The 54,903-nt window shown below is 72.2% G+C and carries 54 protein-coding genes and 1 tRNA gene (1 of these 55 only partly in view); 22 read left to right on the top strand and 33 right to left on the bottom strand.

Going from position 1 to position 54,903, the window contains the following annotated elements; genetic code table 11:
• Positions 1-10: the start of a maleylpyruvate isomerase family mycothiol-dependent enzyme gene (locus AB0O29_RS10400; protein ID WP_365149108.1), read on the bottom strand. 818 nt of this gene lie to the left of the window's left edge; 10 of the gene's 828 nt are visible here — the first part of the coding sequence; its start codon is at positions 8-10; its stop codon lies off the left edge, out of view.
• A gap of 139 nt (positions 11-149) precedes the next feature.
• Here AB0O29_RS10400 and AB0O29_RS10395 point away from each other — a divergent pair, with 139 nt between their 5' ends.
• The gene (locus AB0O29_RS10395) at positions 150-929 is read left to right on the top strand and encodes a carbon-nitrogen family hydrolase (RefSeq protein ID WP_365149105.1); all 780 of its coding nucleotides are present in this window, start codon (positions 150-152) and stop codon (positions 927-929) included.
• Positions 930-976: 47 nt separating this feature from the next.
• Here AB0O29_RS10395 and AB0O29_RS10390 read toward each other — a convergent pair whose 3' ends face one another.
• Positions 977-1,492 carry an LURP-one-related family protein gene (locus tag AB0O29_RS10390; RefSeq protein WP_365149102.1) on the bottom strand — a complete coding sequence of 172 codons (516 nt, stop codon included), beginning with the start codon at positions 1,490-1,492 and terminating at the stop codon, positions 977-979.
• Between the two features lie 31 nt (positions 1,493-1,523).
• Here AB0O29_RS10390 and AB0O29_RS10385 point away from each other — a divergent pair, with 31 nt between their 5' ends.
• Positions 1,524-2,333 (top strand): hypothetical protein, encoded by an 810-nt coding sequence (locus tag AB0O29_RS10385; RefSeq protein ID WP_365149099.1) that lies wholly within the window; start codon positions 1,524-1,526, stop codon positions 2,331-2,333.
• Here AB0O29_RS10385 and AB0O29_RS10380 read toward each other — a convergent pair.
• Positions 2,296-3,444, bottom strand: a complete 1,149-nt coding sequence (locus AB0O29_RS10380) for an acyltransferase (protein ID WP_365149097.1) — start codon at positions 3,442-3,444, stop codon at positions 2,296-2,298. The two genes, AB0O29_RS10385 and AB0O29_RS10380, sit on opposite strands and share 38 nt — an antisense overlap.
• Positions 3,445-3,564: 120 nt before the next feature.
• Between AB0O29_RS10380 and AB0O29_RS10375 the strand changes: the two genes are divergently transcribed.
• Positions 3,565-5,400, top strand: a complete 1,836-nt coding sequence (locus AB0O29_RS10375) for an NHL domain-containing thioredoxin family protein (RefSeq protein WP_365149094.1) — start codon at positions 3,565-3,567, stop codon at positions 5,398-5,400.
• Between the two features lie 5 nt (positions 5,401-5,405).
• Here AB0O29_RS10375 and AB0O29_RS10370 read toward each other — a convergent pair whose 3' ends face one another.
• The 6 genes from AB0O29_RS10370 to AB0O29_RS10345 all read right to left on the bottom strand — a co-directional run bounded on the left by AB0O29_RS10370 (position 5,406) and on the right by AB0O29_RS10345 (position 13,100).
• Complete coding sequence (locus AB0O29_RS10370) at positions 5,406-7,550, bottom strand: hypothetical protein (protein WP_365149091.1); 2,145 nt, start codon at positions 7,548-7,550, stop codon at positions 5,406-5,408.
• A gap of 225 nt (positions 7,551-7,775) precedes the next feature.
• A complete protein-coding gene (locus AB0O29_RS10365) occupies positions 7,776-8,411 on the bottom strand; it encodes a hypothetical protein (protein WP_365149089.1) in 636 nt (211 codons plus the stop codon).
• Between the two features lie 139 nt (positions 8,412-8,550).
• Entirely contained in the window at positions 8,551-8,892 is a 342-nt protein-coding gene (locus AB0O29_RS10360; protein WP_365149086.1) for a hypothetical protein, read from the bottom strand.
• Between the two features lie 100 nt (positions 8,893-8,992).
• The gene (locus tag AB0O29_RS10355) at positions 8,993-10,285 is read right to left on the bottom strand and encodes a M18 family aminopeptidase (RefSeq protein ID WP_365149083.1); all 1,293 of its coding nucleotides are present in this window, start codon (positions 10,283-10,285) and stop codon (positions 8,993-8,995) included.
• A gap of 103 nt (positions 10,286-10,388) precedes the next feature.
• Positions 10,389-11,123: a hypothetical protein gene (locus tag AB0O29_RS10350; RefSeq protein ID WP_365149080.1), complete on the bottom strand. Its 735-nt coding sequence runs from the start codon at positions 11,121-11,123 to the stop codon at positions 10,389-10,391.
• Between the two features lie 150 nt (positions 11,124-11,273).
• Positions 11,274-13,100, bottom strand: coding sequence for an acyl-CoA dehydrogenase (locus AB0O29_RS10345; protein ID WP_365149147.1), 1,827 nt, complete (start codon positions 13,098-13,100; stop codon positions 11,274-11,276).
• A 176-nt stretch (positions 13,101-13,276) separates the two neighbouring features.
• On the opposite strand from AB0O29_RS10345, the gene AB0O29_RS10340 reads away from it, so the two are divergent.
• Positions 13,277-13,738 (top strand): SseB family protein, encoded by a 462-nt coding sequence (locus tag AB0O29_RS10340; RefSeq protein WP_007265129.1) that lies wholly within the window; start codon positions 13,277-13,279, stop codon positions 13,736-13,738.
• Between the two features lie 149 nt (positions 13,739-13,887).
• Positions 13,888-14,895, top strand: coding sequence for a pirin family protein (locus AB0O29_RS10335; RefSeq protein ID WP_365149077.1), 1,008 nt, complete (start codon positions 13,888-13,890; stop codon positions 14,893-14,895).
• Positions 14,896-14,947: 52 nt separating this feature from the next.
• Here the strand turns inward: AB0O29_RS10335 and AB0O29_RS10330 are convergent, their stop codons facing one another.
• On the bottom strand, positions 14,948-16,054 hold the full coding sequence (locus AB0O29_RS10330) for an AI-2E family transporter (protein ID WP_365149074.1): 1,107 nt from the start codon (positions 16,052-16,054) through the stop codon (positions 14,948-14,950).
• 36 nt (positions 16,055-16,090) lie between these two features.
• Positions 16,091-18,316 carry a SpoIIE family protein phosphatase gene (locus AB0O29_RS10325; protein WP_365149071.1) on the bottom strand — a complete coding sequence of 742 codons (2,226 nt, stop codon included), beginning with the start codon at positions 18,314-18,316 and terminating at the stop codon, positions 16,091-16,093.
• A gap of 148 nt (positions 18,317-18,464) precedes the next feature.
• Here AB0O29_RS10325 and aspS point away from each other — a divergent pair, with 148 nt between their 5' ends.
• A complete protein-coding gene (aspS, locus tag AB0O29_RS10320; RefSeq protein ID WP_365149068.1) occupies positions 18,465-20,282 on the top strand; it encodes an aspartate--tRNA ligase in 1,818 nt (605 codons plus the stop codon).
• A 73-nt stretch (positions 20,283-20,355) separates the two neighbouring features.
• Here the strand turns inward: aspS and AB0O29_RS10315 are convergent, their stop codons facing one another.
• The 5 genes from AB0O29_RS10315 to AB0O29_RS10295 all read right to left on the bottom strand — a co-directional run bounded on the left by AB0O29_RS10315 (position 20,356) and on the right by AB0O29_RS10295 (position 27,310).
• Positions 20,356-21,981 (bottom strand): VWA domain-containing protein, encoded by a 1,626-nt coding sequence (locus tag AB0O29_RS10315; protein WP_365149065.1) that lies wholly within the window; start codon positions 21,979-21,981, stop codon positions 20,356-20,358.
• A gap of 392 nt (positions 21,982-22,373) precedes the next feature.
• A complete protein-coding gene (locus AB0O29_RS10310) occupies positions 22,374-23,633 on the bottom strand; it encodes a HAMP domain-containing sensor histidine kinase (protein ID WP_365149062.1) in 1,260 nt (419 codons plus the stop codon).
• Positions 23,621-24,334, bottom strand: coding sequence for a hypothetical protein (locus AB0O29_RS10305; protein ID WP_365149059.1), 714 nt, complete (start codon positions 24,332-24,334; stop codon positions 23,621-23,623). The genes AB0O29_RS10310 and AB0O29_RS10305 overlap by 13 nt, the downstream gene beginning before the upstream one ends.
• Positions 24,335-24,413: 79 nt before the next feature.
• Complete coding sequence (locus AB0O29_RS10300; protein WP_365149056.1) at positions 24,414-26,411, bottom strand: FUSC family protein; 1,998 nt, start codon at positions 26,409-26,411, stop codon at positions 24,414-24,416.
• A 71-nt stretch (positions 26,412-26,482) separates the two neighbouring features.
• Complete coding sequence (locus AB0O29_RS10295; RefSeq protein ID WP_365149053.1) at positions 26,483-27,310, bottom strand: hypothetical protein; 828 nt, start codon at positions 27,308-27,310, stop codon at positions 26,483-26,485.
• A 149-nt stretch (positions 27,311-27,459) separates the two neighbouring features.
• Here AB0O29_RS10295 and AB0O29_RS10290 point away from each other — a divergent pair, with 149 nt between their 5' ends.
• Positions 27,460-27,873 carry a hypothetical protein gene (locus AB0O29_RS10290; protein WP_365149050.1) on the top strand — a complete coding sequence of 138 codons (414 nt, stop codon included), beginning with the start codon at positions 27,460-27,462 and terminating at the stop codon, positions 27,871-27,873.
• Between the two features lie 118 nt (positions 27,874-27,991).
• On the opposite strand, the gene AB0O29_RS10285 is transcribed toward AB0O29_RS10290, so the two are convergent.
• The 7 genes from AB0O29_RS10285 to AB0O29_RS10255 all read right to left on the bottom strand — a co-directional run bounded on the left by AB0O29_RS10285 (position 27,992) and on the right by AB0O29_RS10255 (position 32,077).
• Positions 27,992-28,180 (bottom strand): hypothetical protein, encoded by a 189-nt coding sequence (locus AB0O29_RS10285; RefSeq protein ID WP_365149047.1) that lies wholly within the window; start codon positions 28,178-28,180, stop codon positions 27,992-27,994.
• A 58-nt stretch (positions 28,181-28,238) separates the two neighbouring features.
• The gene (locus AB0O29_RS10280; RefSeq protein WP_365149044.1) at positions 28,239-28,595 is read right to left on the bottom strand and encodes a hypothetical protein; all 357 of its coding nucleotides are present in this window, start codon (positions 28,593-28,595) and stop codon (positions 28,239-28,241) included.
• A gap of 113 nt (positions 28,596-28,708) precedes the next feature.
• Complete coding sequence (locus tag AB0O29_RS10275; protein ID WP_365149041.1) at positions 28,709-29,290, bottom strand: class F sortase; 582 nt, start codon at positions 29,288-29,290, stop codon at positions 28,709-28,711.
• A gap of 304 nt (positions 29,291-29,594) precedes the next feature.
• Entirely contained in the window at positions 29,595-30,620 is a 1,026-nt protein-coding gene (locus AB0O29_RS10270) for a helix-turn-helix domain-containing protein (RefSeq protein ID WP_365149144.1), read from the bottom strand.
• A 149-nt stretch (positions 30,621-30,769) separates the two neighbouring features.
• A complete protein-coding gene (locus AB0O29_RS10265) occupies positions 30,770-31,015 on the bottom strand; it encodes a hypothetical protein (protein ID WP_365149038.1) in 246 nt (81 codons plus the stop codon).
• A gap of 52 nt (positions 31,016-31,067) precedes the next feature.
• A complete protein-coding gene (locus AB0O29_RS10260; RefSeq protein WP_365149035.1) occupies positions 31,068-31,820 on the bottom strand; it encodes a CbtA family protein in 753 nt (250 codons plus the stop codon).
• Between the two features lie 41 nt (positions 31,821-31,861).
• Positions 31,862-32,077, bottom strand: a complete 216-nt coding sequence (locus AB0O29_RS10255; RefSeq protein ID WP_344159961.1) for a CbtB-domain containing protein — start codon at positions 32,075-32,077, stop codon at positions 31,862-31,864.
• A gap of 244 nt (positions 32,078-32,321) precedes the next feature.
• Here AB0O29_RS10255 and AB0O29_RS10250 point away from each other — a divergent pair, with 244 nt between their 5' ends.
• Positions 32,322-32,777 (top strand): histidine phosphatase family protein, encoded by a 456-nt coding sequence (locus AB0O29_RS10250; protein ID WP_365149031.1) that lies wholly within the window; start codon positions 32,322-32,324, stop codon positions 32,775-32,777.
• A gap of 57 nt (positions 32,778-32,834) precedes the next feature.
• Here the strand turns inward: AB0O29_RS10250 and pucL are convergent, their stop codons facing one another.
• Together pucL and AB0O29_RS10240 are read right to left on the bottom strand one after the other, a co-directional pair.
• Entirely contained in the window at positions 32,835-33,752 is a 918-nt protein-coding gene (gene pucL, locus AB0O29_RS10245) for a factor-independent urate hydroxylase (RefSeq protein ID WP_365149028.1), read from the bottom strand.
• Positions 33,753-34,030: 278 nt separating this feature from the next.
• Complete coding sequence (locus tag AB0O29_RS10240; RefSeq protein WP_365149025.1) at positions 34,031-35,389, bottom strand: aspartate aminotransferase family protein; 1,359 nt, start codon at positions 35,387-35,389, stop codon at positions 34,031-34,033.
• A 398-nt stretch (positions 35,390-35,787) separates the two neighbouring features.
• Here AB0O29_RS10240 and AB0O29_RS10235 point away from each other — a divergent pair, with 398 nt between their 5' ends.
• Complete coding sequence (locus AB0O29_RS10235) at positions 35,788-36,210, top strand: ATP-binding protein (protein ID WP_365149022.1); 423 nt, start codon at positions 35,788-35,790, stop codon at positions 36,208-36,210.
• A gap of 69 nt (positions 36,211-36,279) precedes the next feature.
• Here the strand turns inward: AB0O29_RS10235 and AB0O29_RS10230 are convergent, their stop codons facing one another.
• Positions 36,280-37,260: a LuxR C-terminal-related transcriptional regulator gene (locus AB0O29_RS10230; RefSeq protein ID WP_365149019.1), complete on the bottom strand. Its 981-nt coding sequence runs from the start codon at positions 37,258-37,260 to the stop codon at positions 36,280-36,282.
• 240 nt (positions 37,261-37,500) lie between these two features.
• Here AB0O29_RS10230 and AB0O29_RS10225 point away from each other — a divergent pair, with 240 nt between their 5' ends.
• Positions 37,501-38,112, top strand: a complete 612-nt coding sequence (locus tag AB0O29_RS10225; RefSeq protein WP_365149016.1) for a response regulator transcription factor — start codon at positions 37,501-37,503, stop codon at positions 38,110-38,112.
• Positions 38,113-38,348: 236 nt separating this feature from the next.
• Here the strand turns inward: AB0O29_RS10225 and AB0O29_RS10220 are convergent, their stop codons facing one another.
• A complete protein-coding gene (locus AB0O29_RS10220) occupies positions 38,349-38,945 on the bottom strand; it encodes a hypothetical protein (protein WP_365149013.1) in 597 nt (198 codons plus the stop codon).
• 194 nt (positions 38,946-39,139) lie between these two features.
• A complete protein-coding gene (locus AB0O29_RS10215) occupies positions 39,140-39,757 on the bottom strand; it encodes a TetR/AcrR family transcriptional regulator (RefSeq protein WP_365149010.1) in 618 nt (205 codons plus the stop codon).
• 122 nt (positions 39,758-39,879) lie between these two features.
• Between AB0O29_RS10215 and AB0O29_RS10210 the strand changes: the two genes are divergently transcribed.
• Together AB0O29_RS10210 and AB0O29_RS10205 are read left to right on the top strand one after the other, a co-directional pair.
• Positions 39,880-40,830, top strand: a complete 951-nt coding sequence (locus AB0O29_RS10210) for an alpha/beta fold hydrolase (RefSeq protein ID WP_365149007.1) — start codon at positions 39,880-39,882, stop codon at positions 40,828-40,830.
• 129 nt (positions 40,831-40,959) lie between these two features.
• Positions 40,960-41,799: a hypothetical protein gene (locus tag AB0O29_RS10205; RefSeq protein ID WP_365149004.1), complete on the top strand. Its 840-nt coding sequence runs from the start codon at positions 40,960-40,962 to the stop codon at positions 41,797-41,799.
• 117 nt (positions 41,800-41,916) lie between these two features.
• Here the strand turns inward: AB0O29_RS10205 and AB0O29_RS10200 are convergent, their stop codons facing one another.
• Positions 41,917-42,693, bottom strand: a complete 777-nt coding sequence (locus AB0O29_RS10200; protein ID WP_365149001.1) for a very short patch repair endonuclease — start codon at positions 42,691-42,693, stop codon at positions 41,917-41,919.
• Positions 42,690-43,994, bottom strand: coding sequence for a DNA cytosine methyltransferase (locus AB0O29_RS10195; RefSeq protein ID WP_365148998.1), 1,305 nt, complete (start codon positions 43,992-43,994; stop codon positions 42,690-42,692). The genes AB0O29_RS10200 and AB0O29_RS10195 overlap by 4 nt, the downstream gene beginning before the upstream one ends.
• A gap of 123 nt (positions 43,995-44,117) precedes the next feature.
• On the opposite strand from AB0O29_RS10195, the gene AB0O29_RS10190 reads away from it, so the two are divergent.
• The 3 genes from AB0O29_RS10190 to AB0O29_RS10180 all read left to right on the top strand — a co-directional run bounded on the left by AB0O29_RS10190 (position 44,118) and on the right by AB0O29_RS10180 (position 46,004).
• Positions 44,118-44,891, top strand: coding sequence for an Eco29kI family restriction endonuclease (locus tag AB0O29_RS10190; protein ID WP_365148995.1), 774 nt, complete (start codon positions 44,118-44,120; stop codon positions 44,889-44,891).
• Between the two features lie 52 nt (positions 44,892-44,943).
• Entirely contained in the window at positions 44,944-45,705 is a 762-nt protein-coding gene (locus tag AB0O29_RS10185; RefSeq protein ID WP_365148992.1) for an Eco29kI family restriction endonuclease, read from the top strand.
• Between the two features lie 104 nt (positions 45,706-45,809).
• Entirely contained in the window at positions 45,810-46,004 is a 195-nt protein-coding gene (locus tag AB0O29_RS10180; RefSeq protein ID WP_365148989.1) for an antitoxin, read from the top strand.
• 78 nt (positions 46,005-46,082) lie between these two features.
• Here the strand turns inward: AB0O29_RS10180 and AB0O29_RS10175 are convergent, their stop codons facing one another.
• Positions 46,083-46,982: an RNA polymerase sigma-70 factor gene (locus tag AB0O29_RS10175; protein WP_365148986.1), complete on the bottom strand. Its 900-nt coding sequence runs from the start codon at positions 46,980-46,982 to the stop codon at positions 46,083-46,085.
• A gap of 167 nt (positions 46,983-47,149) precedes the next feature.
• Here AB0O29_RS10175 and AB0O29_RS10170 point away from each other — a divergent pair, with 167 nt between their 5' ends.
• The 4 genes from AB0O29_RS10170 (at position 47,150) to AB0O29_RS10155 (ending at position 50,491) form a co-directional block, all read left to right on the top strand.
• A complete protein-coding gene (locus tag AB0O29_RS10170; protein ID WP_365148983.1) occupies positions 47,150-48,208 on the top strand; it encodes an FAD-dependent oxidoreductase in 1,059 nt (352 codons plus the stop codon).
• 53 nt (positions 48,209-48,261) lie between these two features.
• Entirely contained in the window at positions 48,262-48,717 is a 456-nt protein-coding gene (locus AB0O29_RS10165; protein WP_365148981.1) for an ester cyclase, read from the top strand.
• A 233-nt stretch (positions 48,718-48,950) separates the two neighbouring features.
• Complete coding sequence (locus AB0O29_RS10160; RefSeq protein WP_365148978.1) at positions 48,951-50,168, top strand: Shedu anti-phage system protein SduA domain-containing protein; 1,218 nt, start codon at positions 48,951-48,953, stop codon at positions 50,166-50,168.
• The gene (locus AB0O29_RS10155; protein ID WP_365148975.1) at positions 50,165-50,491 is read left to right on the top strand and encodes a hypothetical protein; all 327 of its coding nucleotides are present in this window, start codon (positions 50,165-50,167) and stop codon (positions 50,489-50,491) included. Before AB0O29_RS10160 ends, AB0O29_RS10155 begins: the two co-directional genes overlap by 4 nt.
• A gap of 399 nt (positions 50,492-50,890) precedes the next feature.
• On the opposite strand, the gene AB0O29_RS10150 is transcribed toward AB0O29_RS10155, so the two are convergent.
• Positions 50,891-50,961, bottom strand: a tRNA-Gly gene (locus AB0O29_RS10150).
• 471 nt (positions 50,962-51,432) lie between these two features.
• Between AB0O29_RS10150 and dcd the strand changes: the two genes are divergently transcribed.
• Complete coding sequence (gene dcd / locus AB0O29_RS10145) at positions 51,433-52,020, top strand: dCTP deaminase (protein ID WP_125603638.1); 588 nt, start codon at positions 51,433-51,435, stop codon at positions 52,018-52,020.
• Positions 52,017-52,514 carry a phosphoribosyltransferase gene (locus AB0O29_RS10140; protein ID WP_365148972.1) on the top strand — a complete coding sequence of 166 codons (498 nt, stop codon included), beginning with the start codon at positions 52,017-52,019 and terminating at the stop codon, positions 52,512-52,514. Before dcd ends, AB0O29_RS10140 begins: the two co-directional genes overlap by 4 nt.
• 89 nt (positions 52,515-52,603) lie before the next feature.
• Here AB0O29_RS10140 and AB0O29_RS10135 read toward each other — a convergent pair whose 3' ends face one another.
• Positions 52,604-53,554, bottom strand: coding sequence for a Yip1 family protein (locus tag AB0O29_RS10135; RefSeq protein WP_365148969.1), 951 nt, complete (start codon positions 53,552-53,554; stop codon positions 52,604-52,606).
• Between the two features lie 251 nt (positions 53,555-53,805).
• On the opposite strand from AB0O29_RS10135, the gene AB0O29_RS10130 reads away from it, so the two are divergent.
• Positions 53,806-54,831, top strand: a complete 1,026-nt coding sequence (locus tag AB0O29_RS10130) for a hypothetical protein (RefSeq protein ID WP_365148966.1) — start codon at positions 53,806-53,808, stop codon at positions 54,829-54,831.
• The last annotated feature ends 72 nt before the right edge of the window (positions 54,832-54,903 follow it).

Genomic DNA, 54,903 nt, shown 5'->3' with positions numbered 1-54,903 from the left:
GGACGGTCAACGGGACCCCTCGCTGGCTGTTCAGTGGCGCGTTGTGGACTATTCCCAAAACTACGCTGCCGATGAGCACCCCGACAGCGCTTTCGTGTGACGATCGTAGGCCTTGACTTGACCGGCTGACATGCCAGGACGGTGGTACTGTGCGCGCCTCGCTGATCCAAATCGCGGTGACCGACGGAGAGTCGGTGTCCGCCCGGCGGACCCGGGCCGCCGAACTCGTACGGGAGCAGGCCGACTCCGACCTCGTCGTCCTGCCCGAGCTGTGGACCGTCGGGGCCTTCGCCTACGAGCAGTTCGAGACGGAGGCCGAGCCGCTGGACGGGCCGACGTACGAGGCCATGTCCAAGGCCGCGCGCGACGCCGGCGTCTGGCTGCACGCCGGCTCGGTCGTGGAGCGCGCCGGCGACGGCTCCCTCTACAACACCGCGCTCGTCCTCTCCCCCGCGGGCGAGCTCGCCGCGACCTACCGCAAGATCCACCGCTTCGGCTTCGACCAGGGCGAGGCGGTGCTGATGTCCGCGGGCGACTCCCTGACGACGGTGGCCCTGCCCGAGCAGACCCTCGGCCTCGCCACCTGCTACGACCTGCGCTTCCCCGAGCTGTTCCGCGGGCTCGTCGACGCGGGCGCCACCACGATGGTCGTCTCGGCCGGCTGGCCCGCCCGCCGGCGCGGGCACTGGACCCTGCTGAACCGGGCACGGGCGGTGGAGGACCAGTCGTACGTCCTCGCCTGCGCGACGGCCGGCACCCATGCGGGCGTCGAGCAGTCCGGCCACAGCCTGGTCGTGGACCCGTGGGGCGAGGTCCTCGCCGAGGCGGGCCCCGGCGAGACCGTCCTGACGGTGGACCTGGACCCGGCGAAGGTGGCCGAGACCCGGGAGCAGTTCCCGGCCCTGAAGGACCGCACCCTGGGCCGCTGACGCCGGGCACGGGGGACGCCGCGCCCGGCGGCGCCCCCCGCCCGGGCTCACCCGCCCTCCTCCCGCTCCCGCTCGGCCATGCGGATCACGCACACCGCGACCGCGATCATCAGCGCCGCGTCCGCCTCCTCCCGGACCACGTCCACCGCGTACGTCTCACGGATCCGGTACCACTGCCGGGAGATCAGCGCGAGCAGCTCGCCCTCGTACTCGACCTTGAACTCGCGGTCCAGGATCCGCCCGCTGACGTCCAGCTCCGTCCCCTCGGACATGGTCACGCGGAAGTGGTTGCGCAGCAGCGACAGCCGCTTGCGGCGGATCACCGCCAGCCGCTTCCCGTCCCGCTCCAGGGTCATCGCGTCGCGCAGGCCCGGCAGGCCGAGGCCGCCGAAGAGCCGCTCCCGCAGGGTGATCAGGACCCGCCCGTCGGGGTCCTCCAGCTCCAGGGTGTCGCGCAGCCGCAGCGCCTTCCCGTCGACGAGGAAGGCGTGCCGGCCGTCCTCGTCCTCGATCCAGTAGTCGTCCCCGATGGCCAGCATTTTGTCCCGAACGAGGTATTTCATGCGGGGATCGTTTCCCGGATAGGTTGCCGCCATGCCCCTTCTCTACGTGACCGACCTGGCGTACCCGGCGCGCGGCCGCCGCTACGGTGACGAGGACGTCTTCCTCACCTCGCGGCTGCGCGGGCACTTCCCGCTCGCCCTGTGCCACCCGCTGGACGCCGAGGCCCTGATGCCCGGCTTCGACGCGGTGATCGTCCGCAACAGCGGCCCCGTGATCCACCACCGGGAGGCCCACGACTCCTTCCGCGCGGCCGCGCTCGCCGCCGGGACCCGGGTCTACAACCCGCTGACCGGCCGCGGTGACATGGCGGGCAAGCAGTACCTCCTCGACCTGACGGCCGCCGGATACCCGGTGATCCCGACCGTCGACGACCCGGCCGACCTCCACCTCCTGCCCCGGGCGGACACGTACGCCGTCAAGCCCCGCCAGGGCGCCGACTCCATAGGCCTGGCCTTCACCGCGACGCCCGCCACCCCGCCCGGCGAGTTCCTCATCCAGCCGCGCGTCGACTTCGTCCACGAGGTCTCCTTCTACTTCGTGGACGACGCCTTCCAGTACGCCCTCCACGCCCCGGACCCGGAGCGCCGCTGGGACCTGGTCCCGTACGAGCCGGATGCCGAGGACCTGGCCTTCGCCCGCCGCTTCATCGACTGGAACACCCTGGCCCACGGCATCCAGCGCGTGGACGCCTGCCGGACCCGCTCGGGGGAGCTCCTCCTGGTGGAGTTGGAGGACCTCAACCCGTACCTCTCCCTGGACCTCCTGCCGACGGCGGTACAGAACCGTTTCATCGAAGCCCTGGTCAGCTCGCTGACGTCGTTCCTCGCCGCCGGGACCTGAGCAGCAGCCGCCGGCCGGGGACCTCCACCCAGGAGTGCAGGGCCCAGGCGAGGGCCAGCGACACGGAGAAGGCGGCGGCGAGCACGAGCGGCCCGCCGTTCGACAGGCCCAGCTTCGGATGCCCGCCGAACAGGTTCTCGCCGGTCCGGATCACCAGGATGTGGACCATGTAGAAGGCGAAGGAGACCTCGCCGAGCCGGACGCTGAGCCGACCCCGCCAGGGCGAGGGCTCTCCGCGCAGGTCCGCCTGCGCGGCGGCGGCGATCAGGGCGGTGTAGCCGACGATCGTGCACGCGGCCGCGTGGAAGGCGTAGTCGGTCTGGGAGCCGAGGAAGTACCCGCCCAGGGTCAGCGCCACCGCCACGGGCAGTCCGGGGCCGCGCCAGCGGCCGGCCCGCACCAGCTCGGCACAGGCCATCCCGAGTACGAACTCGGGGAGACGGTACAGCGGGAAGAAGTAGTTCGACCAGATCGTCCCGTCGGGCAGCCCGCTGAGCTCCATCCAGGCCGGAAGGGCCACCACGGCGGCCAGGCACACCGCGGCGACGGCCACGCTCCCCCGCCACCCCAGACGCCGCAGCGGCCGCACGAGCAGCGGGAAGGCGAGGTAGAAGAAGGCCTCGGCGGCGAGCGACCAGCTGACGGGGTTGAGCCCCTGGAAGTACCGCACCTCGGGCACCCAGGACTGCACCAGCGCCAGATTGGCGGCGACCGGCCCGGCCGTCGGCTTCTCCCCGGCCCCCGGCAGCCACATCAGCAGGAGCGCCGCGCAGGCCGTCACCAGGTGCAGCGGGTACACGCGCGCGAACCGGCGCCGCCAGAACCGTACGATCCCCCGCCCGGTGGGCGTCACCGCGGTCGACCAGGCGAGCACGAAGCCGGAGAGTACGAAGAAGAACGAGACCCCGGTGTTCCCCGCCCCGAAGGCGGCGGCCACCAGCCCCTGCGACCGCCCGCCTAAGTACTCGACGACGTAGACGTGGTAGAGGAACACCATCAGCGCGGCGGTCCACCGTAACCCGGTCAGCGAGGGCAGCCCGACCGGCCGCCCACCGGCGCCGCCGCCCGCCTTCGCGCCTTTACTCCTGGATAAGACCGCTGCCGTAGACATGCGCGGCAACCTAACACGCCCGATTCCTGAACGATTGTGTCGGCAATCCGGAGTGAACCGGACCATTCCTCGAGGCACCGGTTTGATCCGCCGTTCACAGGCGGATGGCAAGCTTGAAGCATGAACGATGCAGCCCAGGCGCCCACCCCCGCGCCCGCGTCCCGCCGTGCCCGTGTCCGTGCCCCCGAGCTGATCGGCAAGGGGGGCTGGCTGAACACCGGCGGCAAGGAACTCACCCTCGCCGGCCTGCGGGGACGCATTGTCATCCTGGATTTCTGGACCTTCTGCTGCATCAACTGCCTGCACGTCCTCGACGAGCTGCGCGAGCTGGAGGAGAAGCACCGCGACACCGTGGTGATCGTCGGCGTGCACTCGCCGAAGTTCGTCCACGAGGCCGAGCACGCCGCCGTTGTCGATGCCGTCGAGCGGTACGAGGTGCACCACCCTGTGCTCGACGACCCCGAGCTCGCCACCTGGAAGCAGTACGCCGTGCGGGCCTGGCCCACGCTCGTCGTGATCGACCCCGAGGGGTACGTCGTCGCCCAGCACGCCGGTGAGGGGCACGCGCACGCCATCGCGCGGCTCGTCGAGGAGCTGGAGGCCGAGCACGGGGCCAAGGGGACCCTGCGGCGCGGGGACGGGCCCTACGTGGCGCCCGAGCCCGTCGCCACGGACCTGCGCTTCCCCGGCAAGGCCGTGCTCCTGCCCTCCGGGAACCTCCTCGTCTCCGACTCGACGCGGCACCAGCTCGTGGAGCTCGCCGCCGACGGGGAGACCGTCGTGCGGCGGATCGGCAGCGGGGAGCGCGGCTTCGGGCCGGAGGGGTTCAGCGAGCCGCAGGGGCTGGCGCTGCTGCCCGACGGGCGGGTGGTGGTCGCCGACACCGTCAACCACGCGCTGCGGGTGTTCGACCCCGCCACGGGGGCGGTCGAGACCGTCGCCGGGACCGGGCGGCAGTGGTGGCAGGGGTCCCCGACCTCGGGGCCCGCGCTGGAGGTCGACCTGTCCTCGCCGTGGGACGTGGCCTGGTGGCGGGGCCGGGTGTGGATCGCCATGGCCGGCGTGCACCAGCTGTGGACCTGGGACCCGGAGGCCGGCACCGTCGGGGTCGCCGCCGGGACCACCAACGAGGGGCTGGTCGACGGGCCCGCCGCCGAGGCCTGGTTCGCCCAGCCGTCCGGGCTCGCGGCCGCCGGGGACCGGCTGTGGATCGCCGACTCCGAGACCAGCGCGCTGCGCTACGTGGAGGAGGACGGGGAGGGGTACGCCGTCCGCTCCGCCGTCGGCACCGGCCTCTTCGACTTCGGGCACCGGGACGGCGACGCCGCCCAGGCGCTGCTCCAGCACCCGCTCGGGGTGACCGCCCTGCCGGACGGCTCGGTCGCGGTCTGCGACACGTACAACCACGCCCTGCGGCGGTTCGACCCGGCCACCGGGCAGGTGACGACGCTCGCCACCGACCTGCGCGAGCCCAGCGCCGCCGTCCTCGTCGGCGAGGACATCGTGGTCGTGGAGTCCGCCCGGCACCGGCTGACCCGGCTGCGGCTGCCGGAGGAGGCCGTACGGGTCGACGCGGTCGCCCACCGCACGCGGCGGGCCGCCACCGAGGTCGCCCCGGGCACGCTCCGCCTGGACGTGGTCTTCCAGGCCCCGGCGGGCCAGAAGCTGGACACCCGCTACGGGCCCTCCACCCGCCTGCTGGTCTCCTCGACCCCGCCGGAGCTCCTGGCAGCGGGCGAGGGCGCGGGGACGGACCTGTTCCGGGACCTGGTGCTGAACCCCGACGTCACCGAAGGGGTCCTGCACGTCTCGGCGATGGCCGCGTCCTGCGACGACGACCCGGCGAACGAGTACCCCGCCTGCCACGTCCACCAGCAGGACTGGGGGGTGCCGGTCACCGTCACGCCCTCCGGCGCGGCCCGCCTGCCGCTGGTGCTGGCGGGCATGGACGGCTGACGGGGCTACCCGAGCTCCTCCGCGAACTCCTGCTCCGACTCGGGATCATCCTCCGGCGTGATCCTCCGGCGGAGGTTCTCGATGTCCGTCTGCAGGCCGATCAGCTGCATGTGGAGTTCGTCGAGGACGGTCAGGGAGACGACGGGGGTGTGTCCGCCGACCTCCGGTTCGAGCTGGTGCAGCCGGTCCATGGCGTCACGCGCCGCGGTGACGCTCTGCCGGAGCACCGACCGGTGGTCGGCGGCCCGCTGGCTCGCCGGACGGGTGTCGGCAGGGGCAGCGGAAGGGGTCGGGACCGCTGCGGCCCAGGCGCCGTCCGGCGTGCCCCCGGCCGGCTCGGTGCGGGGTTCCGGAAGGGGCTGGGCCGCCGACGGCTGCGTGCTCTTCCGGGCCCGCTCCGGATCCGCCGCCCATACGACGTCCCACTGGTACAGCAGCTCGGGCACCCCGTCGGCGTCCCGGGCGATCTTGTCCTCGCTGGCCAGGTCCACCTTGAAGTGGATGTACGGGCTGCCCCCCTCGCCCTCGGGCTTCTCCTTGCGGGTGAGGTTGCGCAGGGTGACCGCGTTCTCGGGCAGTGCGTCGCTCCTGAACCGGTTCGCGGCGAGCGCCAGGGTCCACAGGCCGAGCTCGTTGTTCTGCCGGGAGAGCCCGTCGATGATCAGGCTGACGTCAGCCCTGAAGGGCACGCCGCCCTTCTCCTTGGGGCTGTTCAGCGCGGAGCCGACGTTGCGGGTCAGCAGCTTGTCCGCGATGAGCGCGACGCCGCCTGCCACGGCCAGTGTGCAGCGGGCGTTGGTGTCGCCGGCCAGTGCGGGTGCCACCAGGGTGGTGAAGTCGTCGGTGGGTACGGGATCCCATTCGCCGACGACGTCGGAGGTGAGGACACCACCGTTGGCCCAGGCGTTCCGGGCCTGCGTGGACACGTACTTCTTGTAACTGCGCCAGGGCAGGTCGACCATCGGGCCGAGCAGGTCGGCGAAGCCTTTCATTCCCATGCGCTTGCCGCCCTTGATGGCCTTGGCCTGGTCCTTGAGGCGCTCCAGCAGCTCGGGCCGGGTGAGGGCGTGGATGACGTAGATGCTCCGCCACAAAGGAGTGCCGGGCGGGAGCGTCGAGCCGGGGAAGAGTTCGGGGAGGTCGGCCGAGGGTGTCCGGCCGATGGCGAGACCGTAGACGGCCTGGAGGTCGTCCTGGGGGATCAGCGAGTTGCCGAGCTGGATGACGCGCTTGAGGGCCCTTGTGATGACCTCCACGTTCTGGGCCGCGTCGTCCCACTGCTTGAACTCGACGTGAACGCTGGCCAGGACGCTCCTGATCGCGTCGTCGAAGATGTCCTCGGCGGCGAGCAGGTGTCCGGGGTGCCCCTCGACGCCGACGGTGATCTGGGCGGGCGCGACGAACGTCTGACCGATCTGGGCGGCGCGTGGTCCGGGTTCGGGGACCTCGATCGCCCGTGCATACTCCTCGCGGAGCGACTGACGCCACTTGTCGCGGACGGATGGCAGGTGTTGACCGATGGGGATGCCTGCCGGGGCGGGCGCTTCCGTCTTGCCGAAGAGCGCTGTCACGGCGAGTGAAGCGGCTTCGGAGGTCTCGGCGCCCGGGCCGGCGAGTACGGACCAGGCACTGGCCAGGCGTGTGATGCCGTCGCGCACCACCAGGGTGTGGAAGGAATCCGTCCCGTCCTCGAAGGAGATTTCGACCGGATGGGCGATCAGGTTCCGGGTGATCGTCCGTGCGAGGATCGATCCGACGTAGTTGTTCAGGGACAGCGTCCCGTCGATCGTCTGCCACACGTGTTGGCGCAGGTGGGTGAGGTCCTTGAACCGGTATCCGACCGTCGCGCAGGGGCGGCCGTCCTTCGTCACCCCCTGGACCTGCGGGTCCGGTACATCGGAGGATTCCATTCCGGTACGCGGCTGGATGCCGGGCAGCAGCTCGCTCAGGTGGACCCGGGTGACGAGTGAGCGCAAGGTCGCGCCCTCGACGTTCTCGACCATCAGGACCCCGCCGGGATCCTGACGTGTGGGGTGCAGCTGCACGGCGACGCCTTCCGCGTCGGTCGCGGCCCGCCCGACGGCCCGCCAGGCATCCTCCGTCAGCAGGGTCGACGGGTTGGCGAGGCCCGCTGCCACGACCTTCTGCACGACGTCTTCCGCCGGTGGTACCGGCAGGCTCTGTCCGGTGTTGGAGACCAGGATCTCCTCCGATCCCCATGTGACTGTGAGTGATCGCGGTGTGTGCTGGGACATGAGTGGTCGCCTCCATGGCAGGTGGGACATGGTGAATGCACGCGTGCGACGCGTCCGGCCGGGTCTGGATATTTCGATCCGAAAGCCCGGCCGGGCGCGTCGCGCGAAAGTGATATGGCGTCAGAAGCTGTTGTGGGTGACCCCGGGGAGCATCCGGTCGAGGGTGGCGCCCAACCCCATGCGGTGCGGGTTGGGGAAGTGCCGGTCGCGGGCAAGGTGCGCGATCATCCGGGCGATGTGCGGCAGGAGCTCGAGGAGCCCGGGGTCGACGGCTCGGGGGATGGCGAGACCGGTGAGCTCGGTGTACGGGGGTCCGGCGTGGTCACCGCGGATGACGGCGATGCCGGTGGTGTTCGCGTGCTTGTACCGCGAGTTCCGCTCGGCGAGGACGGCCCCGGTCAGTTCGCGGGGCGTCAGGCCGGGGCCGGTGGCCGTGCTGACGGCGATCCCGGCCGTCGCGGCGAGGAAGCGGACGAAGTCCCTGAAGAAGTCGGGCCGGTGTCGCGCACCCGAGGCGTCGCCCCTCCAGCGGGTCGTGAACCTCCTCGGGCCGGGCGGGTAACCGGGCGAATAGCCCCAGTCCGCGAGGAGGGACGCGTATCCGGAGTAGATCCGGTCCAGCGTGCCGGGCGCCACGTGGATGGAACCGGCGGCCATGGCGTGGCCGCGCCCGGATATGGCTATCGCGTCGTAGCCCGCGAAGCCGTCGTCCGATAACCCGTTGTTGTCGTCACCGGAATGGTTGCGCCCGTTCATCAGGACTCCGTTGCACTGGTGCGAGTTGGATGCCCCACCCTGGGGGCAGGGTGGCTCGCCGCATCTCCCGGTCTCCCCAGGGGGTGCAGGAGTCCAACGGTAGCTCCCAAGTCGCTTATTTCACACGCAGATTATTGGATCAGCTCATCAGCTGCGCTCTGGCCTGCGGGTACCTCTCAAAAATATGCGGCAGAGGATTGTTGCCGACCTGATCGAGGGAGGCGACGGTCCCCGCAACGCCGACGACCTGACCGAGGGGACCGTCCTTCTCGATGATGAAGACGAACTCGTTCTCCGATCGCGGAAGCCGCTTTGGAAGCGTAACAAGTCCCAGTTTGTCCAGCTCTTTGCTGATATCGGCGCAGAGTTCAGAGCTGAGCCGAGTGCGGCCCGGGGCGGCGTGCTTCTTGATGAAGGCCATGGAGAGCCGCTTGATGCCGTCGTCCGCTTCGACGGCGTGCTTGATAATGGTGAGGTCCATAACTAAGTACATTACTCAGTTAATTCCTGAGCTGTGAAGGCCCTGCCGCGCGATGCGCCGGCAGGGCCTTCGGCTGAACTCGGTCTGCTAACAGTGGGAGTTACCCCTCCAGGAAGGCCAGCAGGGCGTTGGCCAGGAGGAACGGGTCGTCGGAGCCGCACAGTTCGCGGGCCGAGTGCATCGACAGGATGGCCACGCCGATGTCGACCGTCTGGATGCCGTGGCGGGCGGCGGTGATCGGGCCGATCGTCGTGCCGCACGGCATCGAGTTGTTGGAGACGAACGTCTGCCACGGCACCCCGGCCCGCTCGCAGGCGGCGGCGAAGACCGCGCGGCCGCTGCCGTCCGTCGCGTAGCGCTGGTTGACGTTGACCTTCAGGATGGGGCCGCCGTTGGCGCGGGGGTGGTGCGAAGGGTCGTGGCGCTCGGCGTAGTTGGGGTGGACGGCGTGCCCGGTGTCCGAGGAGAGGCAGATGGTGCCGGCGAAGGCGCGGGCCTTGTCCTCGTAGGAGCCGCCGCGCGAGAAGACTGAACGTTCCAGCACGTTGCCCAGGAGGGGGCCGTCGGCGCCGGTGTCCGACTGGGAGCCGTTCTCCTCGTGGTCGAAGGCGGCCAGCACCGGGATGTGGTCGAGCTTGCCGGCGGTGGCGGCCGCGGCGAGGGCGGCGACGCCCGCGTGCACCGACAGCAGGTTGTCCATGCGCGGGCCCGCGAGGAGTTCGCGGTCGCGGCCCAGGTAGGCGGGCGGCTCGATCGAGTGGACCATCAGGTCCCAGCCGGCCACCGAGCCCTGGGGCAGGCCCTCTTCCTCCTCCAGGAAGGCGATCAGGTCGCCCTCGCGGGCGTCGCCCAGACCCCAGATCGGCTGCATGTGGCGCTGCTTGTCGAGCTTGAGGCCGTCGGAGTTGACCGAGCGGTCCAGGTGCACGGCGAGCTGCGGGACGCGCAGCAGCGGGCGGTCGACGTTGACCAGCCGGTCGGTGCCGTCGCGCAGCGAGAGCCGGCCCGCCAGGCCCAGGTCGCGGTCGAGCCAGGTGTTGAGCAGGGTGCCGCCGTAGATCTCCACGGCGACCTGCCGCCAGCCCTGGGAGCCGGTGTCCGGGACGGGCTTGACGCGGAGGTTGGGGGAGTCGGTGTGCGCGCCGATGATGCGGAAGGGGGTGTGCGCGGTCGCGCCCTCGGGCACGTACCAGGCGATGAGCGCGCCGCCGCGCAGGACGAACCGGCCGCCCGTGCCCGAGTCCCAGGCGTCCGATTCCGACAACTGCCTGAAGCCCGCCTTCTCCAGCCGCTCGGCCGCGTTGGCCACGGCGTGGTACGGCGACGGACTGGCCGTCAGGAAGGTCATCAGATCGTCGGTGTGGCCGCGGTCGAAGCGGGCGGGAGAGCTCATGTGGTTCACCTTAACGACGGTCGTGTTCGCCATGGCCGGACTGCGGCGGATAGCCGAGGGGGGCGCGGGGCCGCGGGGTGCGTGGCCCGCGGTCCCGTCGTCCTCAGCCCGGGGGACGCTCGAATCGGCGCTGTAGCTGCCGGCGCTCGCCCCGCCGGATGCGCGGGAGCATCTCGGGGGTCTGCGGCGGGCGCTGAGCGCGTCTTCTGCGTCCGGCGCAGAAGATACAGGCCTCGCCCGGCGGGGCATCGGGGTCGATCGGCGCGCCGGGGTGTTCGGCGCATCCGGAGGCGTTGCGGGGGCGGGAGAGTTCGCGGGCCACGATGAACGCCCGGTGGAGGTCGTCCGCGAGGCGGACGAAGTCCTGGTCGGGGGAGCCGAGCGTGAGGTGGAAGCGCTGCTCGTCGATGCCGCGCAGGTGCCGGCGCAGTACGTCGAGGGTGTACGGGGGTTCGGGGACGGGGTAGCCCAGGCGCCGCTGTTCCACGGGGGCGGCGGGTGCGGCCGGGGGGCCGCCCCGCAGGCGGTGGCCGAGGCGGCGGCGGTCGTTGCAGATCAGGCAGCGGCCCCAGCCTTCGGGCGCCTCGGGGTCGAGGGCGCCGTTGGGGTGCTCGGGGCAGCCGGTGTAGCTCTTGGCGGGGGCGAGGCCGGCGGCCGTCTGGAAGGCGACGTAGAGGGCGTCGGCCACGGGGTCGTACTCGGCGGGGTGGGCCCCGTCGTAGAGGTCCTTGATCCGGTCGCCGAGCGCGCCCACATTGGCCTGGAGCTCCTTGAGGGCGTACGGGCGCCCGGTGGGGACCGTGTACCCCCGGCCGCTGTGCTGCTCCTGTGGACTCATGTCTACGAGCGTCCCACGAACCACCGACAACCGGGGAACCCGGCCGGCGCCCGGCCGTCGCCGGGCCCGGACGCACCGGCGGCCGGACCCTCGACAGGAGGGGTCCGGCCACCGGTGCGTACGTACACCGCGTACAGCGTGGGGGCCGCCTTAGAAGGCGGCCTCGTCGAGCTCCATGAGGGAGTTGTCGACCGACTCGGCCAGCGCGCGCTGGACCGAGACGCCCGGCAGGACCTGGGCCGCGTAGAACTTCGCGGCGGCGATCTTGCCGGTGTAGAAGGGCACGTCCTTGGCGGAGGCGCCCGCGAGCTTCTCGGCGGCCACGGCCGCGCCCTTGAGCAGCAGGTATCCGACGACCACGTCGCCGGAGGCCATCAGCAGGCGGGTGGTGTTCTGGCCGACCTTGTAGATGTTCTTGACGTCCTCGCCGGTGGCGGTGAGGTCGACGATCATCTGGCCGACGATGCCCTCCAGGTCCACGGCGGCCTTGGCCAGCGCGTCGCGGGCCGGGGCCAGCTCCTCGCCGCCCACGCCCTCGGCGAGGAACTTCTTGATCGTCTCGGAGAGGACGTTCAGCGAGGCGCCCTGGTCGCGGACGATCTTGCGGAAGAAGAAGTCCTGGCCCTGGATGGCCGTGGTGCCCTCGTAGAGGGTGTCGATCTTGGCGTCCCGGATGTACTGCTCGATCGGGTACTCCTGCAGGTAACCGGAACCGCCGAAGATCTGCAGGGACTCGGAGAGCAGCGCGTACGACTTCTCCGAGCCGTAGCCCTTCACGATCGGCAGGAGCAGGTCGTTGAGGCCGATCTCGGCGGAGGCGTCCTCGCCGGCGGCCTCCTTGAGCTGGATCGCGTCCTGGACGGAGGCGGTGTACAGCACGAGGGCGCGCATGCCCTCGGCGTACGCCTTCTGCGTCATGAGCGAGCGGCGCACGTCGGGGTGGTGCGTGATGGTGACCTTGGGCGCGGTCTTGTCCATGAAGTTGGCCAGGTCCGGGCCCTGCACGCGCTCCTTGGCGTACTCCAGCGCGTTGAGGTAGCCGGTGGAGAGGGTGGCGATCGCCTTCGTGCCGACCATCATGCGGGCGAACTCGATGATCATGAACATCTGGCGGATGCCGTCGTGCTTGTCGCCGATCAGCCAGCCCTTGGCGGGGTGCTGGTCGCCGAAGGTCACCTCGCACGTGTTGGAGGCCTTGAGGCCCATCTTGTGCTCGACGTTCGTCGCGTAGACGCCGTTGCGCTCGCCCAGCTCGCCGGTCTCCCAGTCGAAGTGGAACTTCGGGACGAGGAAGAGGGACAGGCCCTTGGTGCCCGGGCCGTGGCCCTCGGGGCGGGCGAGGACGTAGTGGAGGATGTTCTCCTCCATGTCGTGCTCACCGGAGGTGATGAAGCGCTTCACGCCCTCGATGTGCCAGGAGCCGTCCTCCTGCTGCACGGCCTTGGTGCGGCCGGCGCCGACGTCCGAGCCCGCGTCGGGCTCGGTCAGCACCATGGTGGAGCCCCAGCGCTTCTCGACCGCGATCTGGGCGATCTTCTTCTGCGCCTCGTTGCCCTCGGCGTGCAGGATGCCGGCGAACGCCGGGCCGGAGGAGTACATCCAGATGGCCGGGTTCGAGCCGAGCAGCAGCTCCGCGTAGGCCCAGATCAGGGAGCGCGGGGAGGTGGTGCCGCCGATCTCCTCGGGCAGGCCCAGGCGCCAGTACTCCGAGTCCATGAAGGCCTCGTAGGACTTCTTGAAGGAGGCCGGGACCGGGGCGGTGTTGGTGGCCGGGTCGAAGACCGGGGGGTTGCGGTCGGCGTCCGCGAAGGACTCCGCCAGCTCGTTCTCGGCGAGGCGGGTCAGCTCGGACAGGATGCTCTTGGCGGTCTCGGTGTCCATCTCGCCGAACGGGCCGGTGCCGTACAGCTTTTCGCGGCCGAGCACCTCGAAGAGGTTGAACTCGATGTCGCGAAGATTCGACTTGTAGTGCCCCATGGCGACGGCTCCGTTAAGGCTCGGGGAGACAGGTTCCTCGTACATACCAATCGGTAACCTCATGATGCTACCCACCGGTAATAAGAATCAACCCTTCTCCGGCGACTGTGACCAGCGTCAAGCCAGTTCGGCTGGAGGGTGCCTGGGGGCGGGGGCCGCTCGGTAGGCTTCGGCCCATGTACGGCTACGACCAGAACGTGAGCGCGGGGCAGCAGCAGTACGCCGCCCCGCAGCAGATGGCCGGCGGGTACGGCGAGCAGCCGCTCTACCCCGAGCCCTCGCCGCCCTCGCTCGCCGACGCGGTGCGGGCCTTCACCACCGGGTCGCTGTCCGCCGAGGACTTCCAGCAGATCTTCGCGACCTCGAAGGTCTACTGCCCGCGCGGCGACACCCCCGGGTTCCTGGCCCTGCACAACACGCAGCAGCCCGTCATCCCCATGTTCACCACGCTCAAGGAGCTCCGCCGGTACGCCGGCAAGGAGTCCAAGTACTTCGTGATCACCGGCGCCGAGGTGATCGACCTGCTGCCGACCGGCTACGGCTTCGTCCTCGACATGGAGGGCGACCACCGAATGGTCTTCGACGCGAAGGCGGTCGAGCAGATGGTCGACTTCGCGATGCGCCGCATGTACGGCTAGGCGCCGTGGCCGCGCAGGCGGCCGGGCCGAGCCGAGCCGAGAGAACGCCTCCGCACCCCCCGGGAATGCTCCCGGGGGGTGCGCTGTTCTGTGCGGGTGGCAGGAAGTTCGAGATTCAACTAAACTCGACGCAGAAGGAGGTCCTGACCATGCCCGCAGTGACTGTTGAGAACCCGCTCGCGCTGCCGCGCGTCATCGCTCCGGCCGGAGGTGACCGGGCCAGGCCCGTGCTGGGCGTGGTGGACGCGCCCTCCGGTTTCGAGGGCGAGGGCTTCCCGGTGCGCCGCGCCTTCGCGGGGATCAAGTACGAGTACCTCGACCCGTTCATCATGATGGACCAGATGGGCGAGGTGGACTACGCGGCCGGCGAGCCCAAGGGCACCCCCTGGCACCCGCACCGCGGCTTCGAGACCGTCACCTACATCATCGACGGAACCTTCATCCACCGTGACTCGCACGGCGGCGGCGGAGTCATCACCAACGGCGACACGCAGTGGATGACGGCGGGCTCGGGCCTGCTGCACATCGAGACCCCGCCCGAGGAACTCGTCATGTCCGGCGGCCTCTTCCACGGCCTCCAGCTGTGGGTGAACCTGCCCGCCAAGGACAAGATGCTCGCGCCGAAGTACCAGGACATCCGCGGCGGCACCGTGAAGCTGCTCGCCTCGCAGGACGGCGGCGCCCTGATCCGCCTGATCGCGGGCGACCTGGAGGGCCACGCCGGTCCCGGCGCCACCCACACGCCGATCACGATGATCCACCTGTCGGTCAGCCCCGGCGCCGAGGTCACCCTGCCCTGGCGGGCCGACTTCAACGCCCTGGCGTACGGCCTCGCGGGCAGCGGCTCGGCCGGCGCCGAGCGCCGCCCCTTCACGAACGGCCAGACCGTGGTCTTCGGCTCCGGCGACGGGCTGACGATCCGGGCCGACGCCGCGCAGGACTCGCGCAGCGAGAACTTCGAGGTGGTCGTCCTCGGCGGACTGCCGATCCGCGAGCCGATGGCGCACTACGGGCCGTTCGTCATGAACAGCCACGCCGAGCTCCAGCAGGCCTTCGACGACTTCCAGGCGGGCCGCCTGGGCGTCATCCCCAGCACCGACGTGACCGGCCTCGGCCACCGCGGCGCCGGGCAGGCGGACCCGGAGGAGACGGCCTGACGGGCCTGACCGGCCTGACGGGTCCGGCGGCCCTGACCGGTCCGGCGGGGTCCTAGGCGGGGTCCCCCGGGCCCGGGACCGGGCGCGCGTCAGGTCCCGGTCCCGCCTGCCGGGCCCCGTACCGGGCCCGGAGCTCCGACAGGACCCCGAACGCGGCCGCCGTCAGCGGTACCGCGAGCAGCATCCCGAGGATCCCGGCGACGCTCGCCCCGGCGGTGATGGCCAGCATCACCGCCGCCGGGTGCATCTGCACGGTCCGGCTCTGGATCATGGGCTGGAGCACGTGCCCCTCCAGCACCTGCACGGCCAGCACCACGCCCAGCGCCCACAGCCCGATGACCCACCCCCGGTCGGCGAGGGCCACCAGCACGGCGACGGCGCCCGAGATGAAGGCGCCCAGGTACGGGATGTACGCGCCGACGAACACCAGCGCCCCCAGCCCCACCGCCCCCGGCACCCGCAGCACCAGCAGCCCCACGGTGATGCAGAGGGCGTCGATCGCCGCGATGAAGGTGGTGCCCCGCATGAACCCCTCGACGGCCTGGTAGGCGCGGCGCGCCATGGCCTCCACGGTGTCCCCGGTCGAGCGCGGGGCCAGGGAGCGCAGGGCGCCGGCCGCCCGGTGGGAGTCCCGCAGGAAGAAGAAGATCAGCAGCAGCGCCAGCACGGCCGTCGCGAGCATCTCCCCGACCACGCTGAGCCCGCTGATCACCCCGGAGGCGGCCGTGCCGCCGAACTTGGCCAGCAGCTCCTTGGCGTTGGCCGCCAGGTCCTGGAGCGAGGTCCCGGCCGCCCCGAAGTGCTCGGCCAGGCCCTCCCCGGCCCGCTTGAGGGCGCCCACGATCTGGTCGCCGGTCTCGATCAGCGCGGCCACCACCACGTACGTCGCCCCGCCGACCACCGCCACCACCGCCAGGCAGGTCAGCGCGGCGGCCAGCGAACGGTTCAGCCGCATCCGCACCAGCCGCCGGTGCAGCGGCCCCAGCAGGGCCGTGCCGAGCAGGGCCAGCAGCACCGGGGTGACGGCCGTCTTGAAGACCACGCAGAGCCACACCCCGACGGCGACCACACCCGTCACCAGCAGGACGACCGCGCACCAGGCGGCCAGCCGCCGCACCGGATCGGGCAGCAAGGACGTGCTCGGGGTCGGTGCGGGCATGGCCGGACCGCCTTTCGGATGCCGGGCGCCGGGCGGTCAGGAGGCGGGCCGGGGGGATTCCCGGTCCTCGTCGCCGTCCGGCTTGGACCGTTCGTACAGCTCGAACCAGATCGACTTGCCCTCGCCACGCGGATCCACACCCCAGGCGTCGGCGAGCATCTCCATCAGCAGCACGCCGCGCCCGCTGGAGGCCATCTCGCCCGGGTGGCGCTTGTGCGGCAGCTCGTCGCTCGCGTCGGCCACCTCCACGCGCAGCCGCCGCGTGCCCGGCTCGCCCGCGGCCTCCGCGACCAGCAGCGCGTCCCCGTCCGTGTGGACCAGCACGTTCGTCACCATCTCGGAGACCATCAGCACCGCCGAGTCCACCTGCTCCGGGTCCGCCCAGTCGTGCAGCAGCTCCCGGACCTGCCGGCGGGCCCCCGCGATCCGGGCCGGCTCGGCCTGCGCCACGGTCAGCACCGTGCGCCGCGCGGGCCGTACGGGGTGCGCCGCGACGGTCCCGCAGCCGCAGCTCGGGCTCTCCCGGCACAGCAGCACCACGGCTATGTCGTCCTCGCGGCGGTCGGCCAGCGGGCCGGTGGTGTGGTGCGAGGACGGCCCGTGGACGGCCTGGACCAGCAGGTCCGCGAGGCGTTCGAGGTGGTTGTCCCCGTCCGCGCCGCCGCCCTCGCCGGGCCGGTCGTGCGCGTCGGACTCCAGGATCGCCCGCAGCCGCGCCCAGCCCGTGTCCAGGTCGTGCCCGCCGGTCTCGATCAGCCCGTCGGTGCACAGCATCAGCGTCTCGCCGGGCTCCAGGGCGAAACGGGTCGTGGGGTAGTCGGTGTCGGGGACGATGCCCAGCGGCAGCCCGCCGGCCGTCGGCCGCATCAGCACCGTCCCGTCGGCCATCCGGACCACCGGGTCGGGATGCCCGGCCCGGGCGATCTCCAGCGTCCCGGTCCCCGGGTCGCACTCCACGTACAGGCAGGTCGCGAAGCGCGGGCTGCCGAAGTCGGCGTCGGGGCCGGAGTCCGCGCCGGAGGCCTCGTCCGGGGCGGGCGAGGAGCACAGCCCGGCCAGGAAGCGGGAGGCCCGCGAGAGCACCGCGTCCGGCCGGTGGCCCTCGGAGGCGTAGGCCCGTACGGCGATCCGGAGCTGGCCCATCAGCCCGGCGGCCCGCACGTCGTGCCCCTGGACGTCCCCGATGACCAGGGCGAACCGGCCCGAAGGCAGCGGGATCACGTCGTACCAGTCGCCGCCGACCTGGAGCCCGCCGCCGGTGGGGACGTAGCGGGCGGCGATGGTCATGCCGGGGATCTCGGGGCCGAGCTGCGGCATCATCGACCGCTGGAGACCGGTGGTGAGCTCCCGCTCGGACTCCGCCACCCCGGCCCGCTGGAGGGCCTGGGCGAGCATCCGGGCCACCGTCGTCAGCACCGACCGCTCGTCCGGCGAGAAGGTCACCGGGTGCTTGAACGCGGCCATCCACGCCCCCATGGTCCGCCCGGCCACGATCAGCGGCAGGAAGGCCCAGGAGGCCCGGCCGAAGCCCCGGGCCAGCGGCCAGGTGACCGGGAACCGCCGCTTGTACTCCTCCGGCGTCGGAAGGTAGATCGCCCGCCCGGTCCGGACGACCTCGGCCGCCGGGTAGTCCGTGTCGAGGGCCATCTCGACGAAGGGGCCCTCGTCGCCGGGCGCGTGCCCGTGGTGCCCGATCACCGACAGCCGCTCGCCCTCCATCCCGAAGACGGCCAGCCCGTCGGGGCTGAAGCCCGGCATCGACAGCGAGGCCGCCACCCGCAGCACCTCGGCCGTGGACCGCGCCTCGGCCAGCGCCCGGCCGGCGTCCAGCAGGAAGGCCTCCCGCGAGCGCCGCCAGTCGCCGGTGATCGGGGTGTGCGCGGCCGTGGTCCCGGGCTGCGGCTCGGCGATCTCCTGGATGGTGCCGATCAGCTCGTAGTCCACCCGGCCGTCGGCGGTCCGGTTCTCCAGCGGCTTGGAGCGGCTGCGGACGGTGCGCAGCACCCGCCCGTCCTCGTCCATGATCCGCAGCCGGGCCTCCGCGAGGGTGCCCTCGGCCACGGCGAGGTTGACGATGCCGTTGATCTCGTTCCAGTCCACCGGGTGGAAGCGCGCGCGGGCCGCGGCCTCGGGCAGCACGACGGGCTCCGCGGGCAGCCCGAGCAGCCGGGCGGCCTCGCCGTCGAGGGTGACCGTTCCGGAAGCGTTGTCCCACCGCCACAGGCCGGTCGCGATGGCGGCCAGGACGTCCTCGGTGCGCACCCGGCCATCTTTACAGGTCACCCGGGCCGGACGCCCGTCCAGTGCCCGCCGCCGCATCCCCACCGGGCGCGCCCGGTGGGCGCCGCTCCCGGACGGTAACCTTGGCACGGTTGAGTCCACCTGGAAATCGCGTAGAACTGGATGACTGATGCATCGGTACAGGTCCCACACGTGCGGCGAGCTTCGTGCCTCCGACGTCGCATCCGACGTCCGGCTGAGCGGCTGGGTGCACAATCGTCGAGACCTGGGCGGCATCCTCTTCATCGATCTGCGTGACCACTACGGCATCACGCAGCTCGTCGCCCGCCCCGGCACCGCGGCGAACGAGGCCCTCAGCAGCGCCACCAAGGAGACCGTCGTCCGCATCGACGGCAAGGTCGTCTCCCGCGGCGCCGACAACGTGAACCCCGAGCTCGCCACCGGCGAGGTCGAGGTCGAGGTCTCCGAGGTCGAGGTGCTCGGCGCCTCCGCCCCGCTGCCCTTCACGATCAACACCGACGACGGTGTGAACGAGGAGCGGCGCCTGGAGTACCGCTTCCTCGACCTGCGCCGCGAGCGCATGCACCGCAACATCATGCTGCGCTCGGCCGTGATCGCCTCGATCCGCTCGAAGATGGTGGCCCTCGGCTTCAACGAGATGGCGACCCCGATCCTCACCGCGACCTCCCCCGAGGGCGCCCGTGACTTCGTCGTCCCGTCCCGCCTGAACCCGGGCAAGTTCTACGCCCTGCCGCAGGCCCCGCAGCAGTTCAAGCAGCTGCTGATGATCTCCGGCTTCGACCGGTACTTCCAGATCGCGCCCTGCTTCCGCGACGAGGACGCCCGCGCCGACCGTTCGCCGGGCGAGTTCTACCAGCTCGACGTCGAGATGTCCTTCGTCGAGCAGGAGGACGTCTTCCAGCCGATCGAGCGCCTGATGACCGAGCTCTTCACCGAGTTCGGCAACGGCCGCGAGGTCACCTCGCCGTTCCCGCGGATCCCGTTCCGCGAGTCGATGCTGAAGTACGGCAACGACAAGCCCGACCTGCGCGCCAAGCTGGAGCTCGTCGACATCACCGACGTCTTCGAGGGCTCGGAGTTCAAGGCGTTCGCCGGCAAGCACGTGCGTGCGCTGGCCGTCCCGGACACCGCCGACCAGCCGCGCAAGTTCTTCGACGGCCTCGGCGACTACGCGGTCTCGCTGGGCGCGAAGGGCCTGGCCTGGGTGCGCGTCGCCGAGGACGGTTCGCTGACCGGCCCGATCGCCAAGTTCCTCACCGAGGACAACGTCAAGGTCCTCACCGAGCGTCTGGGCCTGGCCGGCGGGCACGCCGTGTTCTTCGGCGCGGGCGAGTTCGACGAGGTCTCGAAGATCATGTCCGGCGTCCGCGTCGAGGCGGCCAAGCGCGCGGGCCAGTTCGAGGAGAACGTCTTCCGCTTCTGCTGGATCGTCGACTTCCCGATGTACGAGAAGGACGAGGAGACCGGGAAGATCGACTTCTCCCACAACCCGTTCTCCATGCCGCAGGGCGGCATGAAGGACCTGGAGGAGAAGGACCCGCTCGACATCCTCGCCTGGCAGTACGACATCGTCTGCAACGGCATCGAGCTGTCCTCCGGCGCCATCCGCAACCACGAGCCCGAGGTCATGCTGAAGGCCTTCGAGATCGCCGGTTACGAGGCGGAGACCGTCGAGCGCGAGTTCGCGGGCATGCTGCGCGCGTTCCGTCTCGGCGCCCCGCCGCACGGTGGCATCGCCCCGGGCGTGGACCGCATCGTGATGCTGCTGGCCGACGAGCCGAACATCCGCGAGACCATCGCCTTCCCGCTGAACGGCAACGCCCAGGACCTGATGATGGGCGCGCCGACGGTGCTGGAGGAGAGCCGCCTGCGCGAGCTGAACATCGCCCTGCGCAAGCCGGTCGAGACGAAGGCCGCGGACGCGAAGCCGGTCGCCGAGGCGGTCCACCCGGACGCCGCGCGCTAACGCTGCCGCTCTCGTAGCGGGAAGGGCCCGGGATCCTCGCGGATCCCGGGCCCTTCGTCGTTCCTCGTACCGCTCAGAACCGGTCGAGGACGCCCTTGAGGAGGGCGGCCGAGGTCAGCTCCGCGGGGGCGGGGCCGGCGTGGAAGAAGCCGGCGTTCTCGGCGTCCAGCTTGCGCAGGAAGTCGAAGGCCTTGGCGTCGTGGTCGCCGAACGCGACGAACTGCCAGTGGACGCCGGGGGCGGTGGCGGCGGCGTCCGCGATCGCCTGGCGGGCGGGGCGGACGTTGTCGGGCGCGCCGTCCGTCTGGAACACGACCAGGGCCGGGCCCTCGCCGCCGTCCTTCTGGTACCGCTCGACGACGGCCTCGACGGCCACGTGGTAGCTGGTGCGGCCCATCCGGCCGAGCTCGGCGTGGCGGGCCTCGACCCAGGCCTCGTCGTGGCCGTCGAGGGTCAGCTCGGCGGTGCCGTCGAGTTCGGTGGAGAAGAACACCGTGTGCACGGTGGCCTGCTCGTCCAGGTGCGCGGCGAGCGCGAGGGCGTGGTCGGCGAGGTACTGGGCGCTGCCGTCCTTGTAGAACCCGCGCATCGAGCCGGAGCGGTCCAGGACCAGGTACACCTTGGCGCGTGCCCCGGGCTTCCCCTTGGCCCGCAGCACCTGCCCGGCGGCCTTGTACGCCGCACCGACGGCCCCGCCCTTGCGCCGCACGGCGGAGGCGGGGAACGCGGGCCCGGCACCGGCCTCCGGCTCGGCCACCGCTTCCGCTTCCGCTTCGGCCTCCGCTTCCGCCTCCGCGTCCGGGTGCGCTTCGGCCACCGGCTCGGGGTCGGCCTGGGCGGCGAACGGCTCGGCCTCGGGCTCGGCGTCGGCCTCGGGCTGAGGCTCGGGGTCGGCCTGGGCGGCGACGGGCTCGGGCTCGGCGTCGGGCTCGGCCTCGGTGTCCGCCTGGGCGGCGGCGGGCTCGGGCTCGGCGTCGGCCTCGGGCTGCGGCTCGGGGTCGGCCTGGGCGGCGGGCTCCGGCTCGGGCTCGACGTTGGCTTCGGGCTGCGGCTCGGGGTCGGCCTGGGCGGCCACGGGCTCGGCGTCGGCCTCGGCGGTGGGCTCGGGCTCGGCGTCCGCTTCGGGCTGCCGCTCCGGCTCGGCCTCGGTGGCGGGTGCGGCCTCGGCCCCGGGTTCGGCGGCGGCCTGGGCGGCGTCGGCCTCGGGGTCTGCTTCGGCCTCCGGGGCGGGGGTTTCCTGCGCCTGCGGGGCCTCGGCCTCGGCGGCCGTGGCCTCCTCCGGCTGTGCCTCGGATTCGGCGGCGGCCTCCGGCGCGGGCTCGGCCGCGGCCGGCTCGGGCTCCGCGATCGGCTCGGCGGCAACGGGGGCGGCGGCCGCGGCCGGTTCCGGTTCCGGGGCCTCCTGGGCCTGCGGTGCCTCCGGTTCGGCGGGGGCCGGTTCCGGGGTGGCCGGGCCCGAGGGGCCCGAGGGGCGGCGGGCCTCCGGGACCGTGGGGTCGGTGGTGGTGGCGGGGGCGGTCAGCAGGGTGCCCGCCTCGCGGTCGCGCGGCGCGGACTGCGGCGGGACCGTCGGATTGTCGAAGGACGCCGCCACCAGGTCGGCCGCCGCGTCCAGCGGAGTGCGCTCGGCCTGGCTGGGGACGGCCGCCGCTGGGGCGTCCGAAGTCTCGGGGACCGGCTCCGCAGTCCTTCCGAACACCTTGCGCAACAAGCTCCGAATACCCATGGGCCAGGCCTTTCGCATGAGTGCGTGCGTCATTTGTCCGTGCTGCGCGGTTGATCCCTGCCCAGAGTGGACACGTAAGGTTATCGGCCCCCTGGCTGGAACGACGGCAGGGGCGCCCTTCGTGGTGCCCGTCCTACCACCCAACCCGGCCGCCCGCACGAACTGGCCCCCCGCCGTGCCGGGTTCATCCACCGTTCATCCCCGCGCCGCCGCATCGGCGCAGCCCGCCCCCGCCGTCGTGGCCGGATCCGTGCGTACGCGGCCACCGGAGGACTCCGCGCGCGAGCCCCCGCCGCCCCGACGAGGAGGCCGAGTTGTCCGTCCGGCGATGTTTCACGTGAAACGTCCGCCGGTCCCGCAGAGGGTCAACTCCCCTCCGGGAGCCGCCCCACCGGGAGCCGGAGCGTGGTCAGGGCGCCGCCGTCGGGGGCGTTGGCGAATCCCAGGGCGATCTCCAGAACGGCCGCCTGGCCCACCGCGATCGTCAGGCCCAGTCCGTGACCGCGGCCGCGCCCCGGGTCTCCCGTGCGGAACCGCTGGGGGCCCTGCTCGATCAGTTCGGCAGGGTAGCCGGAGCCGTGGTCGTGGATCACCACCACCGGCCCGTCCACCGTCACCTCCACCGGCGGCCGCCCGTGCTTGTGGGCGTTGACCAGGAGGTTGACGAGGATCCGCTCCAGGCGCCGCCGGTCGGTGAGCACCACCGCGTCCCGGACCACCCGGACCTCGGCGGCGAGCCGGGAGCCGGCGACGGCCCGCCGGACGGCCCGGCCCAGCTCCACCTGGGCGAGGTCGGCCCGTTCGACCCCCGAGTCCAGCCGGGAGATCTCCAGCAGGTCCTCGGTGAGCAGGTGCAGGGCCCGCAGCCGGTCCTCGATCATCTCCTTGGGCCGGCCCTCGGGCAGCAGCGCGGCGGCGGCCAGCGAGCCCGTCAGCGGGGTGCGCAGCTCGTGCGCGACGTCGGCGGTGAACCGCTTCTCCGCCTCCAGCCGGTCCTGGAGCGAGGCGGCCATCGAGTCCAGGGCCCGCGCCACGTCCCGCACCTCGTCGTGGGAGCGGCGGGTGCCGGGGGCGTCGTCGCCGGCCGGGAAGCCGACCCGGGCGTCCAGGTCCCCGGCGCTGATCCGGCGGGCGACGGAGGCCGTGGCCGTGAGGCTGCGGCTGATCCGGTTGGCGAGGAACAGGCCGGCCAGCGCCACCACTCCGGCCGCGAGCGCGGAGGAGACGAGGATCGCGGTGTCCAGGTCCCGGAGCCGGGCGCGGGTGTTCTCGTACGGGATCCAGACCGCGAGCGCCTGCCGGTCGGCGGGCGCGGCCCCCCACATGACGGGCTTGCCCTGGTGGGTGCCGACCATGCTGCCGGTCCGGCCGCGGGCGACGAGGGCGCGCAGGGGGCCGGGGAGGCCGGGCGGGTCGAGGGCGGCGTGGACGTCGCCGTGCGCGGTGCCGTACTCGTAGTGGCCGAGGGCGTGCTCCAGCTCCCGGTCCACGTCCTTGCGGACCTCCCCGACCACCTGGCGGGCGACCACGTTGTGCACGGCGATGCCCAGGGCGGCGGCCACCGTGCAGCACACCAGGGTGGTGGTGAGGGCGATCTTCCAGCGCAGGCTGTTCAGCGCGCGCATCGCTGCCGGTCCGCGCTCAGCGGGACATCGGTGAGGGTGGGACAGTCGTCGAGGGTGAGCTGGGACAGGCTCATGCTCTTGGTGTTGGGGTCCCAGACGTAGTCGGAGACGGAGATGTAGACGGGGTTCGAGGTCGGTTCGCGGACCGCCAGGTGTTCGGCGGCCACCTCCACGCCCTCCAGGACCCCGCGCCGGGAGAGGACGCGGGCGATCCGGCCGTCGTCCTGGACGGTGTAGACGCGCAGTTCGGAGAGGCGGCCGTCCACGTCGAGCGCGGTGATCAGCTCCTCCCGGCCGTTGCCGGTCAGGTCGTGCAGGACGCCGGGCCGCACGGGGCAGTTCGGGCCGCCGCCCCCGGTCTGTGTGCAGAGCGCGAGCCGCTGGACGGCCCGGGGGTCCACGAGGCGGCCGGTGCCGCCGTCCTCGGCGGTGGCGGAGGTGATGTCGGCCCGGATGACGGCCAGGGCGTCCACCCCGCGCATGCTCAGCCCCGGCACTTTGGGCAGGCCGGGGACGACGGCCGCCGCACCCGGCTGCTGTCCGGGGCTCGGCGGGTCGGGGAAGTAGCCCTTCCACAGGGTCGTGGGGGCGTGGACGGTGCCCCGGTCGCCCTGGTCCGAGAGGCCCTCCGCGTCGGCGCAGCCGGCGGTCGCCGCCAGGAGGGCGACGGCTGCCAGGGCCCGGGGGCGGCGGGTGCGCATGTACCGATGCTGCCCCGCCCGGCGGGGCCGGGCCCGGCGCGCGGGGCGTTCGGGGGACCGGCTCCGCGCGCCGGGACGGTCAGGGGGCCGGCTGGGAGATGGCGCGGGCGGCGGCCACCTCCTGGTGGAGGGGGGCCAGGACGCCCGCGTCGTCGCCCCCCGGGGGGACCTCGACACGGACCAGGGTCTCGCTGCTGCGGATGCCCTCGGCCAGTTCGCGGAGCTGGCCCGCGATCCGGTCCACCTCGGACGGCGGCGGGGCGGAGGCCCCGTGGTTGACGCGGACCCGGGCCGCCGTGGTGGCGTCCACGATCCGTTCCACGGCCACCACCAGCGGCCACCAGGCGGCGGCCCGGGCCCCGGTCGGCGGGGGTTCGGTCAGGGCCCGCTGGAACTCGCTGCGCACGCCCGACAGGTCGCGGTAGATCCGGCGCCGGGCCTGGAGCCGGGACTGGCGGGCCGCCCGCAGCTCCGCCTCGTCCGCGACCGGGGCGAAGGCCCGCTCCACGTAGCGGGCGGCGTCGTCGACGGCGTCGGCGAGCCGGTCCCCGATCCGGGTGTGCCAGCTCTCGGGCCACAGCAGGTAGCCGGCGACCAGGGTGATGGCGCAGCCGATGAGGCTGTCCAGCAGCCGGGGCCGGATCAGGTCGAAGCCCTGGTGGTTGAGGAGGTCCGAGAGCAGCAGGATCACCGGGGTGATGGCCGCGGTCTGGAAGGCGTACCCCTTCGCGGAGAACGCCGGGATCAGCGCGGCGAGCACCATCATCACCGGCACGTCCCACCAGCCGCGCGGCACCTCCGCCAGCACGGCGGCGGCCAGCACCAGCCCCGCCGCCGTCCCGAGGGCGCGCAGCACCGCGCGGGAGAACACCGAGCCGAAGTCCGGTTTGAGGACGAAGGTGACCGTCAGCGCCACCCAGTAGGAACGCTCCACCTCGACCAGGGAGACCAGCGACTGGGCCAGGCCGATGCACAGCGCCAGCCGGAGCCCGTAGCGCCAGGAGGCCTCGGACAGCATCATGTCGCGCACCACCCGGCCGGCCCGGACGCGCAGCGCGGCGGGCCGGCCGAGGCGGTCGTCGACGTTGTACGGGTCCGGCTCAGCGAGGTGCACGATCTTCGCCGCGTGCCGCAGGGCGGCGTCCACGGCCCGTTCCGACGGGCTGTGCGGGGCGGGCAGGTCGAGGACGGGCGTCCCGGTGCGGCCCTCCTCGACGGCGGCGGCCAGCTCCCGTACCGCCGCCGGGACCTGCGGCGGCAGCGGACGGCCGCGCAGGTGCGCGGCGGGCGCGGCCTCCACCAGCGGGATCAGCACGTTCAGCTGGGCGAGCACCCGCACCAGCGAGGGGCTGCGCCCGTGGACCCGGGCCCGGCGGCCGAGGACGAGGTCGTAGGCCTGGTTGAGGGCGTGGGTGACCTGCTGCCGGCGTTCGTCGTACACGGCGACGGGTCCGCCCGCGGCCTCCAGGGCGTCGGCCACGGCCCCGTAGACGGCCGCGACGGCGGCCCGTTCGGGCTGCCGGCCGCGCAGCGGCCAGCCCAGCAGGGTGAGCAGCAGGACGAACAGGCCGCCGGCGGCCAGCAGCAGCGGAGCCGTCCACCAGGGTTCGGGCATCGGCAGCCCGGCGCCGACGACGGCGTTGAGCAGGAACACCAGCCCGGAGGCGGAGGCGACCGTGCCGATCGAGGAGATCATCCCGGAGACCAGGGCGATCAGGGTGAGGACGGCGACGGCGACCCAGCCGTGGCCGTAGACGAGGGTGCCCAGGGCCACCCCGATCGCGCCCAGCAGCTGGGGGAGGGCGATGTTCAGGATCCGCATCCGGTAGGCGTCGGCGGTGTCGCCGATCACCCCCGACAGGGCGCCCATGGAGGCGAGCGCCCCGTACTCGGGCTCGTCCAGGGCGAAGCCGACGGTGAGCGGGACCGACAGCGCGATCCCGGCGCGCGCGACCGCGGCCCAGGGGACGCGCGTGCCGCTCGGCCGCAGTCCCGCGAGCAGCCAGGAGGGGGGAGCCAGGGGGTGGGCCCGGGGCGGGTCGGGCGGTATGTGCCCGGTACGTCGTTCGCTGGTCATTCCGCTTCCGTGTCACCGCTCGCGAATCGGTTCTTCTGGGGCGTTCTGCGGAGGATGGGTATGTTCCGAGCTTATGGGGTGCGGCGCAGTCGTCCGGTCAGCCATGCGGTGAGCGCGGTCGCCAGCCCGATCGCGAGGACCACCCAGGTGGTGGTCCGCAGGAACGCGGTGAGCGCGTCGTAGACGGCCCCGGCGGCGGCCCGGTCGATGTCGGCCGGGAGGTCGTCGAGGGTCAGCCGGCGGCACACGCCGACCGCGATCCCCAGCAGCACGGCCCCCGTGGCGATGCCGAGACCGGTGGCCAGTACGGCGCGGCGGCGGCGCACGGCGACGGCCACGGCCGCCGCGGCGAGCAGCACGGTCAGCACCGGGAGCCAGACCCCCGCGACCTGGAGCATGCGGAACCCCTTCCGGAGCGCGCCGAGGCCGTCGTACTCCATGACCTCGACGGACAGGTGGGTCTCGGGGATGCGGTCGGCGAAGGGCACCCCGTCGGCCACCAGCTCCCCCTTGACCTGGGCGATCACCGGTGCGAGGTCGATGGTGACGGCGTCCCCGTGGCCGGTGGTGAGGGCGTCGAGGAACGCGGTGTGGGCGGCCCGGTTGGCGGCGTCCCAGGCCGTCCGGTAGGCGGGGGTCCCGGCGAAGGAGCGCAGGGCCTCACCGATCAGGGCGTCCACCCCGCCCTGGAAGGGGCCCGCGTCGATCTGCCCGGACAGGGCGCGGGTGGCCTGGGTGACGACCACCCCCTGGACGGCGGGGTCGTTGGCGAGGGGGGCCATGGCGGCCGTGTAGCCGTCGGCGTCACCCAGTCGGCGGTCGGCCCAGTACGCGACCGCGCTCGCGGGCACGAGGAGGGCCACGAGCACGATGAGGGCCGCCGACAGGAAGGTGCGCACGTCACCAGGGAAGGCGGGGGCCGGCCCGGGCGCCACCCCGGTTGCTGCGTACGGGGAGCGGCGGCGCCCCGGTCGACCCGGACGGGTGATCCACTTGCCGCCCCGGGGCGGCGGGTGTGCCCTGGAGGCTGGAAGAGAGGAGCCCCGCCATGGCACACGCGGCCCCCACCGCGCCCCGGCGGTACCACCGCCCGACGGCGTCGGCGCATTCGCACGGCATCACCAAGAGCGATCTGGCCCGCCCGCTGCTGGCCGGCCTCGTGTACGGGGTCTGGGCGGCCTTCATCAACCGCCAGATGGGCCCGGTCGACGCGGGCAACGTCTTCTACGGAATCCTCTGCGGCGTCGTCTTCGCCGGCATCATGTTCGCCCTCGCCCGGGTCGGACCGAGGCTCAAGCGGGAGGTGCACGCGGCCGCGTACGGGGTCTTCATCGGGATCGCCGTCGGCTATCTGCACAGCCTCACCAACCAGTCCGTGCTCCGCGCCACCGTCGTCGGCCTCTTCTCGGGCATCGGTGTCGGGGTCATCGCCTTCTACCGGTACTACACGCGGGAGGACTGAACCCCGCGCACCGGCCGCGGCGCCGGTTCCCGCGCCCCGTCTCCGGGGGCACGGGAACCGGCGCCGTCTCATGGCGGAACGGGGCCGGCCGCGTGTTCCGGCCCCGGGCGTCCGGGCCTTAAGCCGCCGGGTCGGCGGGGTGCCGCTGGGGCTCACCGCCGGACACGGACACGGTCTCGGGGGCCTCGGGGGCGCTCTCGCGGGCCGGGACCCGCGGTGCGGGACGGTCCTCGCGGGCCGCCGGGGAGAACCGGGCGGCCTCCGCGCGGATCATGGCGTTCAGGGCGGCGTACGGGTCGACGGGCATGACGGAACCTCACGGTGGTCCAAGGGGTGTGTGGGGGGAGTTCTGCCGCTCGGACCCCTCAGCAGCGCAGGACCACGCTCCGGGCCGCCCGCCGGGGCACGGCCGCCGTGGCCGGCCCGCCCTGGACCACACGGGTGGAATCGCCCGCGTGTTTCACGTGAAACGTCTCCGACGGCAGCCCGCGCGGCGCGGGCACGGCGCGCACGACCGAGCGCACGTCCGCCCGGGCGTCGGGATCCGCGGCCGGATCCGACTGCCCCTCGGCGGGATCGGCCGGGGCGGAGGAGGCCGTACGGGAGTCGGCGCCCGCGGTGGCGGCCGCCGCCGGACCGGCGCCGAACAGGCACAGCAGGGCGACGCAGGCCACCGTCAGGGCCCGCGCCAGCACCGACCGCGCGTACCGCGCACCGCTCATGGGGGCTTCCATGCCCCGCCGCGCCCGCGGACTCCCCCGCCGCCCCCGAGAAGCCCCCGACCGGGGGACGAAGACACCCCCCTCGGCTGACGGTCCGGACGGGCGCACCGCGCTCAGCCGGTGCGCAGCGGTCCGGTCAGCCGCGCGAGGACGGAGGTCTCACCGCTGACCAGCCGCAGCCGGGCCCGCCCGCTCCGGTCGGGGGCGTTGACCCCGTACGGGGAGACCCGCTCGACGGTGAACACGGCCGTACGGTGGTCCGCGCGCGGGATCTCGATGGTGCGGCCGCGCCGCAGTTCGGCGAGGGCGAGCCCGTTGCCGGTGACCACGGCGGTGCCGGCCGAGCCGGGGGCCGGTCCCGCGGCGTCCCAGCCGGCCGTGTCCTCCCCGGCGGGCGTCCCCTCGGCCAGCGGGAGGTCCACCCCGAGGCTGGGGATCCGCAGCCGCAGCGGACGCGCGGCGCGCAGCGGGCCGGCGGCTCCGGTGCGGCTCCGGCGGGCCGGGGTGTGGGTGCCGGAGTGCTCCAGCTCGCGCACCAGGCGGCGGTGGCCGGACAGGCCCAGCGCGCGTGAGGGGAGTGCGTCGGCGATGCCCGAGGTACCCGGCTCCGCGCCCTCTCCGCCGTGCAACAGGCCGATGCCGGTACAGAGCAGAGTGACCGTCAGCGCGGCGGCCGCCCACGGGGCGCGGGACATGGCATTCCTCCTGGGCCGGCTCGGGCGGCCGGTCCTGGGAGCGTGGCCCACCGCCGGTGGGTCGGCACGTCGGCGGGGTGCGTGAGTTGACGGTGCGTCATCGGTGTGTCGGGGGGTGCGGGGGAGTCTTCGCAGATGGCGACGGGGGCGGGGGCCGTGGCGAAAACGGGGGGCGGTGCCTCCGAAAGGGTGAGGGAGTTGCTCCCCGCGGGCTCCCCGCCGGCTTCCCCCGGCTCCCCGCAGGCCCCCCGGGCCTCCCCGCCCGGCCGGGGCCCCAGGCCTCCCCGCCCGGCCGGGGACCGGGCTACGGGAGCGGGTCGGTGGGCCAGTTGAGGAGGCGGGCGCCGAGGGTGGCGGTCTGGAGGGTGTAGCGGGCGGGCGGGTCGGCGGGGTCGTGGGACGTCAGGCTGTGGATGCGCTCCAGCCGGTACGTCAGCGCCCGTACGCTCAGGCCCAGCCGGCGGGCCGCCTCCGCCGCCACGCAGCCGGCGTCGAAGTAGGCGGTCAGCGTCTCCAGCAGGGGTACGGCTCCGCCGCGCCCGGCCCGCAGGGGGCCGAGGACGGTGAGGACCAGGTCGGCCAGGGCGGCCCGGTCCCGGGTGAGCACGGGGAAGACCAGCAGGTCGGCGGCGCGCAGCAGCGGCCCCGCCAGGCCGAGCCGGTCGGCGAGGCCGAGGGCGCCCAGGGCCTCCTCGTACGAGGCGGCCACCCCGCCCGGGCCGGGGTGCGGACGCCCGACCGCGACGAGCCCGCCCGGCCCGGACAGGGCCCCGGCCCGGTGCGCGAACTCGGCCAGCACCCCGTCGCCGTCCCCGCCCCCTGCGCCGGAGGGCGCCACGCAGACCAGCAGCCCCTCCTTGGCGGCGAGCAGCACAGCCCCCGCCAGCTCCCGCTCCAGCCGCCGCACCTGCGGGCTCCCGTCCGCGTAGGGGGCCGCCGCGCGGGCGACGGCCACCGCGTGGCTCCCGTCCGGGAGCGGCCCGTGGCCGACGGCGGGCCCGGCGGGCCGCTCCGGGCCGCCGCGGCCGAGGAGGAGGCCGTCGACGAACTCGCGGCGGGCGGCCTCCTCCTGCCGCACCGCCGGCCGCCAGGCCCGCTCGTACCCCTCGGCGAAGGCGTCCACGGCCTGCTCGGACGCCCGTTCCACGGCGGCCGTCGCGCGGTCCGGGGCGGTCCGGCCGCCGAGCGCGGCGCGGGCGGCGGCGAGGTGGGCGCCGACCAGGGCGCCGAGCCCGTACCCCGCCCCGGCGGCCCGCTCGCCGAGCTCGCGGCGGGCGTCGAGCTCCTCGCGAGCGGGCCGGCGCCCGGTGGCCGCGACCTCCCCGAGCATGCGTACGTACCCGGTCAGGTACTCCTCGGGTATGTCCCGCCCCGCCGCCGTCACACCGGCCCCCTTTTCCGCTCGAAAAGCCCCATTCTTCCTTGTCGGGAGGGCTGTTCGGCGGTGGGGCGGTTCCGGGGCGGCGGCGGTGGGCCGGTTCAGAGCACCACGAACACGATCGCCGCCGCCCCCATGAGGGCGGCGGCGAGGTGCATCGCGGGGTGGCCGTAGTCCCCGTACCAGAGCTGGCGGGCCAGTCCGCCGAGGGCGGCCAGGGCGGTGATGACGCCCATCTGGGCGAAGAGGGGGACGGCCGTGAACGGGGCCAGGCCCAGCAGCACCGAGTTCAGCCAGAAGGGTGCGGCGCCGGTCCAGCCCCGCCATTCCCGGATCGCGGACTGCATGTCCCGGCTCCCACCCTCCGCACCCGGCGCGTACGCAACCGGAGTGCCTCGCTCAACTCGTCGGCTGTACAGCCTCCTTGGGAGCGGCGGCGGGGGCAATAGCGCGTTCGGCTAGAAAACCGAAGGCCAGGCCGAAAGTAGTCCACACCGTCGCCTGGATGGTCAGCGAGGCGAGCCGGAACTGCCAGATCAGCGCCGCCGGGAAGTCCGCCGGCACCTCGTTGATGCCGGGCAGCAGCGCGTAGGCGATGCCGACGGCCGCGATGAAGCCGAGTGCGGCGACGACCGAGGCGTTCCAGTTGCCCAGGCGCGGCGCGAGCCGCCGTCCCAGGATCAGGGCGGCCGAGGCCAGCAGCACGCTCAGGGCGATCATCAGCAGGTAGAGGGTGGTCCGCCTGACGACCGTGTCGGGGTCGCCCACCGCGGGCGGGTTGGCGGGGTACTTGAGGAACGGCACCAGCGCGACGGTGACGAACAGCCCGCCGCTGACCAGGGCCGCCGTGGCCCGGGGGCCGAAGCGGCCGATGCGGCCGAGGGCGAAGCAGAACACGAGCGCGGCGATACCGCCGAGCGCGAGCCCGTAGAGCAGGGTGCCGGTGCCGAGACCGGCCGTGGCCTGGAGGGCCCGGCTGACCGGGGCGGCCTCGGCGTGGTCGTGCGCGGCCTCGCCGGCCTCCTCGATGGCGATCGCCGCGTCCACCTTGGACTCGCCGAGCAGGTACGCGACGAGGAAGGCGGCGACGCCCGCGAGCAGGCCGGCCAGCATGCCCCGGACCAGCAGGACCCGGGGGGAGATGGTGTTCACGTAGGAGCTCCTTGCGTGATCAGCGGAGGATCAGCAGGAGGTCAGTGGCAGGGGAAGCCGAGCAGGTGGCGGCCGTCGTGCATCCACTCGTGGACGTTCTCGCCCTGGAAGATCGCGGCGGCACCCTGCTCGACGCCGACGAGGTACAGCAGGAACAGGGTCACGACGGCGGCGAAGGCGGCCCAGGGGGCCAGCGCGGAGAGCGAGATGGGGGCTACGGCGACGGGGGCCGAAGCGGGCACGGCGGAGTGGGCCATGGCAGAACCTCCAGGGGAACACGCGTCCCGGTCAGTGGTGCTCTCGTCGAAGGCTGGCGGGTCTGACTTCCCTCCCCCGTCGCCGCGGGAGGATTCACAGTGGCGCGACCGTGCCGGATTCTCACCGGTACTTCCGTCATACCTTCTTCATGATGTCGTCCGAGACGGTAGCGCGCTCCTGGCTTGAACACCACGGCGTGTGGCCGCCGTCTCACGCCCCGGGCGTGCGCTTTACGCTCTTTTTATGTCCCTGACTCCTCCGGTGCGCCTGCACCTGACCACGCCCCCGCTCGACGAGGCCGCCCGCCGGGGGCGGTTCGCGCCCGCGCTGCCCTGCCCGGGCCACGAGGGCCTGGCCGGACCGGACATGGGGGGATGGGCGGGCCGAACCCTGGACGAGGTCGCCGCCGAGGACCCGGAGGCGGTCCGGCGCTGGCTCACCGACCCGGAGTTCGCCCCGCCCGGCGGAGGCGAGTCGGTGGCCGCGCTGATCACCCGCACGGGGGAGCACCTGGCGGGGCTGGAGCCCGGCCGGCACGGGGCGGTGGTCGCGCAGGCCGTCGTACGGGCGGCCGTGGTGGCCGCCCTGGAGCTGCCGGCGGCGGCCTTCTGGCGGCTCGACGTCCGCCCCGGCACCGTCACCGCCCTCAGCGGCCGGGCCGGCCGCTGGAACCTGCTGGTCGGACAGGCCCCGGAATGAGGAACGGCCCGGACCCCGCGACGCGGTCCGGGCCGAACACAGGTGCCGGAACCGGCGTTACGCCACGATCCAGTCGGAGGTGGCGATCACCGGCTGGACGCCGTCACGGTGGACGGTGCCCTCGATCAGGCCGTACATCCGGTCCGCCGCGAAGTAGACCTCGTTGTCGTTCTTGAGCCCGAAGGGCTCCAGGTCGACGAGGAAGTGGTGCTTGTTGGGCAGGTTGAGGCGCACCTCGTTGACCTTGGGGCAGTTGTCGAGCACGCGCTCGGCCATCTGGTTCAGGGTCTGCTGGAGCGAGTAGGAGTACGTCTCCGCGAAGGCCTCCAGCATGTGCTTGCGGACCTTCTTGTACGACTGGTCCCAGTCGTAGCCGGCGTCGTCGGCGGCCAGCGCCGACTGCGCCCAGCGGGCGGTGACCTTGGTGGCCAGGATGCGGTCGTACGCCTCCTGGAGGGTCGTGTACTTGTCCTTGATGAAGCCGTGGAACTCGGAGTTGGTCGAGTTCATCACGGTCAGGTCCTTCAGACCCGAGATGACCTGGAGACCGGTGGTCTCGCTGTAGGTGATCTGCGCGGTGCGCACCTCCTGGCCCTTGCGGACGAAGGAGTGCTGCTCCTTGCGCGTCGGGACGGGGATCCGCTCCCAGGCGAACTCCTCGATCCGGATCTGCGCCTCGCGGATCGGGGCCTGGGAGGAGACGAAGTGCTTGGCGAGCAGGATGCCGAAGGCCTCAGGCGAGGCGATGCCGTGCTCCTTGCCGAAGGCGTACACCGTGTTCTTGGTGGTGTCGGTGGGCAGGCAGTTGCCGTTGTCGCCGGTGAGGTGGACGTCGCGGAACTCGCCGCGCAGGGCGACCGAGACGTTCAGGTCGCGGATCTCGGCCCAGGAGCCGTCGCTGCCCTTGCGGGTCACCACGACGATGCGGTTCTCGGCCTTGCCGTACTGGTTCTGGCCCAGGACGTGCTTGCTCATGCTGTCTTCCTTCGGGTACTCGGGAACACGGAGTCCGTTGGTCTGGATCCCGTACGCCCGGCGTCCAGCGCCCGTCCCCGGGAGGGACGTCCCGCTCCCCGCCGTTCGGCCCCGGAGGACCGCCCCGGGACTGACGTGCATCCCGGTCCGTAGGTGCTGAGTCGTACTGAAGTACTGGAGTACTGACGGGATTGCACCATGTGTACGGAGGGTTGACCACCGCACGGAACCTCCGAACACCGGTGCCCGGGGCTTGGGCGACCCCACAAGCGCGCAGCTCAGGCCATGTGCGCGTCCGTGACGGCGAGGGCCTCGTCGAGGATCGCCAGCCCCTTGGCCACGTCCTCGGCCGAGATGTTGCAGGGCGGGGCCACGTGGATCCGGTTGCCGGCGAGGAGGGGCCACAGGCCGCCCTTCTTCAGGGCCGCGCCGAAGGCCGCCATGGGCGCGTTGTCGGCGCCGGAGGCGTTGTACGGGACGAGCGGTTCGCGCGTGGCCGCGTCCCGTACGAGCTCCAGCGCCCAGAAGGTGCCCAGGCCCCGGACCTCGCCGACGGAGGGGTGGCGCTCGGCGAGGGCGCGCAGGCCCGGGCCCAGCAGCTCGGCGCCGGTGCGGGCGGACTGCTCGACGACGCCCTCCTCCTCCATCACGTTGATCGTGGCGACGGCGGCGGCGCAGGCCAGGACGTGCCCGGAGTAGGTCAGCCCGCCCGGGTAGGGGCGGCGGGCGAAGGTCTCGGCGATGGCGGCCGAGATGGCGACGCCGCCGAGCGGCACGTATCCGCTGGTGACGCCCTTGGCGAAGCAGAGGAGGTCGGGGGTGACGCCCCAGTTGTCGGCGGCGAACCACTTGCCGGTGCGGCCGAAGCCGACCATGACCTCGTCGAGGATGAAGACGATGCCGTGGCGGTCGCAGATCTCGCGGACGCCCGCCAGGTAGCCGGCCGGGGGCACGAGCACGCCGGGTGCGCCGCCGACCGTCTCCAGGATGATCGCCGCGATGGACTGCGGGCCCTCGAAGACGACCGTGTCCTCCAGGTGGCGCAGGGCGCGCTCGCACTCCTCGGCCTCGCCGCCGGCGTAGAACGGGGAGCGGTAGGGGAAGGGGCCCCAGAAGTGCACGACGCCGGCGGTCGCGGTGTCGTTGCCGAAGCGGCGGGCGTCACCGGTGAGGTTGATCGCGGTCGTGGTGGCGCCGTGGTACGAGCGGTAGGCGGACATCACCTTGGGCCGGCCGGTGTGCAGCCGGGCCATGCGGACGGCGTTCTCGACGGCCTCGGCGCCGGCGTTGGTGAAGAAGATCTTGTCGAGGTCGCCGGGGGTGCGCTCGGCGATCAGGCGGGCCGCCTCGGAGCGGACGTCCACGGCGAAGCCGGGCGCGACGGTACAGAGCTTGCCGGCCTGCTCGGCGATGGCGGCGGCCACCTTCGGGTGCTGGTAGCCGATGTTCGTGTAGACGAGCGCGCTGGAGAAGTCGAGATAGCGGTTGCCCTCGTAGTCCCAGAAGTACGAGCCCTCGGCCCCCGCGACGGCCAGCGGGTCGATGAGCTCCTGGGCCGACCAGGAATGGAAGACGTGCTTCCGGTCGGCGTCTTTCACGGTACGGAGGGTACGGAGGGCCTCGGCATCTGCGTTCATATAGCGAGGGTAGTTGTCCAGGATGTGGACAAGGTGGTGCCTCGGGGGCGTGGCGGGCGCGGGCCGGGCGGGTGAGGACTTGACGGATCGGGCCGCCCTTCCTCGACGGTGTGCGAACGGCCGGATTAGCGTCGCCCAGACCGGCCGCTCCACGGGGGAGAACGGCCGAAAACCCCTGGTGGGGGCCGTTCGCGAGCCTTCGGGACCCCGCTTGGAAGGCCGCGGGAGGCCCCCGCCGGGACCCCTCTCGACGACGCGCGAGGCGCTCCGGCGGGGCTCCGGCGGTCTTGTGGGGCGGCTGTGGCGGCCTGGTGGCCGAAACCACTGGATTTGTCCATCCTGGTCGGGGGTAGGTGCGGCGCCGAGGGAGCGGGTGAGGCCGAGACGGGAGTGCGCCGGTGGCGGAACAGACGCGGAGGCTGGTCCTGGGCGGTGCCACGGCGGGCGTCGTCACACGGTGCCGGGACTTCACCCGCAGGGCCCTCGCCGACTGGCTGTGGGTACCGGGGAGCGAGGCCGAGGAGGACGTGCTCCTGCTGGTCTCGGAGCTGGTCACCAACGCGTGCCTGCACGCCGGCGGCCCGCGCGAGCTGGTGCTCCGCTACGCCCCGGGCGGGCGGCTGCGGGTCGAGGTCACCGACGACAGCCCCGAGCCGCCGAAACCCCGCCCGGTGCAGGACCGCTCCCGGCCCGGGGGCCACGGCCTGGTCCTCCTGAACGTCCTGGCGCGGAGCTGGGGGTCGGCCCCGCTGCCCGGCCCCCGCCCGGGCAAGACGGTCTGGCTGGAGGTCCCGTCGCCGCTGCCGGAGCCGGAGCCGTAGCCGTGGCCCGTCCTCAGGCCCCGCCGTCGGCACCTGTCGGCACCCGTCGGCACCCGTCGGCGCCCGCCGTCACGCCCATCCGCGCCGGGCCGCGAGCAGCCCGGCCTCGAAGCGGCTGCCCGCGCCGAGACGTTTCATCAGCTCCGCCATCATCCGGCGGACCGTCCGCAGCGACAGCCCCAGCCGGCGGCCGGCGGCCTCGTCGGTGAGCCCGGTGCCCAGCAGGCGCAGCAGCTCCCTCTCCTGGCCGGTCAGGCCCCGGTCGTCGCGGTCCCGGCGGCTGCCCAGCGGCACGGCCGACTCCCAGACCCGGTCGAACAGCCCGGCCAGGCCGACGACCACGCCCGGCTCGGTCAGCTGGACCGCGCCCTTGCGGGTGTTCTCCGGGTCGGCCGGGACGACGACCGTCCGCCGGTCGAACAGGAGCATGCGTACCGGCAGCGAGGGCGCGGTGCGCACCTCGCCGCCCAGGTCGGTCAGCCATTCGGCGTACTCGGTGGTGACCGCGTCGTTGCGGACGCTGTCCAGGTAGACCGTGCGCATCCGGACGCCGCGTTCGAGGACGGCGCGGTCGAGGGGCTTGCTGGCGTCGAGGCTGGCCCGGGACTGCGCCCCGCCCGGGTTGAAGGTCAGGCACTCGGAGACGGCCTCGGCGGAGAGCGCGCGGATCCGCTCCTGCACCGCCTCGACGCCGAGGAACCGCTGGGCGGCGCTCTGGGTCCGGCCGGTGTACAGCTCGCTGTAGGCGCCGACCAGCTCGGCCATGTCGGCCTCGCAGCGGGCCACGGCCTCCTGCCGGCCCGCCAGCTCCCGCTTGCGCTCGTTGAGCAGTTCGCGCAGGCCCGACGCCGGGTCGGCGGGACGGAGCTCGCCGCTCGCGGCCGACCGGTGCAGGAGCCGCAGGGCGGTCAGCCGCTCCACGGACGCGTGCGCCTCGGCCGTGGTGACGCCGAGCCGGGCCGCGATCTCCGCGACGCCCCACGCCCGGTTCGCCAGCAGGAGCCCGTACACGTCCGCCGTTCGGGCGTCCAGCCCCAGTGGCTCCAGCATCGCCGTTCCTTCGGTCCCCCGCCGCCCCCTCCGGACGGGGCCGCGCCGATACGGTCCCAACCTATGAGACGGCGCGGGCGGACGGCCACTTCGGCCGCCCCCGCCGCCCCGGCGCGGGTGTGGCACCGAGCTGCCACGCGGTCCTTGCTGCCAGCGGATCCGCTTCCGCCCGGGGTACGGCGTCGCGCAGGCTGGACCGTCCGTGGTCATCTCCACGGACGGGAGGCGAGGGGATCCACCATGGCCATCAGCGTCGTCGTCGGCGGCAGCCGGGCCCTCTATCTGGAGGCGCTCGCCGAGGCGCTGCGGTCCCGCGGCGGCATGGAGGCCGTCGTGGCGGGAGGCGAGCCCCGCCACCTCCTCCCGCTCGTCCACCGGCACGCGCCCGATGTCGTCCTGCTGGAGGAGACCCCGGTGGGCGATGACGCGCTGCGCCTCGCCTCGGCGGTACGGGCGGGGGCGCCCGCGTGCGGGATCGTGCTCATGATGGCCGGTCACCGGCCCGTGGCGGTGGGCCGGGCGATGGCGGCCGGGGTGCACGGCATCGTCCCGACCGATACGGGTCTGCCGCAGCTCGTCGCCACCCTCAGGAGCGTGGCGGCGGGCTGCGTGACGCTGGCCCCGTCCCCGGCCGGGCGCGGCCCGGGGGCCGGACCGGCGGCGGGGCTCAGCGCCCGGGAGCACCAGGTGCTGCGGCTCACGGCAGGCGGGGCCACCGTCAAGGAGATCGCGGCGGAGCTGTGCCTGGCGGCCGGGACCGTCCGCAACGTCACCTCGGCCTCGATCAGAAAGCTCGGCGGCCGCAACCGCTTCGACGCGGCCCGCATCGCGACGGAGCGGGGCTGGCTCTGACGGCGTGCCCCCCCCGGGGGGCGGGCCCGGCCGTCCCGCCCCGGCTCGGCCCGCCCCCGCCCCGGGCCGCCCCGGCCCGCCCCGGGGCGCCGTCCGGCCGTCCAGGCCCCGGCCTCGGCTGAGCTCTTCCGGGCCGTCCGCAGCCCGGGGTGCGCGGTGCCGCACCGATCGGCGGTGAGGCCCGCTCCGGCCCGCCCCGCCCAGGCCCGGGCCGCCCCCGCCCCCCCGGGCCCGGCTCAGTCCCTCCGGAGCGCTCGGAGCCCCGAGAGTGCGGTGCCGCCCCACAGCACGGCCGCGCAGCCCAGCCCGGGTACGTACCGCCAGGCCTGCGCGTCCGCGCCCAGCCCCAGGACGGCGACGGCGGCGAGGCCGACCGTGGCCGCCATCGCGGCGCCCAGCCGGCGCAGCATCGGGGCGCGCAGGGTCCGGGCCAGCGGGAAGAAGTGCGCGCCGACCACCAGGGCCGACCAGCTCAGCATCATCTCGGGGTGGCCGAGCGTGGTGCGCAGGACGTTGTTGCCCGCGCCGAGCACGGCGACCTCGACCAGCAGCACCGTCAGGAACCTCGGGCCGCCCCCGCCCGCGGCCGGCGCTGTCCCCGGCTCGTCGGCGGGGGTGCCCGCGGCCGGCAGGAAGAGGCGGACGACCGTCGCGGCGCTCGCGGCGAACAGGAGCGCGCCCGCCGCGAGGACGTACGGCCGGGCCGCACCGTGGACGACGGCCTGTCCCAGGGCGAACCACATCACGCCGAAGCCGGTGCCGATGAGCGAGGCCCGGCCACCGCCTCGCAACTGCTCCCGTCGGGTCCGAGGGACGGGACGGACGGCGGTCATTTCCACGGGTGTCGCCTCCAAAGCGCACCGGTAGTGCGCCGGTACCCCCGCATGCTCGGCCGCGGGAGCGGCCCCGGGCAAGGTTCTGCGGCCAGGCGCTGACACGGGTCACGCGAGGTCGTGACACTTGTCATCCGGGTCACGGCCCGGGTCACCCCGGTCACCCCGGCCACCCCGGTCATCCGGCCCCGCCGCTACGCCCGTTCCCCGGGGACGGTGAAGATCCGGTCCAGGTGGTGGCGGAGTACGGCGGTGGCCGACTCGGGCCCGCGCTGGCCCACCAGGATGCTCGTGCCCAGGGTCCCCGCCATCGCGAGCAGGCTGACGGCCTCGATCCGCGCGTCCGCCCCGGGATCGGCCAGTCCCGCCTCCTGCGCGCCCGCGATCAGCCCGGCCAGCGCGTCCTCGGCGGCGTCCGGGTTGTCGATGAACGGCTGGGCGGCCAGGGCCTCGTCGGTCACGGAGAGGATCGCGTACGCGGAGTAGAGCAGGTGGAAGACGCGGCTCTCCTCGTCGGTCGGCAGCGAGGCCAGGATCAGCGCCTCGGCGGTCGCCCGGGGCCCCGGGGCCGGGCCGGCGGCGGCCAGGCGGGCGCCGACGCGGGCGGTGAACCGGTCGGTGAGGTGCTGGAGCCCGTAGAGGAGCAGCTTCTCCTTGGTCTCGAAGTAGTACTGCACCAGCCGCAGCGACACCCCCGCCTCGGCGGCCACGTCCCGCATGCCGACGGCGTGCAGCCCGCGCCGCCCGGCGACCCGTACGAGCGCCTCCGCGATCTGGCCGCGCCGTTCCTCGTGGTCCACGCGCCTGGGCATACCCGCCGTCTCCGTTCGTCCGCCGACATCTTCATGGTACCGCTGTACCAACATCATGGTACGGTCGTATCACGAAGAACGGATCAAGGACCGAGAACGCATCCCCACCGGGAGGTAACGCCGTGCCCGAGAACGCCAGGAACGCCGAGAAGGCGCCCCGCGTCCGCCGCGACATAGGCCACTACGTCAGCGCCGAACTCCGCGACCGCTACTTCGAGGCCTGCGACGCCCTCTACGCGATGGGCGCCCCCGCCCGCTGGGAGAGGGACGTCGAGACCACCTTCGGCACCACGCGCGTCTACCGCTACGGTCCCGCCGACCCGGCGGCCGAGTCCCGTACGCCCGTCGTCCTCATCCACGGCTCGGGCGGATGCTCCGCGCAGTGGTACCCCAACACCCCCGCGCTCAGCGCCGAACGCCCCGTCTACGCCCTCGACACCCCCGGCGACCCCGGGCGCAGCGTCCAGCGCGAGGCCATGTGGCAGCCCGAGCGCGCCGCGCGGTGGATGGACGAGGCCCTCGACGCGCTCGGCCTCGACCGGGTCCACCTCGTCGGCTCCTCCTACGGCGGCTGGCTCGTCATCAACCAGGCCCACCTGCGGCCCGGCCGGCTCGCCTCGGTCACCGCGCTCGACCCCGGCGGGCTGGAGAAGGTCGGCCTGCGCTTCTTCGTCTGGATCTTCGCCAGCCTCTTCGCCACCTTCGCGCCCAAGGCCCTGCGCCCGGCCCTCGCCAAGTGGCTGGAGCAGCCGGTCGTGGTGGTCCCGGAACTGCGCCGGTGGATCCAGGCGGGCGTGCGGGCGTTCCGGATCCGCCGCCCCGCGCCGCTGCCGCTGTCCGACGCCGAACTGGGCTCCATCCGCACGCCGTTCTGCCTGATCATGGGCAAGCGCAGCCTCCTGGTGCACCCGAAGCGGCAGCTGGAACGGGTCCCCCGGCTCATCCCCGGGGCCCGCGCCGAGATCGTCGCGGCCACGGGCCACGGCCCCCAGCTCGACCACCCGGACCTGGTCAACGCCCGGATGCTCACCTTCATGGACGACGCCGACACCCTGGAACACACCTCCGCCTGACGGCCCGCGCCCCGGCCTGCCCCGGCCCCGCCGGTACGGGCCCGGACCACCTCCGCGGCCCCTCTCCTGTGACCGTGCGCCCGCCCCGTCGTTTGGCATGCACAAACGATCACGACGCGGAGGCCGGCCATGATCCAGCAGCGGACGACGGAGTGCGGGCAGCCGACCCTGGAGAACCCGGGGGACGTACGCGCGGCGGCCCGCTCCCTCGCGGAAGGCCGGGCCGTCGCCCACGGCTTCGGCAACCTCTACGCCCTCACGGCCCTGCCCGACCGGGAGGCGGTCGAGCGGGTCAACCGGATCAAGGGCCGCCCGCCGGCCCAGGTCGCGAGCGTCACCACGGTCCGCGAGCACATCGCCTCGCTCTTCGACTGGAGCCGGCTGCCGGCCGCCGTCCGGCGCCGGCAGGTCGAGGACCTCATCGAAGACCTCTTCTCCCTCGGCCCGTTCGGCTTCCGCGGCCCGGCCGCCACCCGCGTCCCGGAACACCTCACCTCCGTCCAGGACGGGGTGGCCACCGTGCGGCTGATCGCACCGGGCCACCGCTGCCCCTCCAACGGCTTCCTCGCCGAGGCCCTGGACCGCACCGACGGCGAGTTCCTCTCCATCACCTCGCTGAACCCCTCCCGGCACCGCACCGGCGCGGCACACGAACCCGCCCACTGGCAGGCCGAGGGCGTCCTCGCCGACTTCGGCCACGAGCCCGGCGTCACCCTCCTCGCCCACGACGACGAGGCCGCCGCCCGCGACCGCCACCCCCACCACGCCCCCACGTCGACGACGGTCCTCTCCTTCCACCACACCGCCGCCACGGGCCGCTCCGGCCTGCCCGCCCTCACCCTCGAACGGCACGGCTCCCTCTCCGCGTCCCACACCCGAGCGGTGGCCGCCAACCACGGCTTCGCCCTCACCCTCGCCCCCGGCGCCCGCCACCGCCTGCCCGCCCGCACCTACCCGCCGACCCCCTGACCCGGGCCCCTCGCCCCCGGCGGAGCGGCGAAGCCCCAGGCCGGCGACCTGGGGCTTCGTTAGGGAATGGGTGGCGCGTGGGGGCCGAGTCGGCGAGCACCCGCAGAGCTGGTCAGTTCAGGACCTTCGCTCCTCGACCACGGTCTGGACGCGTTCGGCGGCCAGCTCCAGATCCTCGTGCTCCCAGAAGCGCAACACCGCCCACCCCCGTGCCTCGAGAGCGAGCGTCGTGGCCGCGTCACGATCTTTGTTGTCCTTGATCTTCTGGCTCCACCCCTCGCCGCTCCTCTTCGCGGGCCGGTAATGGTCCGGACACCCGTGCCAGAAGCATCCGTCGACGAAGACGGCCACCCTTGCCTTGGGGAAGACGACATCGGCTGTACGCCGCAGCTCCGGCAATGGGCGGATACCCACCCGATAGCGCAGACCCCTGCGGTACATCGCGGTACGCAGAGCCAGCTCCGGTTTGGTGTCCTTCCCCTTGTTGGCGGTCATGGCCGCTCGGACGGATACCGACGACGCCTTCGAGTTGGGTGGGAGCGGCTCGTCGACCACCTTGCCCGCCTCCCTCGCCTTCGCCCAGGCGAGGGCGAGGTTCGCCTTGCGGGTCGCCTCATGGACCTCGCCGACGTACTGCTCCCTTGTTTCCCCATTGCTGGACCAGCGGAGGTACGCGCGGACGCGACGGGTCCTCCGGAACAGCCGGAGCTGGATCGACCCACGCGCGTGGGAGCCGTCGCCGAGCGGCACGGCCCGGCAGTGGCGGCCTCCGGCCGCCTTGTCCTGCTCCGCGCTCCGCTTGTCCCGGGACAGATAGGGCCGAGCCTTGTACGCCTTCTCTGGCGGCAGGCTGTCGTTCCAGCCCCGCTGTGTTCCGGAAGCCGCTCCCGTCACCGGTTCCCGCCGGGCTTCTCCAGAGCGCTGACCGAGTCCAGTGCGGCGGCGACCGCGTCAGCGAACACCTTGCCCAACTTCACAGGTACGGCGTTCCCGAGCTGTCGCATCTTCTCGCCGCGCGGACCGGCGAGCGTCCACTCGTCCGGGAACGTCATCACCCGTGCCGTCTCGCGGACCGTCATGTAGCGGTAGCCGCTGCCGTCGAAGGCGGGGTCGTCCATCATCATCACGGACTCGCCACCGGGAACTCCGTGCACGCCGGCCTTGACCGTCTTGGCGGGGCGGTCGAGGAGATTGGGGGTGTGCCCCGTGTAGACCCGGGCACCGGGCCATCCGAAGTGGTCCGAGATCTCGCCGACCTGTTCCTTGCCGTTGACGGCCTTCTCGTCGACGAACGGCAGGGAGCGCCCCTCAAACTCGTCGACGCCCTGGATCGCGTCGCGGAGTGTCCGCCAGGGCTGAAGGGTGAGCTTCTCCTTGGTCTTCGCGTTGTCGTACTTCAGGGGCTGCAGGTTCGCGAGCACTCGTGCCCTCGCCTCGCCCGACACCTCTCGATGGCGGTCCCAGTACTCCCCGCCCTCGCGCATGGAGTGGATCAGTGATTCGTCCGAGTGGGTCTGCTTCGGCGCGAAGACATCCCAGTCGGCTTCGGTCAGACCGAGGTCCGCGCGGAAGGCCACGATCACGACCCGGTGGCGGATCTGCGGGACGCCGAAGTCGGCGGCGTTCACGGGATGGTGCTTCACGATGTAGCGCTCGGAAGCGGGGACCGAGTCGTTGGCGAGCAGCTTCTCCAGGACGTCGTTGTGGTCCTCCCACGTCGCGCCGTCCTCGCGTACGACGAAGGGGAGCCTCATCTCGTTGAGGATGTAACGAAAATACGGATCGAAGGACTTCCGAAGGAGCCCCCGGACGTTCTCGCAGATGACGGCCTTCGGCCGCATCTCCTGGATGGCGCGGAACATCTGCGGGAACATGTTCCGCTCGTCCTCCGTGCCCTTGGCGACGCCGCCCAGGCTGAACGGCTGACAGGGGGGGCCGCCGGCGAGGAGATCGACCTGACCCTCCAACCGCTTGAAGTCGTCCCGGAGTTCGCGGACATCGCCGGGGCGCAGGGGCCACTCGCCACCGCCCGGCATCTCGTTCGTCTGGAGCGTCTCGATAGCCCGCTTGGCGTACTCATTCACCAGTAGCGGTCGGAAGCCGGCGTTGTGGACGCCCATGGCGAGGCCACCACCACCGGCGAACAGCTCGACACAGGTTCCCACCTCGGGGTGCTTCTCGCGCAGCTCAGACATGAATAAACCATACCGCGGAGTTGTCGATCTAGTGAGCCTCTTGCGGAAATCCCGCACCATGTTCCTCGTCTTCACCGGATAAGGTGACGACGATCACTTGTCACATGTCAGGGGGGCCTGGGCGTGTCGCCTGAGAACCATGCGGAGTTCAAGCTGAGCATCACCAAGGCGCTCGGCGATCAGCTCGCGGCCTCACTCGAGGGCTTGGCGCCGGCGCCTCTCACGATGGGGAACATCCGGTCACTCCGTCCGTTGCCGGGCGTCTACCAGCTGTACAAGGACGGTGACCTCGTTTACGTGGGCAAGGCGGATCGCAGCCTTCCCCAGCGGATCGAGAAGCACTACCGGAAGATCTCCGGCCGCACGAACATCTCCCTCGAGCAGATGACGTTCACCTGCCTCTACGTGGACGAGGACTTCGGTGCGGTGGCCCCTGAACGGCTGCTGATCAACCGGCACAGGGGCCAGGGGGAGGTGCCCTGGAACTACAACGGGTTCGGCAACAACGACCCCGGAAAGCGGCGCGACACGACCGAAGTGGACGAAGGACACTTCGATCATGAGCACCCGATCGACCTCGAGTACGAGCTGAGGGCGCCCCTGCCCGAGCGCACGCTTGTGGACGAGCTCGTGCCGCTGTCCATCGTGCTGCAGGAGACCAAGACGCAACTTCCCTACGTTTTTCGGTACGAGGCGTCGAAGGAGTTCGACGACATCGCCGTGGAACTCCCCGGAACGCACGTGACGGCGCACGAGACGCTGACGGCGATCGCCGAGCGGCTTCCGGACGGGTGGCAGATCACCGCTCTCCCGGGCTACCTGATCATGTATCCGAAGGCCGAGAGCTACCCCAGTGCCCGGCGGTACTACCGCAATACCGGTGTCGTGGATGTCTGAGCGCGGCAGAAGAGTTCATCCCCCAGACGCGACGAGACCAGAGGACCGAGAAATGCCGCCGATCTCCCCCGACTCCTCGACCGGGCTTCCCGCGCCGCGGAAGCCGCCGCGAAAGAGCCCGAAGTCGAAAGCTTGGCGCAGGACGGCCGACGAACGGCACTCCGCTCCGTACAACCCCCTGGATCTGGAAAACCTAGGGCGTAGTGTGGAGGCCGCGCTCCTGGAGCGTCAGCCCGAGACGCTGGACGATGTCAGCCCCGTGTACGGGAGTGGCATCTACGCCCTGTACTACTGCGGTCCGAATCCTCTGTACGCGGAGATCAGCTCGCCCGATTGCCTTGTCCCCGTCTATGTGGGGCAGGCACGTCCCACAGGTGTGCGGAAGGGGATGGCCGAGGAGAAGCCTGACGCCACCACGCTGTGGGACCGGATACACGAACACAGACAATCGCTCCTGCAGGTACACGACCTGGAGGTCTCGGATTTCAAGGTTCGCCACCTGGTCGCGATCGAGGCCTTCGTGAGTGTCGCCGAGCGGGTGATCATCCGCCACTACCGGCCTGTTTGGAACAGCATTGTCGACGGCTTCGGGAACCACGACCCCGGAGCGAACCGGAGGAAGGACAGTTTCCGGCCCGCCTGGGACGAGCTGCATCCCGGACGCTGGTGGTCCCATCCCGACAACATGCCGACGCCGAGCAAGAGGTCGGCGGCGACATCGCGGTCGCTGATCCGGGATCTCCTCAGCGGCAAGCTTTCCGAGGAAGCGGTCCTCGCGATCGAGGCCGAGCAGGCAGAGGAGGAACAGGGCTGAAGCGGCTCTGCGTGACCCCCTGACCCGGGCCCCTCGCCCCCGGAATGCGGCCCCCGGCGAATGCGCGGATGCTGGAGGGTGGCGGCTCACGCAAGGAGGAAGCCATGTCGATGCTCGACAAGCTCAAGGGCATGCTGAAGGGCCACGAGGACGTTGCGCGGCAGGGAGTCGAGAAGGCCGGCGACGCCTTCGACGCGAAGACCGGCAACAAGTACCAGAGCCAGGTCGACATGGCCCAGCAGAAGATCAACGAACAGCTGGGCACCGACAAGCCGCAGGACACCCCTCCGCAGCCCTGAACGCAGGCCTTTCCTGACGTCGGCGCGGGTCCGGGTCACCGACCCGGACCCGCGCCGCCGCGTCCCCCGCCCCCGGACTCACCGGCTGACGGCGGTCTCACGCTCCATCCGCGTCAGCTTCTCGGGGTTGCGCACCGAGTAGAGCCCGGTGACCAGACCGTCGTCGATCCGCACGGCCACGACCATGTCGATCGCTCCGTCGGCGCGCATGACCAGAGCCGGGTGGCCGTTGACGAGCGTCGGCTCCACCGTGACCAGCGGGCCGAACACCGCGACGCCGGCGGCCAGCGCCCGGGCCACCGCGGCGGCTCCCACGACGGGCCGCGGCATGGCCTGCTTGATGCCGCCGCCGTCGCTCAGGGCGACGACGTCCGGGGCGAGGAGGTCGAGCAGGTTCCGCAGGTCGCCCGTCTCCAGGGCCCGTTGGAAGGCCGCGAGCGCCGCCCGGTTCTCGGCTGCGGAGACTGCGCCGCGCGGCCGGCGCGCCGCCACGTGCGCCCGCGCCCGGTGGGCGATCTGCCGGACGGCGGCCGGGGTCTTGCCGACGGCGGCCGCGATGTCCTCGTACCCGAGGCCGAAGACCTCGCGCAGCACGAAGACCGCGCGCTCGGTCGGCGCGAGCGTCTCCAGGACCAGCATCATCGCCATCGACATGCTCTCGACCAGCCCCACGTCCTCGGCCACGTCCGGCACGGTGAGGAGCGGCTCGGGCGGCCAGGGGCCCACGTACGACTCCTTGCGCCGGCTGAGCGCGCGCAGCCGGCCGAGGGCCTGGCGGGTGGCGATCCGCACCAGGTACGCGCGCCGGTCCCGCACCGCGGCGAGGTCGACGCCCGCCCAGCGCAGCCAGGTCTCCTGGAGGACGTCCTCCGCGTCCACCGCCGAGCCGAGGATCTCGTAGGCGACGGTGAAGAGCAGACTGCGGTGGGCGACGAACGCCTCGGTGGCGGGGTCGGGCCGGGGGGCGTCCTCGTTCATGCCGGTGTCTCCTGCTTCTCGCCTCGACGGTGTCCTCTACAGGACGCCGCACCCCGCCGCTTTGTGACGCCGTACGGCATGTGACCGCCGCCACACCGGAGGGCGGTCACAGGATCCGGCCCGCCGGCATCTCATGTCCGACCGATCAACGAGACGGGGAGGCCGACATGAAGGTCGTAGTGGTGGGCGCCGGATACGCGGGCACGTTCGCGGCGAACCGGATCGCGCGGAAGGTGAGGAGCGCCGAGATCACGCCGGTCAACCCGCGCCCGGACTTCGTGGAGCGGGTACGGCTGCACCAGCGGCTGGCGGGGACCGCCGCCGCGGCGACCCCGCTCGCCTCGATGCTCCGCGACGGGATCGCCTCGCGCGTCGGTACCGCCGAGAGGATCGGCGACGGAGTCCTCACCCTCGGCGACGGCACGGACATCGGCTTCGACTACGCGTTCCTCGCCATGGGCAGCAGCGTGCGGCCGATGCCCGGCGCGGTCCCCGTGGGCACCTGGGAGGGAGCGGAACGCGCCCGCGCGGCCCTCGCCGCGCTGCCCGCGGGTGGCACGGTCACGGTGGTCGGGGGCGGCGCGACGGGCATCGAGACGGCGGCCGAGGTGGCCGAGGCCAGGCCGGACCTCCGGGTGCGCCTCGTCGGTTCCTCGGTCGCCGGGGGCTTCTCCGGCCGGGCGCGCGAGCGGGTCCGGTCCGGGCTGGCGGGGCTGGGCGTGGACATCGTGGACGACCGGGTCACGGAGGTCACCGACGGCGTCGTGCACCTGTGCTCGGGAGCGGCGTTCGCCTCCGGCCTGACCCTGTGGGCGATCCTGTCGGGCGTCCCCGGTCTCGCGGCCCGCAGCGGCCTGCGGGTGGACCCGGAGGGCCGCGCGCTCGTGGACGAGTACCTCCGCTGTGTCGACGACGAACGGATCTTCGCCGTGGGCGACTGCGCGGCCGTCCCGGGAGCCCGGTTCGCCTGCGCACTCGCCGGCCCGCAGGCCGCCCACGCGGCCGACGCCCTGGCCCGCCTGGCCGAGGGCCGCACGCCCGGCCCGTACTCCCCGCGGTACGTCGGCCGGGCCGTCACCCTCGGACGGAAGCAGGCGGTGGGCCAGTTCACCCACCCCGACGACACCCTCCGACGTGGGTACGTCACCGGCCGCACCGCGGTCCTCCTGAAGGAGCTGGCCTCCCGCGGCGGCAAGTTCGCCGCCCGCACGGGCACCGGGGCCTGAACCAGGACCCGAACGGCCCCGGCACCCACTCACCCACCAAGGAGAAAGCGCACATGTCGGCAGCTCAGACAGCTCGGGCAACAGCGATCAACAAGGCGGCGTTCGCCCGCTTCCACGAGGCCGTGAACACGGGCGACACGGACCTGATCTCAAGGACGATCGACGAGGTCTTCGACCCCGAACTCCTCTTCCACGCGCCAGTCCCCAGCAGCGCGACGGGCATACAGGCCCTCAAGCAGGTGTGGACGGTCCTCCTCCGCGCGTTCCCCGACCTCCACTTCGCGGTCGAGGACGTGATCGCCGAGGGGGACAGGGTCGTCTCCCGGAACACGGTGACCGGCACCCACCTCGGCGATTACCGAGGCCACCCGGCGACCGGCCGACTAGTCACGTACGCCGAGATCTTCATCCTCCGCTTCACGGACGGCCGCATCTCCGAGGTCTGGGGTGTAGTCGACGTCCTCGCACAACTGCGCCAGCTCGGCGTGCTCCCGGGAAATCCTCGGTAATCACGCTAACTCCCGCCGGGAAGACCCAGGGTGGGGCCTCCAGTCAGCCCTGAGAGAGTGGACAACGACAAAGGCCCAGGTCGCTCACCTGGGCCTTCGTTCAAGAGCGGATGACGGGAATCGCACCTGGAAATGTCAACTCAGTGCAGGCGGCGACTCCTTTCAACGAGCCGTTTCGGCCGAGATCTATTGAACCCGGCGTCGTCGTCAGTGCCTCCTTCTAAGGTCACCGCATGACGACATTCCGTTCTGGGTACACGCTCTGGCAGATGGTCAACGGGGCACGGGAGCTCACTGAGCACCCGAGCGTGCTGGAGCGCATCGATGCAGTGCTGCGCGTCATGGGTCCTGCCTTCGGCGGGACCGGGTACGGCAAGGGCAGGCCCTTGGTGAACGCCTTGGAAGATGTCGCCAAGGAATCGATCCTGCTCGGAGACTTTCCTCTTGCGCAGCGGTTCCAGCGCTTCGCCTCCTACGCCGGCGGCGAACTGTTCCTCGAAATCTTGGAGAACTACTACGACGAGGACGCTCGCCACCGTAGCGAGGAAGGCATGCGCAGGCTGGTGGCCATGGGCGCTGATCGAGTGGTGGACGTTTTGGACGCCCTTACCAAGGACGACCCCGAGGCAACGGTGGCCGATGTACGGGACCTGTTTCGCGGCATAGCCCTGTCCGTGGACCACCTGGGCCTCGGTGCGGGGGAGGGGGGTATTCGGCTGCCCACTCGAGAGAGGAGGCGACTCCAGCAGTACGGGCACATGGAGCTTGTCCTGAGGAACCTGCCGCGACCGGCTTCTACTGCGGCGGCGCGGATGGTGGGCGACTTTCTCGCGGATGCCGACGCGGGTTTGCTCGCGCAGTTGCTGGAGCTGAAGGCCCGCCGAGCGGGTCTCGATGCTCTGCGCACTGTGGTGGAGGACGAGACGAGCTCGGAGAGCGCCCTCCACACCCGTCTCAAGAATCAGGAGTGGATCTTCGGTGGTGCCTACGTGGCAGAACTGGCACGTAGGCAGTACGCCATGGACACGATTCTGGATATCCCGCTTCTGCGTGGTGATGGCTCTCTTCACGTGGTGGAACTCAAGCGTGCCAACATCAAGGACCTGGTGATTCGCCGCAGCGGCCACCTCATGTTGGGTGCCGCGGCCCACCACGCGGTGTCGCAGGCGCAGAACTACCTCCGCACCATGGACGAGAACCGCGATGCCATCCTCGCGGACCATGGAGTTGATACCCGCAGAGCCTCGGCAACGGTTGTGATCGGGCACTCGCGATTCGTTAGTGGCGGCATTACCTCCCAGGACATCGCGGAGACACTCCGCACCTACAACACACACGCGGCGCGCATTGAAGTGATCACGTACGAAACCCTGCTGGAGTCAGCTGCCCGGATGCTGGCCCTCGCGTCGGCGCAGCAGGATTCCGACCAGTCTGAGGAGCCCGCAGCATGACCGAAGACAACCGGCCTACGATCGAACGGTTGCTGGCTCGCCTGTGCGGTGGCGTGATTACAGGCAAGGACTATGTCGGCTACTTCCTCAACGAGCACGGAGAAGAGCTCGTCTTCGCCCAGTGTCGGGGAGAGAAGACCGCTCGGTTCTGGCACAGCGACGCCGACTGGCAGATGTTCCGCGTCGGCGACCACTCGATACGGGTCGGCAGCGTCATGGACGGAGTGATCACCGTCGGCGACTTGATCATCGATCGGCAGGAGGCGACATGGCTGTCCTCATGCCTGGCGGCCTCCCACCACCTGCGTCAGAAGTGCAGCTGACACGTCGCTCGGAGAGTGGGCTACGACGAATGCCCAGGTCGCTGACCTGGGCATTCGCTGACTCTGTCAGCCGAGTTGGCGGAGTGGTCCTGCGACGCGGTCGGCTGGCTCGCCGCGACGGTGGCCGACGCCGCCGCCCACGTCGGCATCCGTACGCCGGCAACTGCCGGCCAGTGTCAGTGGTCGGCGTTAGCCTCCGACCACGTGATGGGCGGGTTCGAAGCTCCCGCTGAGGAACACGGCGGCCAAGGGGGGTGGCCGGACAGGGCTCCCCGAGCTTCGGCTCCGGGATCCCGATGGGGCTCCGACCCCACCCCCCTCTCACGCACGGGGAGTCTTCGATGGAGAGGCTTAGACAACGACGAAGGCCCAGGTCGCTGACCTGGGCCTTCGTTCACGAGCGGATGACGGGAATCGAACCCGCGCTATAAGCTTGGGAAGCTCATGTTCTACCATTAAACTACATCCGCAGAGTGGTCCAGTTGCCTGGATCCCTACCGTTGCACACTGTACCCCATGATCGACCCCCGGTGAATCCGCCCGGGTGGGCGTCGTCTTCAGGGTGGGGCACCAGGCGTCATGGGTGCGGGAGTTGGGGCGTACCTTTGGGGTTCGGAGCGGCGGCTGGAGTGGGTCCCGTTCATCCCCTAATGTGGCGATTCATCGCAGTACGGCTCGTTGGGGAAAGGGACTCGATGGAGCACACAGTCGTCCGTTGTGCCGAAGGGCACGTTTTCAGCACCGCCTCCTTCCCGCTGCAGCACCTCGGTGCCGGCCGGATCGGGCCCGGGCGGCTGCTGCGGTGCCCGCGGTGCGCGCGGCTGAGGCACGCGGTGCCCGTGGGCGGCGTCAAGCGGTAGGGCCGCCTCCGGCGGTCGTACGGGGCGCGCGGGCCCGCTCTCGATTGGGGGCGGCCCGCGCGCTCTGCGTATCCTCGGGACGTGCTTCTCTCCGACAAAGACATCCGGGCCGAGATCGACAGCGGACGGGTTCGCATTGACCCGTTCGACGAGTCGATGGTGCAGCCCTCCAGCATCGACGTACGCCTCGACCGGTTCTTCCGGGTCTTCGAGAACCACCGCTACGCGCACATCGACCCCGCCACCGAGCAGCCCGACCTGACCCGCATGGTCGAGCCCGAGGGGGACGAGGCGTTCATCCTGCATCCGGGTGAGTTCGTCCTGGCCTCGACGTACGAGGTCATCTCGCTCCCCGAGGACATCGCCTCCAGACTGGAGGGGAAGTCCAGCCTGGGCCGCCTGGGCCTGGTGACGCATTCGACGGCCGGGTTCATCGACCCCGGGTTCTCGGGTCACGTGACCCTGGAGCTGTCGAACCTCGCCACCCTGCCGATCAAGCTCTGGCCGGGCATGAAGATCGGGCAGCTGTGCATGTTCCGCCTCAGCTCGCCCGCGGAGTTCCCGTACGGCAGCGAGCGGTACGGCTCCAGGTACCAGGGGCAGCGCGGGCCGACCGCCTCGCGCTCCTTCCAGAACTTCCACCGCACCCAGGTGAGGCACGAGGCATGAGCGAAGTACGCGAGAACCTGACCTACGAGGCGTTCGGCAGCGCCGTCCGCGAGCTGGCGCAGACCATCGCCGCCGACGGCTACGAGCCCGACATCATCCTCAGCATCGCCCGGGGCGGGGTGTTCGTCGCCGGCGGTCTGGCCTACGCGCTGGACTGCAAGAACATCCACCTCGTGAACGTCGAGTTCTACACCGGCGTGGGCACCACGCTGGAGATGCCGGTCATGCTGGCGCCCGTGCCCGAGGCGATCGACTTCACCGACAAGAAGGTCCTCATCGCCGATGACGTGGCCGACACCGGGAAGACGCTCAAGCTCGTCCACGACTTCTGCCTCGGCCACGTCGCCGAGGTGCGCTCCGCGGTGATCTACGAGAAGTCCCACTCGCTCGTGAAGTGCGAGTACGTGTGGAAGAAGACCGACGACTGGATCGAGTTCCCGTGGTCGACGGAGCCGCCGGTCGTCAAGCGCGAGGGCCAGATCCTCGACGCCTGAGAGACCCGGAGCACGAGGAAGGGGCCCGCCGCGCCGTGTGCGCGACGGGCCCCTTCCTCGTGTCCGTGTCCGTGTCCGGGGGAACCCGGTCAGAGCATGCCGAGCTTGATCATCGACAGCAGTGCGACCAGCTGGATCGCGGACGCGCCCAGCGCCTTCTGCCAGGGCAGGTCGTGCGACTTGCTGACCATCGAGGTGAACAGCGCGCCGGCCGCCAGCCAGGTCAGCCAGCCCAGGATCTGCACGACCATGTTGTCGCCGCTCAGGAACACCGCCACCAGCAGGCGCGGCGCGTCCGTGATGGACATGACCAGCATCGACAGGCCCACGGTCGGCTGCCAGGCCCCGTCGCCGCCGAGCTGGCGGGCCAGGGTGTGGGTGACCGCGCCCAGGATCAGTCCGCAGACGACGAAGGCCACGCCGGTGCTCAGGACGATCGGGATCACCTGGGTGAGGGTCGCCTTGATCGCGTCCTCACGCGCCTTGTCGAAGCCGAAGACGGCGAGCATGCCGTAGATGAAGGTGACGGTGAGCGCCGGACCCCAGACGGCGTAGTCGCGCATCTGGAGGAAGGTCGGCCCGGGCCGCAGCACGATGCCGCGCAGCAGGTCCTTCCAGTGCAGGCGCGGCCCCGCCGGGGCGGGCGAGGTGCCGCCCGAGTGGTAGGTCGCGGCCTGGCCGTACGGGTCCTCGCCGACGGAGAAGGCCTGGGTGTGGCCCGGGTTGTCGGCGTACGAGGGCTCGTACGGGCCGTCGTACGGGGCCTCGTACGGGGCGTGCGGGTGCGGCTGCTGGTGGTGGCCGCCGCCGTAGGGGTCGAAGTACTCCGGCTCCCCGTGACCGCCGCCCGCGCCGCCGCCCGCCTGGGGCCACTGCTGCTGGGGCGGCGGGCCGCCCGCGGGCGGGTACGGCTGATGGCCGTACGGCGCCTGCGCCTGGGGCGCCTGCTGCTGGCCGTACGGCTGCTGCCGCGGCATGTGCGGGGGTTGTTGCGGGGGGCGGTTGTCGTCCCGGCCCCGTCCGATCCTGAATCCAGCCACGTGATCGAAAGTACCCGGTTCGGCGGGCGGTGGTGGCCGAGCGGGTGGAAACGGGGCCTTTGCGGCTGAGCTGTGACATCCCCTAGGGGGTGTGGGGGTGGGTTGTTTGGGCGGTTTACGGAGCTGCTGGGGTTTTTGCGGTTGTTCGTTACATTGCCGACGGATTGCCGATGGCTGGGGCTCGTAGCTTCGGAAGCGTCCTCGACGAGCAGGGCAAGTGAAGGTCTCCCGAGCAAGGAAAGAGCCCCGCCATGCGCCGCACCACCCCCACCCTCCGCACCGCCGTCGTCCTGACCGGCGCCGCCGCCGTACTGGCGCTGCCCGTGGGGTCCGCCTTCGCGGACTCGCCGGAGGGGCCGGAGCCGCAGGTCCTGCCGGGGGTGGAGCGGCCGGCGGTGGATCCGGAGCCGTCTGTTGATCCGAAGCCGTCCGTTGATCCGAAGCCGTCTGTTGATCCGAAGCCGTCGGTGGACCCGGAGCCCTCGGTGGATCCCAAGCCTTCGGTTGATCCCAAGCCGTCCGTCGACCCGAAGCCGTCGGTGGGGAAGCGGGTGTACGTCACCACCGTGAAGCTGTCCGACGGGTCGGTCGCGAAGGTCTACAAGCGCGGCGCGGACCACTTCGAGGCGGACCTCTTCGCCGGCGGTACGAAGCTGGACACCCTGGTCAGCAAGGGCGGCAAGCCGGCGTACGGGCAGAACAACGGGCTGCACGTCGTCCTCCAGCCGAACGGCACCGTCACCTCGTGGGTCGAGGGCGGCGGCAAGCCGAACCCGGAGAAGCCGAAGCCGAAGCCGGAGACCAAGCCGGAGCGCAAGGACGAGGGCCGCAAGGGCGCCCCGGTCCGGATCACCATGCCGGACGGGCGGATCGCGAAGCTGATCGACGGCGGGCCGAAGGGCAAGCGGGTCGAGATCTCCATGCCGAACGGGAACGTGCTCGGCACGATCGACCTGAAGAACCCGAGCGTCGTGAACGACGGCTGGACGTACAAGCTGGTCCGGGACGGGGACCGGGTGAAGTTCGTCGTCATCGACGGCAAGGGCGGCGGGGACAGTTGGGTGTACGACTTCGCCACCGGGAAGCTGATCGAGCGGTACGAGGCCGGGAAGCGGGGGCGGGTCGTGCCGAAGGGCGGGGTGAAGGCCGGTGCGGAGGGGGTCGACGCGACGCCGAAGGCGGACACGCCGGTGCTGCTCGCCGCGGGTGGGGGGATGGCCGCGATCGGCGCGGCGGGGCTGGGCTTCGCGGTCCTGCGGGACCGTCCGCGCGGCTGAGCCGGGGTCTCGTTCCCGGGGGCTCCGCCCCCGGACCCCCGCGCCTCAAACGCCGGCGGGGCTGGATTTTGC

Source organism: Streptomyces sp. NPDC089915 (assembly GCF_040684675.1).
In the GTDB taxonomy this organism is placed as follows: domain Bacteria; phylum Actinomycetota; class Actinomycetes; order Streptomycetales; family Streptomycetaceae; genus Streptomyces.
This window is presented reverse-complemented; position numbering and strand designations above follow the sequence as displayed.

What these genes read in the sequence shown, in the direction of transcription:
- AB0O29_RS10390 (WP_365149102.1), bottom strand. Translation starts at nt 1,492, where the DNA reads ATGAAATACCTCGTTCGGGACAAAATGCTGGCCATCGGGGACGACTAC.
- AB0O29_RS10385 (WP_365149099.1), top strand. Translation starts at nt 1,524, where the DNA reads ATGCCCCTTCTCTACGTGACCGACCTGGCGTACCCGGCGCGCGGCCGC.
- AB0O29_RS10380 (WP_365149097.1), bottom strand. Translation starts at nt 3,444, where the DNA reads ATGTCTACGGCAGCGGTCTTATCCAGGAGTAAAGGCGCGAAGGCGGGC.
- AB0O29_RS10375 (WP_365149094.1), top strand. Translation starts at nt 3,565, where the DNA reads ATGAACGATGCAGCCCAGGCGCCCACCCCCGCGCCCGCGTCCCGCCGT.
- AB0O29_RS10365 (WP_365149089.1), bottom strand. Translation starts at nt 8,411, where the DNA reads ATGAACGGGCGCAACCATTCCGGTGACGACAACAACGGGTTATCGGAC.
- AB0O29_RS10360 (WP_365149086.1), bottom strand. Translation starts at nt 8,892, where the DNA reads ATGGACCTCACCATTATCAAGCACGCCGTCGAAGCGGACGACGGCATC.
- AB0O29_RS10355 (WP_365149083.1), bottom strand. Translation starts at nt 10,285, where the DNA reads ATGAGCTCTCCCGCCCGCTTCGACCGCGGCCACACCGACGATCTGATG.
- AB0O29_RS10350 (WP_365149080.1), bottom strand. Translation starts at nt 11,123, where the DNA reads ATGAGTCCACAGGAGCAGCACAGCGGCCGGGGGTACACGGTCCCCACC.
- AB0O29_RS10345 (WP_365149147.1), bottom strand. Translation starts at nt 13,100, where the DNA reads ATGGGGCACTACAAGTCGAATCTTCGCGACATCGAGTTCAACCTCTTC.
- AB0O29_RS10340 (WP_007265129.1), top strand. Translation starts at nt 13,277, where the DNA reads ATGTACGGCTACGACCAGAACGTGAGCGCGGGGCAGCAGCAGTACGCC.
- AB0O29_RS10335 (WP_365149077.1), top strand. Translation starts at nt 13,888, where the DNA reads ATGCCCGCAGTGACTGTTGAGAACCCGCTCGCGCTGCCGCGCGTCATC.
- AB0O29_RS10330 (WP_365149074.1), bottom strand. Translation starts at nt 16,054, where the DNA reads ATGCCCGCACCGACCCCGAGCACGTCCTTGCTGCCCGATCCGGTGCGG.
- aspS (WP_365149068.1), top strand. Translation starts at nt 18,465, where the DNA reads ATGCATCGGTACAGGTCCCACACGTGCGGCGAGCTTCGTGCCTCCGAC.
- AB0O29_RS10310 (WP_365149062.1), bottom strand. Translation starts at nt 23,633, where the DNA reads ATGCGCGCGCTGAACAGCCTGCGCTGGAAGATCGCCCTCACCACCACC.
- AB0O29_RS10305 (WP_365149059.1), bottom strand. Translation starts at nt 24,334, where the DNA reads ATGCGCACCCGCCGCCCCCGGGCCCTGGCAGCCGTCGCCCTCCTGGCG.
- AB0O29_RS10300 (WP_365149056.1), bottom strand. Translation starts at nt 26,411, where the DNA reads ATGACCAGCGAACGACGTACCGGGCACATACCGCCCGACCCGCCCCGG.
- AB0O29_RS10290 (WP_365149050.1), top strand. Translation starts at nt 27,460, where the DNA reads ATGGCACACGCGGCCCCCACCGCGCCCCGGCGGTACCACCGCCCGACG.
- AB0O29_RS10285 (WP_365149047.1), bottom strand. Translation starts at nt 28,180, where the DNA reads ATGCCCGTCGACCCGTACGCCGCCCTGAACGCCATGATCCGCGCGGAG.
- AB0O29_RS10280 (WP_365149044.1), bottom strand. Translation starts at nt 28,595, where the DNA reads ATGAGCGGTGCGCGGTACGCGCGGTCGGTGCTGGCGCGGGCCCTGACG.
- AB0O29_RS10275 (WP_365149041.1), bottom strand. Translation starts at nt 29,290, where the DNA reads ATGTCCCGCGCCCCGTGGGCGGCCGCCGCGCTGACGGTCACTCTGCTC.
- AB0O29_RS10270 (WP_365149144.1), bottom strand. Translation starts at nt 30,620, where the DNA reads ATGCTCGGGGAGGTCGCGGCCACCGGGCGCCGGCCCGCTCGCGAGGAG.
- AB0O29_RS10265 (WP_365149038.1), bottom strand. Translation starts at nt 31,015, where the DNA reads ATGCAGTCCGCGATCCGGGAATGGCGGGGCTGGACCGGCGCCGCACCC.
- AB0O29_RS10255 (WP_344159961.1), bottom strand. Translation starts at nt 32,077, where the DNA reads ATGGCCCACTCCGCCGTGCCCGCTTCGGCCCCCGTCGCCGTAGCCCCC.
- AB0O29_RS10250 (WP_365149031.1), top strand. Translation starts at nt 32,322, where the DNA reads ATGTCCCTGACTCCTCCGGTGCGCCTGCACCTGACCACGCCCCCGCTC.
- pucL (WP_365149028.1), bottom strand. Translation starts at nt 33,752, where the DNA reads ATGAGCAAGCACGTCCTGGGCCAGAACCAGTACGGCAAGGCCGAGAAC.
- AB0O29_RS10240 (WP_365149025.1), bottom strand. Translation starts at nt 35,389, where the DNA reads ATGAACGCAGATGCCGAGGCCCTCCGTACCCTCCGTACCGTGAAAGAC.
- AB0O29_RS10230 (WP_365149019.1), bottom strand. Translation starts at nt 37,260, where the DNA reads ATGCTGGAGCCACTGGGGCTGGACGCCCGAACGGCGGACGTGTACGGG.
- AB0O29_RS10225 (WP_365149016.1), top strand. Translation starts at nt 37,501, where the DNA reads ATGGCCATCAGCGTCGTCGTCGGCGGCAGCCGGGCCCTCTATCTGGAG.
- AB0O29_RS10220 (WP_365149013.1), bottom strand. Translation starts at nt 38,945, where the DNA reads ATGACCGCCGTCCGTCCCGTCCCTCGGACCCGACGGGAGCAGTTGCGA.
- AB0O29_RS10215 (WP_365149010.1), bottom strand. Translation starts at nt 39,757, where the DNA reads ATGCCCAGGCGCGTGGACCACGAGGAACGGCGCGGCCAGATCGCGGAG.
- AB0O29_RS10205 (WP_365149004.1), top strand. Translation starts at nt 40,960, where the DNA reads ATGATCCAGCAGCGGACGACGGAGTGCGGGCAGCCGACCCTGGAGAAC.
- AB0O29_RS10195 (WP_365148998.1), bottom strand. Translation starts at nt 43,994, where the DNA reads ATGTCTGAGCTGCGCGAGAAGCACCCCGAGGTGGGAACCTGTGTCGAG.
- AB0O29_RS10185 (WP_365148992.1), top strand. Translation starts at nt 44,944, where the DNA reads ATGCCGCCGATCTCCCCCGACTCCTCGACCGGGCTTCCCGCGCCGCGG.
- AB0O29_RS10180 (WP_365148989.1), top strand. Translation starts at nt 45,810, where the DNA reads ATGTCGATGCTCGACAAGCTCAAGGGCATGCTGAAGGGCCACGAGGAC.
- AB0O29_RS10175 (WP_365148986.1), bottom strand. Translation starts at nt 46,982, where the DNA reads ATGAACGAGGACGCCCCCCGGCCCGACCCCGCCACCGAGGCGTTCGTC.
- AB0O29_RS10170 (WP_365148983.1), top strand. Translation starts at nt 47,150, where the DNA reads ATGAAGGTCGTAGTGGTGGGCGCCGGATACGCGGGCACGTTCGCGGCG.
- AB0O29_RS10165 (WP_365148981.1), top strand. Translation starts at nt 48,262, where the DNA reads ATGTCGGCAGCTCAGACAGCTCGGGCAACAGCGATCAACAAGGCGGCG.
- AB0O29_RS10160 (WP_365148978.1), top strand. Translation starts at nt 48,951, where the DNA reads ATGACGACATTCCGTTCTGGGTACACGCTCTGGCAGATGGTCAACGGG.
- AB0O29_RS10155 (WP_365148975.1), top strand. Translation starts at nt 50,165, where the DNA reads ATGACCGAAGACAACCGGCCTACGATCGAACGGTTGCTGGCTCGCCTG.
- AB0O29_RS10140 (WP_365148972.1), top strand. Translation starts at nt 52,017, where the DNA reads ATGAGCGAAGTACGCGAGAACCTGACCTACGAGGCGTTCGGCAGCGCC.
- AB0O29_RS10130 (WP_365148966.1), top strand. Translation starts at nt 53,806, where the DNA reads ATGCGCCGCACCACCCCCACCCTCCGCACCGCCGTCGTCCTGACCGGC.